Source organism: Corynebacterium argentoratense (assembly GCF_021491455.1).
Classification (GTDB): Bacteria; Actinomycetota; Actinomycetes; order Mycobacteriales; family Mycobacteriaceae; genus Corynebacterium; species Corynebacterium argentoratense_A.
This window is the reverse complement of the sequence record NZ_JAKETN010000003.1, coordinates 1-56,123: the sequence shown is the minus strand read 5'-3', so window position 1 is coordinate 56,123 and position 56,123 is coordinate 1. Positions and strand designations below refer to the sequence as shown.

57 protein-coding genes, 2 tRNA genes and 1 riboswitch (1 of these 60 running past the window's edge) are annotated in these 56,123 nt (G+C 59.2%); of the genes, 15 read left to right on the top strand and 44 right to left on the bottom strand.

Annotation, left to right across the window (positions count from 1 at the left end):
- Window positions 1-251, bottom strand: partial view of a phosphomethylpyrimidine synthase ThiC gene (thiC, locus tag L1C91_RS04610; protein ID WP_419178715.1) — the 5' portion only. The gene continues 1,477 nt to the left of window position 1, outside the view; 251 of the gene's 1,728 nt are visible here — the first part of the coding sequence; its start codon is at window positions 249-251; the stop codon falls past the left edge of the window.
- A gap of 4 nt (window positions 252-255) precedes the next feature.
- Window positions 256-390: riboswitch (TPP riboswitch) on the bottom strand.
- 13 nt (window positions 391-403) lie between these two features.
- Complete coding sequence (locus tag L1C91_RS04605; RefSeq protein ID WP_234858246.1) at window positions 404-1,546, bottom strand: UDP-N-acetylmuramate dehydrogenase; 1,143 nt, start codon at window positions 1,544-1,546, stop codon at window positions 404-406.
- 24 nt (window positions 1,547-1,570) lie between these two features.
- Here L1C91_RS04605 and L1C91_RS04600 point away from each other — a divergent pair, with 24 nt between their 5' ends.
- From L1C91_RS04600 to L1C91_RS04590, 3 genes are all read left to right on the top strand, one after another.
- Complete coding sequence (locus L1C91_RS04600) at window positions 1,571-2,059, top strand: DUF2505 domain-containing protein (protein ID WP_020975490.1); 489 nt, start codon at window positions 1,571-1,573, stop codon at window positions 2,057-2,059.
- 75 nt (window positions 2,060-2,134) lie between these two features.
- The gene (locus tag L1C91_RS04595; RefSeq protein WP_234858245.1) at window positions 2,135-2,959 is read left to right on the top strand and encodes a class I SAM-dependent methyltransferase; all 825 of its coding nucleotides are present in this window, start codon (window positions 2,135-2,137) and stop codon (window positions 2,957-2,959) included.
- A 517-nt stretch (window positions 2,960-3,476) separates the two neighbouring features.
- Complete coding sequence (locus L1C91_RS04590) at window positions 3,477-4,229, top strand: LmeA family phospholipid-binding protein (protein ID WP_234858244.1); 753 nt, start codon at window positions 3,477-3,479, stop codon at window positions 4,227-4,229.
- A gap of 29 nt (window positions 4,230-4,258) precedes the next feature.
- Here the strand turns inward: L1C91_RS04590 and deoC are convergent, their stop codons facing one another.
- On the bottom strand, window positions 4,259-4,942 hold the full coding sequence (gene deoC / locus L1C91_RS04585; protein ID WP_234858243.1) for a deoxyribose-phosphate aldolase: 684 nt from the start codon (window positions 4,940-4,942) through the stop codon (window positions 4,259-4,261).
- Between the two features lie 73 nt (window positions 4,943-5,015).
- Here deoC and purU point away from each other — a divergent pair, with 73 nt between their 5' ends.
- Window positions 5,016-5,921 carry a formyltetrahydrofolate deformylase gene (gene purU / locus L1C91_RS04580; RefSeq protein ID WP_234858242.1) on the top strand — a complete coding sequence of 302 codons (906 nt, stop codon included), beginning with the start codon at window positions 5,016-5,018 and terminating at the stop codon, window positions 5,919-5,921.
- Here the strand turns inward: purU and L1C91_RS04575 are convergent.
- The 6 genes from L1C91_RS04575 to L1C91_RS04550 all read right to left on the bottom strand — a co-directional run bounded on the left by L1C91_RS04575 (window position 5,918) and on the right by L1C91_RS04550 (window position 11,609).
- A complete protein-coding gene (locus L1C91_RS04575) occupies window positions 5,918-6,223 on the bottom strand; it encodes a DUF2516 family protein (RefSeq protein WP_020975485.1) in 306 nt (101 codons plus the stop codon). The genes purU and L1C91_RS04575 overlap by 4 nt on opposite strands.
- A gap of 20 nt (window positions 6,224-6,243) precedes the next feature.
- On the bottom strand, window positions 6,244-7,524 hold the full coding sequence (locus L1C91_RS04570; protein WP_234858241.1) for a DUF445 domain-containing protein: 1,281 nt from the start codon (window positions 7,522-7,524) through the stop codon (window positions 6,244-6,246).
- 100 nt (window positions 7,525-7,624) lie between these two features.
- Window positions 7,625-7,975, bottom strand: coding sequence for a hypothetical protein (locus L1C91_RS04565; protein WP_234858240.1), 351 nt, complete (start codon window positions 7,973-7,975; stop codon window positions 7,625-7,627).
- Between the two features lie 83 nt (window positions 7,976-8,058).
- Window positions 8,059-8,808 (bottom strand): succinate dehydrogenase/fumarate reductase iron-sulfur subunit, encoded by a 750-nt coding sequence (locus L1C91_RS04560; RefSeq protein ID WP_020975482.1) that lies wholly within the window; start codon window positions 8,806-8,808, stop codon window positions 8,059-8,061.
- Window positions 8,808-10,814 carry a fumarate reductase/succinate dehydrogenase flavoprotein subunit gene (locus L1C91_RS04555; protein WP_234858239.1) on the bottom strand — a complete coding sequence of 669 codons (2,007 nt, stop codon included), beginning with the start codon at window positions 10,812-10,814 and terminating at the stop codon, window positions 8,808-8,810. The genes L1C91_RS04560 and L1C91_RS04555 overlap by 1 nt, the downstream gene beginning before the upstream one ends.
- Window positions 10,815-10,853: 39 nt before the next feature.
- Complete coding sequence (locus tag L1C91_RS04550) at window positions 10,854-11,609, bottom strand: succinate dehydrogenase cytochrome b subunit (protein ID WP_020975480.1); 756 nt, start codon at window positions 11,607-11,609, stop codon at window positions 10,854-10,856.
- A 412-nt stretch (window positions 11,610-12,021) separates the two neighbouring features.
- Between L1C91_RS04550 and ramB the strand changes: the two genes are divergently transcribed.
- Window positions 12,022-13,431 (top strand): acetate metabolism transcriptional regulator RamB, encoded by a 1,410-nt coding sequence (ramB, locus tag L1C91_RS04545; protein ID WP_234858238.1) that lies wholly within the window; start codon window positions 12,022-12,024, stop codon window positions 13,429-13,431.
- Window positions 13,432-13,485: 54 nt separating this feature from the next.
- Here the strand turns inward: ramB and lpdA are convergent, their stop codons facing one another.
- From lpdA to L1C91_RS04530, 3 genes are all read right to left on the bottom strand, one after another.
- On the bottom strand, window positions 13,486-14,901 hold the full coding sequence (gene lpdA, locus L1C91_RS04540; protein WP_234858237.1) for a dihydrolipoyl dehydrogenase: 1,416 nt from the start codon (window positions 14,899-14,901) through the stop codon (window positions 13,486-13,488).
- A gap of 56 nt (window positions 14,902-14,957) precedes the next feature.
- A tRNA-Thr gene (locus tag L1C91_RS04535) sits at window positions 14,958-15,030 on the bottom strand.
- 54 nt (window positions 15,031-15,084) lie between these two features.
- On the bottom strand, window positions 15,085-16,269 hold the full coding sequence (locus tag L1C91_RS04530) for a DNA polymerase III subunit delta' (protein ID WP_234858236.1): 1,185 nt from the start codon (window positions 16,267-16,269) through the stop codon (window positions 15,085-15,087).
- Window positions 16,270-16,309: 40 nt separating this feature from the next.
- Here L1C91_RS04530 and L1C91_RS04525 point away from each other — a divergent pair, with 40 nt between their 5' ends.
- Window positions 16,310-17,878: an adenylate/guanylate cyclase domain-containing protein gene (locus tag L1C91_RS04525; RefSeq protein ID WP_234858235.1), complete on the top strand. Its 1,569-nt coding sequence runs from the start codon at window positions 16,310-16,312 to the stop codon at window positions 17,876-17,878.
- Window positions 17,879-17,924: 46 nt separating this feature from the next.
- On the top strand, window positions 17,925-18,848 hold the full coding sequence (locus tag L1C91_RS04520) for an NAD-dependent epimerase/dehydratase family protein (RefSeq protein ID WP_234858234.1): 924 nt from the start codon (window positions 17,925-17,927) through the stop codon (window positions 18,846-18,848).
- Here L1C91_RS04520 and L1C91_RS04515 read toward each other — a convergent pair.
- The 4 genes from L1C91_RS04515 to L1C91_RS04500 all read right to left on the bottom strand — a co-directional run bounded on the left by L1C91_RS04515 (window position 18,845) and on the right by L1C91_RS04500 (window position 21,704).
- On the bottom strand, window positions 18,845-19,726 hold the full coding sequence (locus L1C91_RS04515; protein ID WP_234858233.1) for a cytochrome c biogenesis CcdA family protein: 882 nt from the start codon (window positions 19,724-19,726) through the stop codon (window positions 18,845-18,847). The two genes, L1C91_RS04520 and L1C91_RS04515, sit on opposite strands and share 4 nt — an antisense overlap.
- Window positions 19,726-20,589, bottom strand: a complete 864-nt coding sequence (locus L1C91_RS04510; protein WP_234858430.1) for a DsbA family protein — start codon at window positions 20,587-20,589, stop codon at window positions 19,726-19,728. Before L1C91_RS04510 ends, L1C91_RS04515 begins: the two co-directional genes overlap by 1 nt.
- Before the next feature lie 69 nt (window positions 20,590-20,658).
- On the bottom strand, window positions 20,659-21,015 hold the full coding sequence (locus L1C91_RS04505) for a DUF2304 domain-containing protein (RefSeq protein WP_234858232.1): 357 nt from the start codon (window positions 21,013-21,015) through the stop codon (window positions 20,659-20,661).
- Window positions 21,012-21,704, bottom strand: a complete 693-nt coding sequence (locus L1C91_RS04500) for a glycosyltransferase family 2 protein (protein ID WP_020975471.1) — start codon at window positions 21,702-21,704, stop codon at window positions 21,012-21,014. The genes L1C91_RS04505 and L1C91_RS04500 overlap by 4 nt, the downstream gene beginning before the upstream one ends.
- A gap of 73 nt (window positions 21,705-21,777) precedes the next feature.
- Here L1C91_RS04500 and L1C91_RS04495 point away from each other — a divergent pair, with 73 nt between their 5' ends.
- A complete protein-coding gene (locus L1C91_RS04495; RefSeq protein ID WP_234858231.1) occupies window positions 21,778-22,815 on the top strand; it encodes a glycosyltransferase family 2 protein in 1,038 nt (345 codons plus the stop codon).
- A gap of 7 nt (window positions 22,816-22,822) precedes the next feature.
- On the opposite strand, the gene rfbA is transcribed toward L1C91_RS04495, so the two are convergent.
- The 10 genes from rfbA to L1C91_RS04445 form a co-directional block, all read right to left on the bottom strand.
- Window positions 22,823-23,683 (bottom strand): glucose-1-phosphate thymidylyltransferase RfbA, encoded by an 861-nt coding sequence (rfbA, locus tag L1C91_RS04490; protein WP_234858230.1) that lies wholly within the window; start codon window positions 23,681-23,683, stop codon window positions 22,823-22,825.
- 6 nt (window positions 23,684-23,689) lie between these two features.
- Window positions 23,690-25,030 carry a sugar nucleotide-binding protein gene (locus L1C91_RS04485; protein ID WP_234858229.1) on the bottom strand — a complete coding sequence of 447 codons (1,341 nt, stop codon included), beginning with the start codon at window positions 25,028-25,030 and terminating at the stop codon, window positions 23,690-23,692.
- Window positions 25,031-25,055: 25 nt separating this feature from the next.
- A complete protein-coding gene (gene rfbB, locus L1C91_RS04480) occupies window positions 25,056-26,081 on the bottom strand; it encodes a dTDP-glucose 4,6-dehydratase (RefSeq protein ID WP_234858228.1) in 1,026 nt (341 codons plus the stop codon).
- Between the two features lie 37 nt (window positions 26,082-26,118).
- Window positions 26,119-27,327 carry a hypothetical protein gene (locus tag L1C91_RS04475; RefSeq protein WP_234858227.1) on the bottom strand — a complete coding sequence of 403 codons (1,209 nt, stop codon included), beginning with the start codon at window positions 27,325-27,327 and terminating at the stop codon, window positions 26,119-26,121.
- Entirely contained in the window at window positions 27,324-28,679 is a 1,356-nt protein-coding gene (locus tag L1C91_RS04470) for a M1 family metallopeptidase (RefSeq protein ID WP_234858226.1), read from the bottom strand. Before L1C91_RS04470 ends, L1C91_RS04475 begins: the two co-directional genes overlap by 4 nt.
- A gap of 91 nt (window positions 28,680-28,770) precedes the next feature.
- Window positions 28,771-29,817, bottom strand: coding sequence for an alpha/beta hydrolase (locus L1C91_RS04465; RefSeq protein ID WP_234858225.1), 1,047 nt, complete (start codon window positions 29,815-29,817; stop codon window positions 28,771-28,773).
- A gap of 372 nt (window positions 29,818-30,189) precedes the next feature.
- A complete protein-coding gene (locus tag L1C91_RS04460) occupies window positions 30,190-30,522 on the bottom strand; it encodes a DUF2752 domain-containing protein (RefSeq protein ID WP_268836490.1) in 333 nt (110 codons plus the stop codon).
- Between the two features lie 122 nt (window positions 30,523-30,644).
- Window positions 30,645-30,959 carry a CD225/dispanin family protein gene (locus L1C91_RS04455; RefSeq protein WP_234858223.1) on the bottom strand — a complete coding sequence of 105 codons (315 nt, stop codon included), beginning with the start codon at window positions 30,957-30,959 and terminating at the stop codon, window positions 30,645-30,647.
- A gap of 212 nt (window positions 30,960-31,171) precedes the next feature.
- On the bottom strand, window positions 31,172-34,057 hold the full coding sequence (gene topA / locus L1C91_RS04450) for a type I DNA topoisomerase (RefSeq protein ID WP_234858222.1): 2,886 nt from the start codon (window positions 34,055-34,057) through the stop codon (window positions 31,172-31,174).
- Between the two features lie 117 nt (window positions 34,058-34,174).
- On the bottom strand, window positions 34,175-34,378 hold the full coding sequence (locus tag L1C91_RS04445; protein ID WP_020975459.1) for a cold-shock protein: 204 nt from the start codon (window positions 34,376-34,378) through the stop codon (window positions 34,175-34,177).
- A 204-nt stretch (window positions 34,379-34,582) separates the two neighbouring features.
- Between L1C91_RS04445 and L1C91_RS04440 the strand changes: the two genes are divergently transcribed.
- Window positions 34,583-36,889, top strand: coding sequence for a DEAD/DEAH box helicase (locus L1C91_RS04440; protein ID WP_234858221.1), 2,307 nt, complete (start codon window positions 34,583-34,585; stop codon window positions 36,887-36,889).
- Here the strand turns inward: L1C91_RS04440 and L1C91_RS04435 are convergent.
- From L1C91_RS04435 to L1C91_RS04395, 9 genes are all read right to left on the bottom strand, one after another.
- Window positions 36,831-37,193, bottom strand: coding sequence for an Rv3654c family TadE-like protein (locus tag L1C91_RS04435; protein ID WP_234858220.1), 363 nt, complete (start codon window positions 37,191-37,193; stop codon window positions 36,831-36,833). The genes L1C91_RS04440 and L1C91_RS04435 overlap by 59 nt on opposite strands.
- 5 nt (window positions 37,194-37,198) lie before the next feature.
- Entirely contained in the window at window positions 37,199-37,462 is a 264-nt protein-coding gene (locus L1C91_RS04430) for a hypothetical protein (protein WP_234858219.1), read from the bottom strand.
- A gap of 9 nt (window positions 37,463-37,471) precedes the next feature.
- Window positions 37,472-37,609, bottom strand: coding sequence for a DUF4244 domain-containing protein (locus L1C91_RS04425; protein ID WP_234858429.1), 138 nt, complete (start codon window positions 37,607-37,609; stop codon window positions 37,472-37,474).
- A gap of 222 nt (window positions 37,610-37,831) precedes the next feature.
- The gene (locus L1C91_RS04420; protein ID WP_234858218.1) at window positions 37,832-38,389 is read right to left on the bottom strand and encodes a type II secretion system F family protein; all 558 of its coding nucleotides are present in this window, start codon (window positions 38,387-38,389) and stop codon (window positions 37,832-37,834) included.
- The gene (locus L1C91_RS04415; RefSeq protein WP_234858217.1) at window positions 38,389-39,165 is read right to left on the bottom strand and encodes a type II secretion system F family protein; all 777 of its coding nucleotides are present in this window, start codon (window positions 39,163-39,165) and stop codon (window positions 38,389-38,391) included. Before L1C91_RS04415 ends, L1C91_RS04420 begins: the two co-directional genes overlap by 1 nt.
- Window positions 39,158-40,348 (bottom strand): TadA family conjugal transfer-associated ATPase, encoded by a 1,191-nt coding sequence (locus tag L1C91_RS04410; protein WP_234858216.1) that lies wholly within the window; start codon window positions 40,346-40,348, stop codon window positions 39,158-39,160. The genes L1C91_RS04415 and L1C91_RS04410 overlap by 8 nt, the downstream gene beginning before the upstream one ends.
- Window positions 40,345-41,412 (bottom strand): hypothetical protein, encoded by a 1,068-nt coding sequence (locus L1C91_RS04405; RefSeq protein WP_234858215.1) that lies wholly within the window; start codon window positions 41,410-41,412, stop codon window positions 40,345-40,347. The genes L1C91_RS04410 and L1C91_RS04405 overlap by 4 nt, the downstream gene beginning before the upstream one ends.
- Before the next feature lie 118 nt (window positions 41,413-41,530).
- Complete coding sequence (locus L1C91_RS04400) at window positions 41,531-42,469, bottom strand: alpha/beta fold hydrolase (protein ID WP_234858214.1); 939 nt, start codon at window positions 42,467-42,469, stop codon at window positions 41,531-41,533.
- 65 nt (window positions 42,470-42,534) lie between these two features.
- Window positions 42,535-43,041 (bottom strand): phage holin family protein, encoded by a 507-nt coding sequence (locus L1C91_RS04395; RefSeq protein WP_234858213.1) that lies wholly within the window; start codon window positions 43,039-43,041, stop codon window positions 42,535-42,537.
- A gap of 154 nt (window positions 43,042-43,195) precedes the next feature.
- Here L1C91_RS04395 and L1C91_RS04390 point away from each other — a divergent pair, with 154 nt between their 5' ends.
- Window positions 43,196-43,930 (top strand): hypothetical protein, encoded by a 735-nt coding sequence (locus L1C91_RS04390; RefSeq protein WP_234858212.1) that lies wholly within the window; start codon window positions 43,196-43,198, stop codon window positions 43,928-43,930.
- On the opposite strand, the gene L1C91_RS04385 is transcribed toward L1C91_RS04390, so the two are convergent.
- The 5 genes from L1C91_RS04385 to nth form a co-directional block, all read right to left on the bottom strand.
- A complete protein-coding gene (locus L1C91_RS04385) occupies window positions 43,854-44,738 on the bottom strand; it encodes an HAD family hydrolase (RefSeq protein ID WP_234858428.1) in 885 nt (294 codons plus the stop codon). The genes L1C91_RS04390 and L1C91_RS04385 overlap by 77 nt on opposite strands.
- Window positions 44,739-45,092: 354 nt before the next feature.
- A complete protein-coding gene (locus L1C91_RS04380) occupies window positions 45,093-46,295 on the bottom strand; it encodes a MarP family serine protease (RefSeq protein ID WP_234858211.1) in 1,203 nt (400 codons plus the stop codon).
- A gap of 8 nt (window positions 46,296-46,303) precedes the next feature.
- Window positions 46,304-46,993: an NUDIX hydrolase gene (locus L1C91_RS04375; RefSeq protein WP_234858210.1), complete on the bottom strand. Its 690-nt coding sequence runs from the start codon at window positions 46,991-46,993 to the stop codon at window positions 46,304-46,306.
- Complete coding sequence (locus L1C91_RS04370) at window positions 46,980-47,585, bottom strand: TlpA family protein disulfide reductase (RefSeq protein ID WP_234858209.1); 606 nt, start codon at window positions 47,583-47,585, stop codon at window positions 46,980-46,982. Before L1C91_RS04370 ends, L1C91_RS04375 begins: the two co-directional genes overlap by 14 nt.
- Window positions 47,585-48,295 carry an endonuclease III gene (gene nth, locus L1C91_RS04365; RefSeq protein ID WP_234858208.1) on the bottom strand — a complete coding sequence of 237 codons (711 nt, stop codon included), beginning with the start codon at window positions 48,293-48,295 and terminating at the stop codon, window positions 47,585-47,587. The genes L1C91_RS04370 and nth overlap by 1 nt, the downstream gene beginning before the upstream one ends.
- A 423-nt stretch (window positions 48,296-48,718) precedes the next feature.
- On the opposite strand from nth, the gene glxR reads away from it, so the two are divergent.
- Entirely contained in the window at window positions 48,719-49,402 is a 684-nt protein-coding gene (glxR, locus tag L1C91_RS04360) for a CRP-like cAMP-activated global transcriptional regulator GlxR (protein WP_234858207.1), read from the top strand.
- Between the two features lie 86 nt (window positions 49,403-49,488).
- Here glxR and L1C91_RS04355 read toward each other — a convergent pair whose 3' ends face one another.
- The 4 genes from L1C91_RS04355 to L1C91_RS04340 form a co-directional block, all read right to left on the bottom strand.
- Window positions 49,489-50,301, bottom strand: coding sequence for an MBL fold metallo-hydrolase (locus L1C91_RS04355; RefSeq protein ID WP_234858206.1), 813 nt, complete (start codon window positions 50,299-50,301; stop codon window positions 49,489-49,491).
- A gap of 72 nt (window positions 50,302-50,373) precedes the next feature.
- Window positions 50,374-50,832 (bottom strand): RidA family protein, encoded by a 459-nt coding sequence (locus tag L1C91_RS04350; RefSeq protein ID WP_234858205.1) that lies wholly within the window; start codon window positions 50,830-50,832, stop codon window positions 50,374-50,376.
- 1 nt (window position 50,833) lies between these two features.
- On the bottom strand, window positions 50,834-50,995 hold the full coding sequence (locus L1C91_RS04345) for a DUF4177 domain-containing protein (RefSeq protein WP_020975441.1): 162 nt from the start codon (window positions 50,993-50,995) through the stop codon (window positions 50,834-50,836).
- Between the two features lie 76 nt (window positions 50,996-51,071).
- Complete coding sequence (locus L1C91_RS04340; protein ID WP_328219583.1) at window positions 51,072-51,452, bottom strand: WhiB family transcriptional regulator; 381 nt, start codon at window positions 51,450-51,452, stop codon at window positions 51,072-51,074.
- A gap of 178 nt (window positions 51,453-51,630) precedes the next feature.
- Here L1C91_RS04340 and L1C91_RS04335 point away from each other — a divergent pair, with 178 nt between their 5' ends.
- From L1C91_RS04335 to L1C91_RS04320, 4 genes are all read left to right on the top strand, one after another.
- Window positions 51,631-54,003 (top strand): transglycosylase domain-containing protein, encoded by a 2,373-nt coding sequence (locus tag L1C91_RS04335; protein ID WP_234858204.1) that lies wholly within the window; start codon window positions 51,631-51,633, stop codon window positions 54,001-54,003.
- 79 nt (window positions 54,004-54,082) lie between these two features.
- Window positions 54,083-55,150, top strand: coding sequence for a metallophosphoesterase (locus L1C91_RS04330; RefSeq protein ID WP_419178714.1), 1,068 nt, complete (start codon window positions 54,083-54,085; stop codon window positions 55,148-55,150).
- Between the two features lie 94 nt (window positions 55,151-55,244).
- Window positions 55,245-55,321, top strand: a tRNA-Pro gene (locus L1C91_RS04325).
- A 208-nt stretch (window positions 55,322-55,529) separates the two neighbouring features.
- Entirely contained in the window at window positions 55,530-55,994 is a 465-nt protein-coding gene (locus tag L1C91_RS04320) for a DIP1984 family protein (RefSeq protein ID WP_234858203.1), read from the top strand.
- Window positions 55,995-56,123 lie beyond the last annotated feature (129 nt).

The following is a 56,123-nucleotide window of genomic DNA, read 5'->3' as shown; positions in this document are numbered from 1 at the left end:
CAGCTGTCGCGGACTTTTTCTAGCCCTGTGTGTAGGTCGAGTTGGGGGTTTTCCAGGGTGTATGGCCCGGAGGTGTCGTATACGTCGAAGTGTTCGCCGTTGGTCAAATCGATGCGGCGGGCGGGGATGTTGAGGGTGAGCCCTTCGAAGTCCACTTGGTTGTAGATTTTGCGGCTGCGGTAGATGGGGCCTGTTGTCAGTTGCCCTGGGGCGGGTGGTGCTGACTTGGTGGATTGCTTGGTTTTTGGGATGCGTGAGGACACACCTTCTCCTTCCTACGCCGGCATTACCCGGACAGGTTCAAGCGGTCGGCACTCCTGGCGGCTGTTGTTTGCTGCCTGTTGCTTGTGCCCTCTCAGCGAAGCATGGTTCGCTCCCGCGGTGGGTGGACTTTTCTAACCTATCAAAATCCGACCCATACTGGTTCGGGTTCTAGGTGTACTCCGAAAATATTGTTGACGCCGCGTTGGACGTCGCGTGCCAGGGCGACGACGTCTGCAGCGGTGGCGTTGCCGCGGTTGGTCAGGGCTAGTGTGTGTTTGGTGGACAGTCGAGCGGGTGCTCCTTGCCCTGGGTAGCCTTTTGTGAAGCCGGCTTTGTCGATGAGCCATGCTGCGGATAGTTTGTAGCCGCCGTCGACTTCGAAGCAGGGCATGGTGGCGTAGGTGTCGGCGGGGACGTGGGCGGCGATGCGTTCGCGTACTTGTTTAATTGACGCGGCGTCAACAATGGGGTTGGTGAAGAAAGAGCCGGCGCTCCAGGTGTCGTGGTCGGTGGGGTCGACGACCATGCCTTTGCCGCGGCGCAGGCCGAGGACGGCGTCGCGCACTTGGGCTACGGGGCGTCGCGCACCGCTACCTTCTTGCTCTGTGACGCCGAGGGTGCGGGCTAGTTCGCCGAAGCGGAGCGGTGCCGACAATCCATCCGCGCTGAGCTGGAATTCGACTTCCACGACGACCGCGCGACCTGTGAATTTTAGGTTCGAGTAGCGATAGGCCAGGTCCAGTGCCTCGGGCTCTACCCACTCCAGCTCGCCCGATGTGCGGTCGTAGAGCCGCACCCGACGCAGCACGTCCGACACCTCGACCCCGTAGGCGCCGACGTTTTGCACGGGGGTAGCCCCCACGCTTCCGGGGATTCCCGACAAGCATTCCAGACCGCCCAAGCCACGGTCGACTGTCTGCGCGACTAGGTCGTCCCAGACGACGCCGGCTTGGGCGCGCACGTACACCGGCCCGTCGCCCGCAGAGGTGTCGCAAGCATCAATCTTGACGCCGCGATTGTTCAGCACCACAGCGACCATCGCGACGTCATCATCTGACACGAGGAGATTCGAACCCCCACCCACAACCAACAGCGGTACCGAATGCTCATCCAGCAGGCCTACGACCTGGGCAATCGATTCGGTGGTGTTGCATACTACGCAGGCTAGTGGCCGGCCGCCGACTCGCAGGGTTGTCAGCGAAGCAAACGTTGCTTCCTGCACATTGACGCCGTCAACTGAGCGGAGGCGCGCCATGAGGTCCGGGGTAAGTATCTCAGACATGCATCTAACGGTAGTCTGTTGTCTATGACTTCTCGCGCACAGCACACCGTGACGATCAACCACCCCGCGAATAAAGTGCACGCCGCACTGACCAACGCGGACTACTGGGCTTACAACGTTGCCAACCTCTCCACCGAAGCTGGCGAGGTTCATTCCTTCGACGGCAACGAGGCCGTCCTGTACGAAATCATGCCGATGGACCTTCTGCCGGAGGCCGTGCGCGCCATGATCTCCCAGTCTTTGAAGATCAAGCGCGTCGTCACCGTCAGCGAACTCGATGGGGATTCCTTCACCTTCAATTACACCGCTGATGTGAAGGGCGCACCGGTTGACTTCAAGGGTTCCGTGGCTGCGGCTGGTGCCGACACCACCACGTTGACCTACGACAATGAGGTCAACGTCACCATTCCTTTCATGGGTCCTGCGATTGAGCCGAAGGTTGCGGAAGCACTCGGCGAGCTCGTCGCTAATGAGGGCGCGCTGACCGAAAAGTGGATCTCCGAGAACCTCTAGGCCCTGTTTTTTACACGCAGCCCCGCGCACATTGGATTGATTGTGCCGGGGCTGTAGGTTTTTTGTCTTTTTATCATGGCTGATCACGCACACAATCTTCGGGCGCAGTTCAACGTGACCGCCGGTAAGCCGGTGGGTGTGATTACTCGCGGTACGACCAACACCAATCGGCTTCGCCGCTGCGACCGGTGGATGCGCACTGAGCCTGCGGTAATAGCTGCTTTGCGTTCGGCTGGTACGTACCGTCCGCTGGCGGTGGATGTTGGTTATGGGGCTAGTTACGCCACGACCTGTGAGTGGAAGCGAATGCTGGATTCCAGCCCGCACCGTTGCCCCACAGGCCGCCGCTTTGATGTGGAGGTGGTGGGTTTGGAAATTGATCCTGCCCGGGTGTTGCCGCCGAGGGATGGGGTGCGATTCGAACTCGGTGGGTTTGAGCTTGCTGGTTATCAACCTCAATTGGTTCGTGCTTTCAATGTACTGCGACAGTATGACGTCGCGCAGGTTGATGCTGCGTGGCAGACTGTGTGCTCACGTTTGGCGCCCGGCGGGGTGTTTGTGGAGGGTACCTGTGATGAGCTTGGTCGGCGAATGGCATGGGTGTTGTTGGGTGCTGAAGGTCCGAGGTCGTTGACTCTGGCGTGGGATCCATGGGATGTGGGACGGCCGAGTGAGCTTGCGGAGCGTCTACCGAAGGCGCTTATTCATCGGAACGTAGAGGGTGATACGGTGCGCGAGCTTCTTGAGGAGGCGGATGCTGCGTGGGATCGCGCGGCACCTTTCGCTGCCTTCGGGCCACGAGTGCGCTGGTTTGAAGCCCGAAAGTCTTTGACATGGCCGCACACGCCTCAGCGCAGACTACTTCGGGACAATTGGCTGACGGTCCCCTGGTCGTTTTAGTGTGCGACCGGACTCAGGACCTCACTCGTACATACCAGGCGGCAGAAAATCGAGGGAATAATGAACAAGTCTGACGCTGCTAGCAGTTCATTCAGGCCCTGTTCTAGGATCTGATCCAGGCTCCTTGAATCTATCACTTGGGTATCTTTCGCGGCTTCGAGAATGTCACCCGCGGTACCCCAACCATAAATATCCGCATAATTCTGCGCCGCCCGCTCTGAGGCAATAACCCTATGATGCTCAAACTGTTGGGATTCCAGGCCCGTGGTGGGGTCTTGGACAGCGTCCCCAACCGCCGTGAACCCCGCGAGGGTACAACGCATAGTCCGTGGGACGGTCGCTGGATCCTCCTAGACTGCTGATTGGTTTTGATTGAAAAGCAGCCTAGCGAACAATGATGCCCCAGACCATAGAATGCGCATTATTGTGAACTATTTTATAAAACTGAAGGTACGGGGCGATCTTCATCTGCGTTTGCCGCCGCGATCGGGGCTGTTTTGAGGCTAGGGTGGAACGCATGAAAAAAGTTACCGCTGTGTTCGCAGCCCTCCTCGTCCTGGTCGTCGTGCTGTTTGCCGGTGGCGAGTTCGCAACACGCTCGAACATCACAAACGAGCTAAAGAAGGACAACCCGCAAGCGACTATCTCTTTCGGCGCCTACCCCGTATTGCTAGGGGCGCTGCAAAAGAACATTCACCATGTAGAAATTGACAATCCCAGCACGCTCGAAGTGGTTACGGGCGACAATCCGCAAGTCGTCGGCGACCCCGAAGCACATATCACCATTGATGGGCTCAATCTTGAAAACGAGGATGCCCCGATTGCCACCACGCTGCACATGACGACGGTCCTGCCCGATGATTTTATTCTCGCACAGGCACAATTGGCTATGAAGGAACAGATGCCGCAGCCAAAGAATGCGACATCTTTGGAAGATCTTGCCGGGGCATTGTTCAGCCAACTGGTGAAGATCACAAGCATTACCTCTGAACCTGCAGAGGGAACCCTGGCGGTGCAGTTCACCGATGGTGCAGCCGAATTGCACCTCAAGCCAGTGCTCGAGGGCGGGCACGTGGCCTTTGAGGCGACGAATGCTCAGCTTTTTGGAGTAGATTTGCCTGCAGAGGCGACTGCAGCGATCACTGAAGGACTAAATAACTCCGCAGACTCCTTTTCCCAGGGCCTGAAGGTCGACAGCTTTGACGTGACTGACGGGGGCCTGCAGGTCGCATTAAGCGGTACCAACGTTAATCTTGCAGAGTTGGGCTAGCAAAACCGCCGAGACGAGGGCAGTCCGCTCTACCCAGCGCTAGGACTAGGAGCCCCATCGAGGATCGCACGAGCGGCGCTAACCCCCAGGCGGGTAGCGCCCGCAGCGACCATGGCCTCAGCATCCTCGTAGGTGCGAATACCACCGGAGGCTTTAATACCTACCCGACGATTGCCGATTGCGCGTTTCATTGCTCGTACGGCCTCCACGCTGGCTCCGCCTGCAGGATGGAAACCAGTAGAGGTCTTCACATAGTCCGCACCTGCCAACACGCAAGCCTCCACTGCCACCGCGATCTGCTCCTCATCCAGCAAGGCGGTTTCCAAAATAACTTTCAGCACCACTGGCTGCGGCACAGCCTCCCGAACCGCAGCAACCTCCGCAATGATGGCATTTTGATCGCACGCGATGGCCCGCGCGACGTCAATAACCATGTCTACTTCGACGGCGCCAAACTGCACCGCCAACCGCGCCTCCGCGGCCTTGATCAGGGCATCATGCTTGCCCGAGGGAAACCCGACCACGGTAGCAACCCGCACACCCTGATCAGCAGCCGACGTGCAAGCAAACAGCATGTTGGGGCTGACGCACACAGCGCCTACGCCGAGCTTCACGGCGTCATCAATCAGTGCCTGGACATCCTGGGCCGTGGCCTCCGGCTTGAGCAAGGTGTAGTCCATCATGGCGGCCAACTGCGCACGGTCAATAGTCATTCCACTACCCTACCGAGGCCCGCGCACCACCCATAAGTAGAGCCAGAATTACCCGGACACTAGACTGTGAACAATGAGTACAGCCAGCCCCGCACCTGCACCGACAGCCACCACCGACAGGCATATCGTTTTCACCCTCGGATGCCCCGACACCACTGGTATCGTCGCGAAGCTCTCCGCTTTCATCGCCAGCCACGGCGGATGGATCACAGAGGCCGGCTACTTCACCGACCCGGACTCCGGCTGGTTTTTCACCCGCCAAGCAGTCCGCGCAGAATCCCTCGACGCCTCTGTGGAAGAGCTGCGTGAGCAATTCGCCGAACTTGCAGCAGAGCTCGGCGAAGGCACCCGCTGGCGGATATGGGACACTGCCCGCCGCAAATCTGCAGTCCTCCTGGTTTCCAAAGAAGGCCACTGCCTGCACGATCTGCTGGGCCGTGTGGCACAAAACGACTACCCCATGGACATCAAAGCAGTCATCGGTAACCACGAGGACCTGCGCGAAGTCGCCGAAAACCACGGCGTGCCATTCTTCTACGTGCCTTTCCCCAAGGACGCAGTCGGCAAGCGTAAAGCCTTTGACGAGGTCGCACAGCTGGTTAATTCTTATGAACCAGACGCCATCGTGCTCGCCCGCTTCATGCAGATCCTGCCCCCGGACCTGTGCGAAATGTGGTCAGGCCGCGCGATCAACATCCACCACAGTTTCCTGCCATCCTTCATGGGCGCCCGCCCCTACCACCAGGCATACAAGCGCGGCGTCAAACTGATCGGTGCCACCTGCCACTACGCCACCCAGGACTTGGATGACGGCCCCATCATCGAACAGGACGTCATCCGCATCACCCACAAAGAAACCCCCGAGGACATGCAGCGCATTGGGCGCGATGCAGAAAAAAATGTCCTCGCACGTGGTTTGCGATTCCACCTGGAGGACAGGGTGCAGGTGTACGGCAACCGCACCGTTATTTTCGACTAGCCAATCAGCAAGCGAATCTGGGGGCGCACATCGCACCAGTAAATACAGATGATGACGGCCCCCACCACGGCGAGGAACGTCGAACCCGCCCAGCACAGGATAGACGCAACGCTCAATAGGCCGACCCAGATCCATTTGGGTTGACGGTCGGCTGCGGGGAACGCATCGTCGCGGGTGGTTGCTGCTGTGAATGCGCCTGCGATTCCGGCAATTGCCGCACCCCAAAACGCCACCGTGTATGGCACCGTGACGAGGATAAACATCAGCATGCTGGGCAGGGTCATCGCGGGCAGAGTGAGCATGGGGTGGTTTGTCCTTTTCTTTAAAAGATCACGTGTGAAACAGAATAGATGAGCAGGCCGGCAAGCGCACCCACCACAGTACCGTTGAGCCTGATGTACTGAAGGTCTTTGCCGACCATCAATTCGATTTTCTCGCTAGCCTCGTCGGCATCCCAGCGTTCGATGGTTTCAGAAATGATGCTGGAGATGTCATCGGCGTAGTTGTCGGCGAGGAACGCCGCCGCCCGGGTGATTCTCTCATCGACGCGTTGCTGGAGCACTGGGTCCGTGACCAGTCGTGTGCCCCAATTGTGCGCGGCGTCAGCAATTTTTGTCCGGATTAATGATGTCGGGTCTTCCGCGGCGTCGGCGAGCGTGGTTGAGGTTCGCGCCCACAGTTGGGCGGGGATGGCCTCTATTTGGGGGGCAGATAGGATGTCCTCTTTGAGTTTTTCGACTCGCTCAATCATGGCGGGGTCGTTTTGGAGGTCGGCGGCGAAGTTATTGAGGAAGGTTCGGGCTGCGCGGCGGGCCTCGTGGTTGGGGTCGGTAGAGATGGCGTGGGTGAACTTCACGAGTTCGCTGTGGACTTTTTGGCCGACGACCTCGTTGAGGATTTTTGGTGCCCACGTCGGGCGGCGTTCGTCCAGGATGAGGGTGATGAATTCTTCGGCCCCGAGGGCTTTGCGGTGCGCCCAGGCGAACACCTCATCGATGATGGGTTCGGCGCGACCACTGTCGATGAGCTGCTCGAGCATGCGGCCGGCGGGAGGACCCCACTCTGGTGCGGCGAGGGGCTCGATGAGGCTGTGTTTGATGACGGCTTCGGCATCCTGCGGGTCGATGGCTCGCAAGATGTTGGCGGTCAGGCTGCCTATTTCGCTGCTGACTTTTTGGGCGTTGTCCTCGTTGGATAGCCAGGAACCAGCCTTGGCTGGGAGGTCAGCGGAGCGGATTTTTTGGGTGACAAGTTCAGCGTTAAGGAAGTTTTCACCCACAAATCCGGACAGCGATTCGCCAATCTGGTCTTTTTTATTTTTAACAATCGCGGTGTGCGGGATGGGCAGACCCAACGGGCGACGGAACAGGGCTGTGACGGCAAACCAGTCGGCGAGACCGCCGATCATGCCAGCCTCGGCTGCAGCTCGGACGAATCCGACCCAGGGTGCGGGATCAGATTGCTCGAGCCATCGGCAGTAAAAGTATATGGCGGTGGCGAACAGCAGCAGGCCCGTAGCGATGGCTTTATAGCGGCGCAGCTGTGCGCGACGCTGGGCTTCGACCTCTGGCGAGGGGCCGGGCACGTCGAGTGTTGTGTCCATGTAAACGATTATCCTTGTGTCGCTGATTCCTAGACACACGAAGGGGAGGAAGCCCCGTTGCGGGTGCTTCCTCCCCTTCGTGCGGAGGTGCTACTGGGTGCTATTTACGCCCAGTCGCTGCTACGTAAGCGCGGTAGTACCGGCGCCCGTAGTGGATTAGACTGAAGCCGCCGACCACACAGACCAGCGTCAAAATAGCGCCGATCCAGATGAAGGTGGTTGCGTGCTCCTGGGTGCCGGAGTCTAGGGTGGCGAACCCAAAAATGAGGGTGCCGAGGCCGGCAAGTGCGGTCAGGACAAGCCCCATGCCGCACCAGGTAGAGGAACGCTGAAGGGAGGAGTGCTGCGAGTCGAAGCTCGACGGCAAGTAACCGTCAACGTAGGTGGGTTCACCTTCAAAGAAGGGGAAAGCCTCTTCGCGGTACTGCTGCACCTCGATGGTTTCAGACATGGTCTGCCTTTCTTTCAAGTTGCCTAGCATCGATCATAACCTAGGCCCCCATCATGCACGCTGCAGATGGGGGTAGATCACAATCAGTTGTCCTTGCCGCGCAGGGCGGAGCGAGCGCGTTCCTTGTTGATTGCTGCGACGGCGGTCAGCGGGATGCCGGCGGGGCAGACATCGGCGCACTCACCAAACAGGGAGCAGGGGCCGAAGCTGGTCTCGACCTGGTCGACCATCTTGCGGGCACGCTTGCCGCGCTCTTCCTTGCCCAGGGGCATGAGGGAGAGGTGGACGAGCTTCGCGCCGGTGAACAGGTGCGCAGCACCGTTCGGGCAGGCGGCGACACAAGCACCACAGCCGATGCAGGCTGCGTGGTCGAGTGCAAGCTCAGCGGTCTGGTGGTTCATGTGCAGGGTGTCAGCATCCGGTGCGGTACCGGCGTTGACGGAGACGTAACCGCCCTGCTGCATGACGCGGTCCAGTGCGGAGCGGTCGACGATCATGTCCTTAATCACCGGGTACGCTGCGGAGCGCAGTGGCTCGAGCTGGATGGTGTCGCCGTCGTTGAAGTTGAACAGGCGCTGCTGGCAGGCAGGCTTGTTCTTCTCGGGACCGTGGGGGCGACCGTTTACGTTGAGGCCACAGGTACCACAGATGCCTTCGCGGCAGTCAGAGGCGAATGCGAACGGCTCTTTGCCGGACTCAATGAGGCCTTCGTTGACGTGGTCAAGCAGCTCCAGGATCGACATCTGCTCGACAGCGTCGTCGACGTCGATGGATTCGAAGCCGCCCTCGGTGTTCGGTCCGGCCTGACGCCAAATTTCAAGATGGAGTTTCATTACTTGTAGTTCCTTGTCATCAGCGGGATCGAATCGAAGTACAGGGGCTCTGCGTGGCGGATGAACTTGTTCTCGCCAGCGGGCTCCCATGCGGATACGAAGCACCAGTTTTCGTCGTCACGCTCTGCCTCGCCGTCGTCGGAGAGGTGGTCGTCACGGAAGTGTGCACCACAGGACTCGTCGCGGTCGAGAGCGTCGACGCACATGAGCTCGCCCAAGTCGATGTAGTCGGCAACGCGGTTAGCGTATTCGAGGACCTGGTTCATCTCGTCCGGGGTGCCGGTGATGCGCAGGTCGGACCAGAAGTCCTTGCGCAGCTGGCGGATCTTTTCGATGCCGGAGGCGAGATCGGTGACGTTACGTGCCACACCACAGGAGAAGTACAGGATGTCACCGAGCTGGCGGTGGAAGTACTCCGGACCGTGGTTACCGTTGATGCTCATCAGCTTGTCGATGCGTGCCTGTGCGCGCTCGATTGCTGCCAGTGCTTCGGGGGCGTCCTCAGCGAGACGCTCGGTGCCCAGCAAGGGGCCGAGGTAGTTGGGGACGGTGAACGGAAGGGTGAACCAGCCGTCGACGGATGCGGACAGCAGAGAGTTTGCACCCAGGCGGTTCGCGCCGTGGTAGGTCCAGGATGCTTCGCCTGCACAGAACAGGCCCGGGATGGAGGTCATCTCGTTGAAGTCGGTCCACAGACCACCCATGGTGAAGTGGCAGGTAGGAGCGATACGCATCGGAGTGGTGTAGGGGTCTTCACCGATGGTCTCTTCGTACATCTGGAAGAGGTTGGAGTAGCGCTCTTTAATGGTGTCCTTGCCGAGGCGTTCGATGGCGTCGCGGAAGTCCAGGTATGCCGAGTTGTGCATCGGGCCCACACCGAGACCAGCGTTGATCTGCTGGGAGATTGCACGGGATGCGACGTCGCGGGGCACCAGGTTACCGAATGCAGGGTAACGGCGCTCGAGGAAGTAGTCGCGCTCCTCTTCCGGAATGGTGTTGGGATCGCGATCGTCCTTCGGCTCCTTCGGCGACCAGATACGACCGTCGTTACGCAGGGACTCCGACATAAGGATGGTCTTGGACTGCCACGCGGAGTTGACCGGCAGGCCGGTCGGGTGGAACTGAATGAACGACGGGGATGCCATGTAGGCGCCGCGGTCGTATGCACGCATGATGGCCGAAGCATTGGAGTTCTTGGCCAGCGTGGACATGTAGTAGACGTTGCCGTATCCACCGGTGCACAGGATGACTGCGTGTGCGGTGTGAGCGGTGAGCTCACCGGTGATCAGGTTGCGCATGACGGCACCCTGGCAGCGCTTCTCACCGTTTTCTTCGGTGACGATCAGGTCGACCATCTCGTTGTGGGTGAAGATCTCCACGGAGCCGAGGTGGATCTGGCGCTGGAGTGCTGCAGCTGCGGACAGCTGGAGCTGCTGACCCGTTTGGCCACGGGTGTAGTAGGTGCGGGAGACCTGCACACCACCGAAGGAACGGGTGGCGAGGGTTCCGCCGTACTCGCGGGCGAAGGGGGCACCGATAGCGTTCATGTGGTCGATGACGCGGACGGACTCGTAGGCAAGACGCCAGCAGTCGGTCTCACGACAGCGGTAGTCGCCACCCTTGACGGTGTCCTTGACGTGGCGGTATGCACCGTCGTTGTCAACCTTCTTGCCGCGGGCGGAGTTAACGCCACCCTGTGCGGCGATCGAGTGCGCACGGCGCGGGGCGTCGTGGTAGGTGAAAGCCTTAACGTCGTATCCGAGTTCGCCGAGGGCTGCGGCGGCACCAGCACCGGACAGGCCGGTACCGATAACGATGATGCGGAACTTACGACGGTTCAGCGGGGAGACCAGCTCCATGTGGTCTTTGTGGTACTGCCAAGCATCCTTCATGGGGACGCCAGCAGGCGCGTGGTCGCTGAGGACCTTACCGATGGTCACACCTTCCACCACGGAGGCGGGAGCTGTGAAGTCGGGCTTAGCGATAGTTTCAGAGTGAGTGCTCATATCGTCTTCCTTTAATGGCTATGTAAGGCGTAAGCCCGATTAGCTGATCAAGCCGGTGGCGATGGCCAGCGGGATCGAGATGTTACCCACCATTACCAGGGCCGGAACTAGGTAAGAGATGAACAGCATCACTGCGCGGGTGCGCTTGCCGGTGATACCGAGGTCGCTTACTGCGGTCCAGATGCCGTGCGACAGGTGCATAAACAGGAACAGCATCGCGAGGATGTAGAAGATGGCAACGGGCCAACGGCTGAAGCTGGCAACCAGGTTGGCGTAGACGTCGCCGTGGTGGAAGCTGTCCGAAGCTGCCGGTGCAACACCCAGGGTGAGGTCGGCGATGTGGAACAGGATGAACAGCAGCAGAACAAGACCGGTGACGATCATGGTGCGTGCTGCGAAGGACTGGTGTCCGCCCATCAGGTTGGTGCGGCGGAACTTGCCGCGGGACTGGTGTGCGCGGCCCACGAGCGCGAAAGCGCAGTAGACGTGCAGAACCAGTGCAACCAGCAGGACGATGCGGAAGATCCACAGGATGCCCTCACGGGGGAAGAGCGGTTCTCCGACAGTGCGGAGGAACTCACCGTAGACATCGATGGCGGGCTTGCCGTCGTGCTCGGGGAGGAAGATCTTCAAGTTACCGATCATGTGGACGAGCACGAAGCCACCGAAAATCAGGCCAGTGATGGCCATGGTCAACTTCATTGCCCACGTCGGGTAGGACGGCCGCTCACGCAGCGGCTTTTCAGTGATTTTTCCGTGGACGATTGCGTCACGGTCGTTAAATGTAATAGTCATGGCACCTCCAGTGTCTCTCTTACTGTAAAGCCTTAAGTTTAGGTTGATCCACCCAGGATTAACCTAGGTGACACACTTCACATTCGAGCCGCTGACCTGCAGGTTTCCTTTTAGGATAGCCTGACCTGGAAGGCTCGGGATTATGACATACTTTCGCCCCTTCCCCGCTCGCATAATGCCAGCACAGCCCGGGTTGGGTGCGCACAAACATCAAGTGGTTATACTCGCCAGCGGCCTTTTTTGGGAAAAAGCGACTAAACTTTTTTTTCACCCCGATTACAGTCAATCAAAAGTTGCACATGCGCGGTCTCTTAATGAAAGTTGAGTGCCATCACTCGCCAAACTGCACACAGCATCACAGAAAAATTTGCAACTCTTCACAACAGTGATCTGGGTCTCGTATAGTGGCGGCATGGGCAAAACTTACGTAGGCTCCCGCCTCCGACAACTTCGTCGCGAACGCGACCTCAGTCAAGCCACACTCGCAGCCACACTCGGCCTATCCGCAAGCTACGTCAACCAGATCGAGCACGACACCCGCCCACTGACCGTCCCCGTCCTGCTGAAAATCACCGAAGCATTCGGCGTAGACGCCACCTTCTTTTCCCGCGACGACGACTCCAGGCTCCTAGCAGAGGTCCAAGACGTCGTACTAGACAAAGAAATCTGCACTAGCAACATTGAGCTCCAAGAACTATCCGAGCTCGTCCACGACCACCCCAACGTCGCTCGCGCTATGGTCGACATGCACCGCCGCTACCGCAACGTACGCGACAAGCTTTCTGCGGCAACAGACAACCGACACCAGGACCCCAACGAACCCCGAGCACTCGCAATGCCTCACGAAGAAGTCCGAGACTTCTTCTACGCCCGCCAGAACTACCTAGGCGACATCGATCTCGCTGCGGAAGATCTCTCCAGGCAGCTAGGCATCACCCCGCTCAATATCCGCGCAACTGAAGACGCCATCTCTGCGCGCCTCAAAGATGCCCACGGCGTCATCATTAAACACGACACCAGCGTCGGCGACAGCCTCCACCACTACGATGCGCAAACACGGGAACTTACTATCTCCGCGCATCTCACCCCAGGACAGCGCGCCTTTAGACTCGCGGGGGAACTCGGTCACCTCGAGGCCAGCACACTATTCCAAGAAGCCGTAGACAATGGGCACTTGAGCAGCGAAGATAGCCAAACACTCGCCCTCAAAGGCGTAGCCAGCTACTTCGCCGCCAGCGTCATACTCCCCTACGAAATATTCCACCACTCCTGCGAAACATCCCGATACGACATCGAATTTCTGTGCCAGGAATACGGAGTGGGATACGAACCAATCTGCCACCGACTATCCACACTGCAACGACCCAACCTACGCGGCATCCCCTTCACATTCGTCCGCGTCGACCGCGCAGGAAACATGAGCAAGCGCCAATCGGCAAGCGGATTCCACTTCACCCACGCAGGCGGCACCTGCCCCCTATGGAACGTCTACGAAACATTCACCAACCCCGGAACCATCATGCGCCAAGTCGCACAGATGCCCGATGGGCGAAATTACCTGTGGATCGCCCGGACCGTACGCCACCACCGGACGCGATTTAAAGACACCGGCAAACTCTTCGCCATCGGACTTGGATGCGAAGCTCGCCATGCGCAACGAACCGTCTACGCCGACGGACTCGACATAGACTCGCGTTCCGCAACCCCCATCGGCGCAGGCTGCAGGGTATGCACCCGCGAACACTGCGCCCAACGCGCATTCCCCCCGGTGCACCGACCAATCAACGTCAACGCCCACGAATCGACCGTCGCACCATACTAGACCGTCACGCAAAAATGAGGGCGCCTGGTAGCAGGCGCCCCGCAACCCGCCTTTTTACAGGTTGATCATGTGACCCATGGTGCCCTCGGCTGCTTCCTTCATAGCCTCGGACAGGGTCGGGTGGGTGTGCACATTACGGCCAATTTCCTCAGCAGTCAGGTCGAATCGCTGAGCCAGGGTGAGCTCCGGCAACAGCTCCGACACGTTGGAGCCCACCATGTGACCACCGATCAGCTCGCCGAACTCGGCGTCCACAATCAGCTTCACGAAACCGACGGATTCGCCCAAGCCCTGAGCCTTACCGTTAGCAGAGAACGGGAACGTAGCAACCTTGATCTCGCGCCCCTCAGCTTCTGCCTTCTCGCGGGCTTTCTCCTCGGTGTAGCCGAAGGAAGCAACCTGGGGATTGCAGAAGGTAGCGCGCGGCATCATCATGTAATCGCCAAGCTCCATGGTCTCGGCGTCTGCGATGGTCTCTGCAGCAACCACACCCTGGGCCTCAGCGACGTGAGCCAGCTGCAGCTTGGCGGTCACGTCACCAATTGCGTAAATGCCATCAACATTGGTGCGCATATGATCATCAACGTCGATAGCGCCCCGCTCGGTGAGCTTAACACCAGTGTTTTCCAAACCGAAGCCCTCGACACGGGGGGCGAAGCCGATGGAAATCATCACGCGATCAGCCTTGAGGGTTTCCTGCTTCGAGCCATCCTTGGACTCGATATCAACCTCGACACCGTCGCCATTATCGCGAACCGCGGTGGTCTTGTGGCCGGTGTAGAGCTTCACGCCAAGCTTCTTGTATGCCTTGGCGATCTCCTTGGAAACATCAGCGTCTTCGTTCGGCAGAACGCGGTCCATGAACTCAACGATGGAGACGTCCACGCCATAGTTGGCAAGCACGTAGGCGAATTCCATACCGATGGCGCCTGCACCAACGATAACCATGGACTCGGGCAAATCGCTGTTGAGGATCTGCTCCTCGTAAGAGACCACATTGCCACCGAGCTCCACACCAGGCAGAGAGCGCACAACGGAACCGGTCGCGATAATGCAATTGTCGAAAGTGATGGTGGAACCGGCGTCTTTACCGTCGCGGATCTCCATTTCCTTCGGACCAGTGAAAAAGCCCCAGCCGTCAATTTCGGTGATCTTGTTCTTCTTCATCAAGTAGTGCACACCCTTGACGATGCCCGCAGATACCTTGCGGGAACGCGCGTGCGCCTTGCCAAAGTCGAAGGAAACCTCACCGGAAATGCCGAACAAATCAGCCTCGTGGTTAAAGGTGTGGGCAAGCTCGGCGTTCTTCAGCAGCGCCTTTGACGGGATACAGCCAACGTTGAGGCACACCCCACCCCAGTACTGCTTCTCGACAACAGCCACCTTCAAGCCAAGCTGAGCTGCGCGGATGGCGGATACGTAGCCACCAGGGCCCGCACCGAGGACTACAACATCATAATGATCAGACACACCCCTCATGATACGTGCTCCCCCACCCATCACCCAACACCCCAGGCAAAAAAGAGAGCCGCCTGCGAGAATCGAACTCGCGACCTTCTCATTACGAGTGAGATGCTCTACCGACTGAGCTAAGGCGGCCAGTGTGTCAGGCGCACGAACGAGGTACGCCGTCTCCATCACCGAGTCGATACTCTAGCGCACGCCACAGGCCAGCCGCAAACGCCCCACCAGCGCATCCAACGCCACCGCCGGGCGCACGTTAGCGGCAACATCAGCCCGACACTGCGCCAACGCATCAATGCAGGCCAACAGCGCCTCCTCCGAGTTCTTCTGCGCCAATTCCTTGGACAAACCCTCAAAATCCGGGTGCGTCAAACCCACCCCCGCATCCCCCTTGTGCACCAAAGCATCACGGTACAGGCCCGCCAGATCCCCCAACGCAAGATCCAAACCATCGCGGGCACCACGAGTCCGGCGTAGTTTCTGCTTCTTCTCCAACTCGTCCACCGTGCCCTTGGTCCCGCGGGCAGCCTTCGCAGCACCTTTACCTTTACCCCCCATCCCCAAAGCCTGCTCAAGCTTCGCCTTCTCCTCAGCCTCCTTGGACTCCAAGCTCGCCGCAACCTCAGCTTCAATAGCGTCAAACAAACCGCCAACAGTGCGGAACGCGACGTCACCGTGATACACAAGCTCAGCAACATTAAGCACCTGCGCCCGCAACACCTGCGCCTGCTTAGTCGTCGCAAGATGACGAGCCCGCCCAATGTGCTGATTAGTTGCTGACGCCGCGAGCATCGCCGGCTCCTGCGCCACCCCCTGCCCCATCAACACCCGCGCCACAGATTCCACCGAAGGGGTCGGGATGTACACGTGGCGGCACCGCGAACGCAAAGTCACCACCATGTCCTCCGTCGATGGCGCGCACAGAACAATAATCGTTCGGGTCGGGGACTCCTCCACAGTCTTCAAAAACGCATTCGCACCCTCGTTGCGCAAACGATCCGCATCTTCAATGATCAGCACCCGCCACGGCGCCTCCGTCGGCAAAGTGGATGCCACCTTAATCAGATCACGCACTTCAGAAACCCGCAGGGTGAGCTCCTGCGGCACAACATGAGTCACATCCGGGTGGCTTCCCCCCAATGCAGCGCGGCACGCATCGCAGCGCCCACACCCCACGACGTCATCATTTGTGCAAACCAATGACGCCGCGAACGCCAACGCCGCAGTCGAACGCCCCGCCCCAGGAGGCCCCGTGAACAGCCAAGAATGCGTCAACGCTGGGCCGTCTTCGTGGCGCCGGGCAGCGCACGCGGCGTCATAAAGCATCGTGTGGGCTACGGTGCCGGGAGCTAAAGAATCGAAGACGTCAGTCACCCCTTTAGACTAACGACTCGCTGCGGCTAGAGTGGAAGCCATGCGTCGCATCCTGCAGAGTGTGAAATGGCTATGGTCAACATCATGGCCGGCGTATGCTGCTTCCGTTCTGGCATCAAACGTCCTTGGCGCACTCGCCCTGATTGCATTTTTGAAGTTCCTGATGCCGCTGCCCGCGGTCGACGAGTTCAGCTCCGTCGCACGCGAGCGCCTCACGATGATCGGTGTCGGCTACCTGATTTTTGCGGTTTTTGCCGGCATCGTTGTCACAGGTTGGCTGTTCCTTCCTGTTCTTCGCTGGCAGCGCAACCCCGACGACCATGACCCCAACATGGTCAGAAACTTGGTGATGCGCATCCCCGTCTACCAGGCCGCCTTGTGTGGGATCGTGTGGGTCGTTGGCATCGCGATCGTGGGCGTGGCTTCGTGGCTTCTTGACCCGCGCCTGGCGCTCATCACGGTCCTGACCACAACCCTGGGTGGCGCGCTGATCGTCATGATGACCTACCTCGAGGCTGCACGTCTTGTGCGACCGATCGCTGCCGCCGCCCTGGCGCGACGCTTCGAGGACTCAACCTTGGAGCCCCCGATCCGCCAGCGAGTGCTGGCAACGTGGGCGGTGTCCACCGGTATACCGGTGGTGGGCATCATTTTGCTGGTCATCGGCCACCATTTTGGATATTTCAGCGCCACCCCCGGGCATTTCACCGGGCATGCGGCCAATGGCGACAGTGCGGAACGCATTATTCCCGCGATCATCGCCCTGTCGCTGCTCGCTCTGATTACCGGTTTCACCGGCACCTGGCTGGTGCTGCTCAGCATCGTCGACCCCATCCAGGAACTCCAGGACGCCATTAACCGCGTGCGGCGCGGCGAGGTCAACACCCTGGTGGATATCTACGATGGTTCCGAACTTGGCGTGCTGCAGGCTGGGTTCAACGAAATGATGCGTGGTTTACGCGAACGCCAACGTGTCCGGGATCTTTTCGGCCGCTATGTTGGCGACGAGGTCGCGCGCCGAGCACTGGAAGAGCGCCCCACACTGGGCGGTGAAGATCGCAAGGTGGCTGTCTTGTTTGTGGACGTCATTGGCTCTACCACCTTTGCGGTCAACCACACGCCTGAAGAGGTCGTCTTGGCGCTCAACGAGTTTTTCGAGCACGTTGTGGACGTGGTGCACCGCCACAAGGGCATCATCAATAAGTTCCAGGGTGACGCCGCGTTAGCTGTGTTCGGCGCTCCCCTTCCGATTACAGACGCCACGGGCCACGCTTTGGCCGCAGCGCGGGAATTAAAGGCTGAGCTGAAAGATATGGAGCTCGCCTGCGGCATCGGGGTTGCCTCAGGCCGAGTGGTCGCTGGCCACATCGGCGGACATGATCGTTTTGAATACACGGTGATTGGGGATGCGGTTAACCAGGCTGCCCGCCTGACCGAGCTGGCTAAAGACACCCCCGGACGGGTGCTGACCTCCGCCACGACGCTGCGCGATGCTAATGAGGCTGAGCAGGCGCGTTGGACAGTGCTGAAATCCGTGGAATTGCGTGGTCGTAAAGAGATGACGCGGCTGGCGCGCCCTGTGCGCCCCACACTCGCCGACAGGTCCTAGCGCAGATCCCACTGGCTTGGCCTAGTGGCTGCTAGCCTAGGGGTTTATGAAAACTCTCGTGACCGGTGGCGCCGGTTTTATTGGTTCCAACCTTGTTGACCTTCTGCTATCTGAGGGCCACCAGGTCGCTGTTATCGACAATTTGTCGCGGGGCAAGCGTGAGAATCTTGCCCACGCAAATGTCGATTTTTTCGAAGCCGATATCTTGAGCGCTGACCTCGATGCACTAATTGGGCAGATTCAGCCCGAGGTGATTTTCCACCTTGCTGCGCAGATTGATGTGCGGGAGTCCGTGGCGGATCCTATTCATGACGCCGAGACAAACATCCTGGCGACCATCCGTCTTGCGGAAGCAGCGCGGCGTCATAATGTGCGCAAAATCGTGTTCACTTCTTCCGGCGGTTCCATTTACGGTGAGCCGGACACTTTCCCCGTCACCGAGGAGTTTCCCGTCGACCCGCACTCCCCCTACGCAGCTTCGAAGGTCAGTGGCGAAACCTATCTGAATACTTTCCGTCACCTCTATGGTCTGGAATGCTCGCATATCGCACCTGCGAACGTCTACGGCCCTCGCCAGGATCCTCATGGGGAGGCCGGTGTGGTGGCGATTTTCTCTCAGCGTTTGCTGGCTGGCGAGCCGACTCGTGTGTTTGGCGATGGCGGAAACACGCGCGACTATGTGTTCGTCGGCGATGTAGTTCGGGCGTTCTACCTGGCCAGCGGCGAGATCGGTGGCGGCATGCGTTTCAACATTGGCACTGGAGTGGAGACATCCGACCGCCAGTTGCACACCTTGGTTGCTGACGCCGCGGGGGCTGCGGATGATCCGGAATATGCCCCCGCGCGCCTTGGGGATGTTCCCCGTTCGTGCTTATCCTATGAGCGTGCCCACCAGGTTCTCGGGTGGAAACCTGAGGTGAGCATCGCTGATGGTGTTGCCCGCACGGTGGACTACTTCCGCAACAACTAGGGGGCTGGGATGGCCTCTTCTTCGGCTTCCTCGTCCGCTTGTTCGTCCTGCTCAAGCGCCGCACGCTTGTCTTCTTCACGAACCTTCGCGAATAGGATGACAGCCACAACGATGGCGATCCACAGCAGCACTTGTGCGTTGGTGATGTGGGAGCTCAGCTCAGCCACTTTTTCCTGAATCTGGAACTGGGTGTCTGTGGCGATCAAGCCAGGCAGGTCGGACGTTCCGTAGGTGGTGAGGAACAGTAGTCCGATGAGGATGAACAGGATGCCCGCCGCCATCGAGAAGGTGTTGAGCTTGATGGGGCCCAGCATCCAGGTTTTGCCGCGCAGCCATTGCTTGTTTCCGAGGTCGAATTGTTCCCAGAGCAGGGCGAGAATGAACAGCGGCACCGTCATTCCGAGTGCATAAGCACCCAAGACGACTGCGCCATAGATGCTGCTGGCGCTCACCATCGCTGTGGTCAACACGGCACCCAGCAGTGGGCCTGCACAGAAACCTGCGAATCCGTAGACGGCACCTAGGAGGAATTGGCCCAGCCAGCCGCTGGCGTTGACACTGCCGGACAGTTTGGACAAGCCGGGAATGTTGAAACCAAAGCCAAGGAAGGTGTAGATACCGATGAGGATCATCAGTACACCACCGACCATGATCAGAGTGCCTCTGTGTTGGGCGAGCATAGACCCGAAGGAGCCTGCCGCCGCACCCAGGGGGATCATCACTGTAGCCAGGCCGATAAAGAAGACAAAGGTGCGGGCTACCAGCTGACGTTTAGAGCCGAATGCGTAGGCAAAAAAGGCGGGCAATAACAGCGCCGAGCAGGGACTCAGCAAAGCCAAGACGCCACCGAGGAAGGCGCCTGCGATTCCGATAGTCATTAGTTCTTAGCTGCCTTCTTTGCCTCTTCTGGAACCGAGTTGATTCCCTGCTGTACTCGGGCAAGCTGGTTGTTGATAACGTCGACGAAGTTTTCGGTCGGCTGTGCACCGGCGATGAACTGGTCGCCTACGAGGAATCCCGGGGTTCCGGTGACACCAAGGCTGCTTGCGTAAGCGCGAGCCTCAGAGACAACCTGGTCGAACTTGTCGCTAGTGGCGTCTTCGCGGAACTTGTCCATGTCCTTAACGCCGGCTTCCTCGGCGAAGCGAACAAAGTCGTCGATATCGAATCCGGGGTGGCCGTTGATGTCCTTGGATGCGCTGTACAGGGCGTGCTTGAATTCTTGGAACTTGCCTTGCTCGGCGGCTGCACGACCGGCCTTCGCTGCAGCTACGGCGTTGGGGCCGTTGATAGCCATGTCGTTCCACTCGATACGGACCAGGCCCTTGTCCACGTAATCCTTGAGGATGGTGGGCTCAGTCTGGTTGGCGTAGCGAGAGCAGAAGGGGCACTCAAAGTCGGAGTATTCGCTGATCACGACGGGAGCGTCGATAGCACCGATAGCGAAGGGGTCCGCAGGGTTACGGCGGTGAATGTTGAGAATGTCCTCCTGCTTCTCCAGCGGGCCACCGGGGCCGAAGATCATCGCGTCGTAGGTGCCGTCATCGTTAGCCTTAATGGCCTTTTCAGTGCGGTCGCCTTTGCCCGGTGCCACCAGCGCGGCGAGGGCGGCCGTGTCGCCACCGTTTGCTGCATTGCCTTCACCAGTGGTCGCAGCTCCCCCAGCTGCTTCGTTGTGTGCGGTATTGTTTCCGTGTTCCCCCAAGACATATCCTCCCAGGCCTGCGATGATAATGAGCATCGCCAAAAAAGCCCAGGTTGTTTTTGTTACGTTTTTCAAAATGCTCCCTACGAGGTCGTGTGCAAGGGCCTAGCTTAGCGGATCCTCAGGCTTTATCGCATTTTGGAGGGCTACTGCGCGGGCCAAGCGCGCGTAGCGTAGCTCTTGCTCACGGAAGCGAATATAAGAGCTCAGGGTAGTAAACATGAAGGCAACAACGAGCCCATAGAGCAGCAGGTCTGTTCCGCGGCCGACGCCTACGAAGTTCGCAACTTTGGTGAGGTCTTCGGGGCGCAGCATGGCCCACACACAGGCGAAGATGAAGACGAGGAATCCGAGCTTCACGCCGGCCTTTGCGCGCGCTTTGCGCCGGTTGCCTAGGAAGTAGGCCACTAGTCCTGCGGTCGCGATGAGCAGGATGAGTTGGATGATCAGTTGTTGGCTCACGGAAGTTTCCTCGCTAGCAGTCCGTCGGACAGGATGTTGACGCCGTTGATCAGCGATTGGCCTTTGCTCATGGAGTACTCGGTGTAGAGGATGTCTACCGGCTGTTCGCTGACCTTCCAGCCTTTCTCATCCATTTGTGCGACGAATTCACTGGCGTGGCTCATTCCGTTCATGCGGATGTTGAGCTCGTCCGCGACTTTTTTGTTGAAAGCCCTCAAGCCATTGTGGGCGTCGGTGAGTCCAAGCCTGCGGGTTCGAGGGGACAGCAGCACGACTGTTTTGAGGACGATGCGTTTAATCAGAGGCACCTGGTCGTCGTCTTTTTTGGGGCCGGCGAAGCGGGTGCCGACGATGATGTCCACGTCTTCGCTTCGCAGGCGTTCGAGCATGGCGACGACGTCTTTGACTTGGTGCTGGCCGTCGGCGTCGAAGGTGACGAAGTAGCGGGCACCGGCTTGGGCGCGCGCGTATTCAACACCGGTTTGTAGCGCCGCGCCTTGCCCCAGGTTGACGGGGTGGTTGACTAGGTGCGCTCCGGCAGCGTGAATTTGTTCGGCGGAGTTGTCTGCCGATCCGTCGTTGACTGCCACGATGTTGGGGAATGTTTCTCGCGCGCCTTCGATGACGTCTTTGATGACTGATCCCTCGTTGTAACAGGGGATGATTAGCCAGGTATCGCTATTGTCCATGATGGTTGTTTACTCTAGCCGCTTGAGGCCCTGCGTGGTGGGATTGCGCGCGGATGTCACTATGCTTGGTTAAATGGATAATCGCCTGGGCATTGTGATTGTTTCTTATGGGCATGAGGGGTTGATTCCCCGACTGGTGGAGTCTTTTGCGCCTCAGCTGCGTGAGGGGGATCGTGTTGTCATTGTGGACAATAAAAAACCCTGGGGTTTTGACGCCGCGGTGGGTGCGCGTCTGCGGGGGCTGTCGCATGCTGGCTCTTTAGATATTATCGAGCACGATAATGGTGGTTTTGCTGCCGGCTGCAATGTGGGGGCGGAGGCTGCGGGGGATGTCGATGTGTTGTTCTTCCTCAATCCCGACACTTATGTCGAGGATGAGCATCTGCTGGATGTGGTGCGTCAGGGTGCACCTGAGCTTGATGCGTGGATGCCTTACCTGGTTCTGCCGGATGAGACAGTGAATTCCGCCGGCAATGCGCTTCATATTTCCGGTTTAAGCTGGGTTAATGGCTACGGTTCCGCCTGCGAGCTTCGTGATGGTTTTAGCGATATCTCTATTGCGTCCGGGGCTTGTTTGGCGGTGCGCCGTTTATGGTGGGAGCGCCTGAATGGGATGGAAACGCTGTATTTCATGTACCACGAGGACACCGATTTTTCAGCGCGTTTGTTGTTGGCCGGGGGCCGGATCGGGTTGCTGCATGGCGCCCGGGTGCACCACGAATACGACTACGAAAAAGGCGACTATAAGTGGCTGTATATTGAACGCAACCGCTTGGCTTTCATCATGGGCACGTGGCCGGCATCTGTGATCGCGGTGCTCGCACCCCAGTTGGTGGGGGTTGGTTTGGCTTTGTGGCTGATCGCCGCGAAGCAGGGGCGTCTGGGGTTGAAGGTGAAGTCGACGCGGTTACTTATCAAGGCTTTGCCGGAGATCATGGCCTTCCGCCGACGCGTGGAGCACAGTATCTCCCCAGTGGAGTTCCTCGAGCGGATGGACTACAGCGTGGACAATCCCTTCCTGGGGCCGATCTCGAAGTCTCGGCTGGCCGCGGTGGGCTATGCCGGCTACTACCGTCTAGCCCGCACAGTTTTAAAGACTGTCACACGCTAACCACGTTCTAGTGGAGCACGCGTTTGAGGTAGGCGCCGTAGCCTGATTTCATCAGTGCCTCTGCACATCGCTGAAGTTGCGCGGCGTCAATAAGCCCAGCGCGAAATGCGGCGACTTCCGGGCTTCCGATGATGGTCCCGGTGCGTTTTTGCAGAACTTCTACGTAGGCGCTGGCTTCGCTCATCGAATCGATGGTGCCGGTGTCTAGCCACACGTCACCGCGGCTCAGCCGGTGGACTTTCAACGCCCCACGCTTGAGGTACTCTTCGTTGACGCTGGTGATTTCCAGTTCGCCGCGTGCGGAAGGGGTGATGTTCTTGGCGATGTCGACAACACTGTTGTCATAGAAGTACAGGCCGACCACCGCATAGTTGGACTTGGGCTGTGCGGGCTTTTCTTCAATGGATACGGCTGTCATGGTGTCGTCGAATTCAACGACACCATAGCGCTCCGGGTCGGATACTTCGTAGGCGAACACTGTGCCGCCTTGGGGTTCACCGAGGCCCGCCAGGCTGTGGCTCAGTTGATGGCCGTCGAAGATGTTGTCGCCGAGGACTAGTGCGACGGAGTCATCCCCGATGAATTCTTCGCCGATAATGAATGCTTGGGCGAGTCCGTCGGGGCTGGGTTGTTCGGCGTAGCTGAGGCTCAGGCCCCATTCGTGGCCGTCGCCCAGGAGGCGTTCGAATTGGGGGCGGTCTTCTGGTGTGGTGATGATGAGGATCTCACGTATGCCCGCCTGGATGAGGGTGGTCAGGGGGTAGTAGACCATGGGCTTGTCGTAGATCGGCATCAGTTGTTTAGAGATGCCCCTGGTGATCGGATACAGCCGGGTGCCGGATCCGCCGGCGAGGATAATGCCCTTCATAAGGGCTTAAATTACCACTCGCCAGTCGCTGGGCTCGTAGCCAGTGGCTTGGAGTTTCGCCAGGTTGAGTGTGCTGTGCCGGGGTCGGGGTGCGGCCGCGCCGTATTCCTCGGTGCTGACGCGGGTGATGTCTGCGGGGTCTCGCCCTTCCTTTTTGAAGATTTCAGCGGCGATGTCTGCCCAGCTGGCGGGTTCGCCGGCGCAGCTGACGTTGAAGGTTCCTGTTGCGCCGAGTGCATTGAGGTGGTCAATGGCGCGGGCGATTTCTTCGGCTGTGGTCAAGCGGCCGATCTGATCGTCGACAACTCGGGGGTTGACGCCGCGTGCGGCCAGGTCGCGCATGATGCCGACGAAGTTGCGTCCGTGGCCGATAACCCAGCTTGTGCGGATGATGAGGTGGTCGGGGCAGGTCGCTGCGGCGATGTCACCGGCGGCTTTAGTCTGACCGTAGACACCGAGCGGAGTGAATGCTTCCTCTTCGTCGTGGATTTCTTGGGTGCCGTCGAAGACATAGTCGCTGGAGACGTGCACGAGTCGGATGCGATGTTCCGTTGCTAGGCGTGCGAGGGTGGCGACGCCGCGAGCGTTGGTGGCCCAGGCGTCCGCGCGGCCTTCGTCTTCCGCGGCGTCAACCTTTGTGTAGGCGGCTGCGTTGATGATGGTGCCGACTTGGCGCCAGTCACGCATGCCTTTCAGGGTGTCGTAGTCGATTGCCCCGATGTCGAGGGTGGAGCGGTCCCAGTATTCGGCAGTGTCTCCGAGCACATCGCGCAATGCGTGGCCAAGTTGTCCGCCTGCGCCGACGACGAGGGTAGTGGTGGGCGGCACAGGGGTTGCGTCGGCCAGCTGGGGGTGGTTGCGGTCTTTGTCGGAAATTTCGGCCTGGTCAAGGCTGATGGGCCAGTCGATCATGTCGAGGTTGACGAAGTAGTATTTCGCGTCCGGGTACCAGTGGTCGTTGACTAAGTAGGAATAGACGGTGCCGTCGACCTGCGCTTGGAATCCATTGGCGACGCCGCGGGGCACAAACACCGCCACGCTGGGGTCAATGGTGTGCGTGTAGGTCTGCCCGTAGGTGGGGCTTCCTTCGCGTAGGTCGCACCACGCCCCGAAGACTTCTCCGGTGGCGACGGATACAAGCTTGTCCCATGGTTCGGCGTGAAGCCCGCGGGTGACCCCGGCTTTAGCGTTGAAGGACATGTTGTTTTGCACGGGCCCAAAGTCGAGCATTTTTTCCCGTTGCCAGTTTTCTTTGAACCAGCCGCGGTTGTCGCCGTGGACGGGCAGTGTGAAAACATCGAGGCCTTCAATGGGGGTGTGGGTGCGCGTGAGCTCTTTGCCGAACATGTGTGTTTCCTTGGTGTTATGGGGCTTATTGGCCGCGGGCGGCGTAGGTGTTTTCGACCTGCTCTTTTTCGCCTTGCCACCAGTCGGTGTTGTCCCGATACCACTGGATGGTGTGGGTGAGTCCGTCGCGTAGGTCTTTGTCGGTGTACTGGGGTTGCCAGCCGAGTTCGCGGCGGAGTTTGGTGGAGTCCATGGCGTAGCGCATGTCGTGGCCGGGGCGGTCGGCGACGTGTTCGTAGCCGGGTGCGTCCATGAGTTCGCAGATTATTTCGATGACTTGTTTGTTGTTCACATGGTCATTGTCTGCGCCGATGATGTAGGTTTCGCCGATTGTTCCGCGTTCGAGGATGAGGTGGACGGCGGTGTTGTGGTCGTCAACATGGATCCAGTCGCGGACTTGCTCCCCGGTGCCGTAGAGCTTAGGGGTGCGGCGGGAGAGGATGTTGGTGATTTGTCGGGGGATGAATTTTTCGATGTGCTGGTAGGGCCCGTAGTTGTTGGAGCAGTTGGAGATGGTTGCTTGGAGCCCGAAGCTGCGGATCCATGCGCGCACCAGGTGGTCGCTGCCTGCCTTTGTTGAGGAGTACGGGCTGGAGGGATTGTAGGGGGTGCTTTCGGTGAAGCGGTTGGGGTCGTCGAGTTCGAGGTCTCCGAAGACCTCATCGGTAGAGATGTGGTGGAAGCGTTTATCGTGCTTGCGTGCGGCTTCGAGCAAAGTAAAAGTGCCGATGATGTTGGTGTCGACGAATGGCCGGGGGTTGGCCAGGGAGTTATCGTTGTGGCTTTCCGCAGCGAAATGGACGATGACGTCGCATCGCTGAACGAGGGCGTCGATGAGTGCGGCGTCGCAAATGTCACCGTGAACAAATTCGAGTCGGTCGGCGTAGTCGCCTGCGCCGTGGTCACCGTCGAGTGGGAGGTTGGCGCGGTTGCCTGCATAGGTGAGTTTGTCGACGACAATCACCTTGTACTGGGGGTATTTGTCGAGTGTGAGTCGAACGAAATTGGCTCCAATAAATCCGGCGCCACCGGTGACCAGCAAAGTCTTCATGGTGGCTGATTCTAGCGCCTTTGGTTGAGTGGGTGGTCTAGCGGCGCAGCCCGATGCTCTGGACGATGGTGCCGACCAGGGGCCCCATGGTCAGCGCGAGTATCGCGTTGACGGCAAGGCTATAGGGCAGCAGCAGAGCCCCTATGGCGATAAGCGTGGCGATAACCCAACCCAGTAGGTACAGGCCGTGTTTTTCGGCTGCTATGCAGGCGGTACCCACCACCATCATGGTGGCGGTGCATGCGGCACCAATGGTGTAAGCGGCTAGTGCCCATCCGGGTACGGCGAAGGTGTCTCGGCGTAGGACCACCATGATGAGCCAGGGCCCCAGCAGCCATGCGGCGAGTGCTCCCACGCTGCCGACTGCCCACACGATCACCAGGGGCCCTTTGAGTGCTTGGGCTAGGCGGTGCCGGTTGTCGACGAAGCGCACGATGAGTGCCGATTGGAATTGCTGCAGTGGTACAAGCAGCGGGGCGCGGGTGAGCATCACGGCATAGATAACACCGGCGGCAGTGATGGCCTGCCCGGTGGTGTCGGGGTTGGTGAATTTCACCAGGGTGGGGAAACCAACGATCAGCACGGCCGTTGCGCCTGCCGCGGCCATCGCAGTCAGGCTGCGTCGCATGAACACCCCCGTCGCACAGTCCGCAGTGCTCTTCATCGCTTCACGCACCGGCGCGGACAACAAAGCGAGGAACATCCAAGACGCTGCCCCCATGACGGTGATGATCATGAACGCCACAAGTTCGTAGCCTGCCAACCACGCCCCCACCGCAGCGACCATGCGCACTGCAGAATCCGACCCAATAAGCAACGCATACTGGGGCCACAATTGGTGAGCGGACAAAACACCAGCGACAGCTGCCTGTACCGCATAGCTGCCCAATCCCACGGCTAATAGTCCTGCGCCGAGCCCAACAGAGTGAGACACGATCTGCCCCATCCATAGCGGCGACGATAGTGCGATACCGGCGGCAAGCACCGCCCCCACGATCCACGCCAAACGCACAGGGTGCGCGGTGTCCCGCGACGTCATCACTTGAGAAATCCTCGCGGCCGATACAGAACGCGTTGTTTCCTGCATGAAACCCGTGAGCACACCGGTGCCCGTGAAAAACAGGCCCCAGTAGGCGCTGAAGTCTGCGGTGAGTTCCGCATCCGCACCCAATGCCCATGCGGCGACGATCACGACAACAAAACCGGAAATTCCCGCCAAGGCGGTGGCGATGGTCAGGTACCTCATAGTTGCGGCAGCTCCCGGCTGTAGATCCACTGCTTGAGCAGTTCGTCGATGGGTGCGTCGGACTGGGCCGACAGGTGGTTGCGAAGGTCGATGGGTTCGACGACTCCATGACGGCCATCGGCGACATAGGCGCGCAGCGCAGCAAAAAAGGCCTCGTCACCCATGTGGCGGCGCAGGACGTGAATGGCGATGGCTCCGCGTTTGTAGACGCGGTCGTCGAACATGTCGCGGGTGCCCGGGTCCCCAACCAGGATGTCCTGCGGTTTGGCGGCGAGGCCGTCGTAATGTTCCCGCACAATCGCGTCGATGTCGTAGCCGCGGCTTTCGAACCACAGCCATTCGCTGTAGCAGGCCAGCCCCTCATTGAGCCAAATATCGTCCCATTGCGCCAGGCCAAGGCTGTTGCCGAACCATTGATGGGACAGTTCGTGAGCGATAAGCCGCTCCCACGTGCCGTGTCCTGTGGCATGGTTGGCGCCGAATATCGACAGGCCTTGTGCTTCGAGGGGGATTTCCAGGTCGTCTTCGGTCACGACGCATGCGTAGCGGCTAAAGGGGTAGGGGCCAAACAGCTGGGTGTAGGCCTCAAGCATGGCCTGTTGGTTGGCGAAGTCTGCCTCAATGCGTTTTCTTAAGGCATGGTCGCGGGGAATGTAGATCTCGATCGGCACGGGTGATGACGCCGCGTCTACCTTGATGTATTCACCTACCTGCACGGTCGCAAGGTAGGAGGCCATGGGTTGTGGCATACGGTAGTGCCAGGTGGTGCGGCTGCTTTTGCGGGTGGTTGATTCAAGATTGCCGTTGCAGATCACCGTGAACGGGTTGCAGGCGGTGACGTGAAAGTCATAGGTGGCTTTTTCGTCGGGGGTGTCGTCGCAGGGGTAGAAACTGCGTGCGCCGCAGGGCTGGCTGGCAACCAGGCTTCCATTGCGTAGTTCCTCCCAGCCGATGTCTCCCCAAGGGCTGGCGACAGGCCGTGGCGTTCCGGAATATGTGATTGCCAGGGTGAATTCCTGGTCGGCTGGCAGCTCGGTTGCGAAGGTGATGTGCAGTTTGTCGGAGTGGTGGCGGGTGCGCGCCACGGATAATCCCCGGCCCTGGGCACGTACTTTTGCGACTTTGAGGTTGTTGCTTAAGTCGAGGGTGAGGGTCTTTATCGGGCGGTAGTTGTCGACGGTGAGTATGGCGGTGCCGGCTAGTCGGTTGTTCACTACTCGATAGTCAAGCTCGAGGTCGTAGTGGCGGACGTGGAATCCGAGGTTGAAGTCGATCCCGGTGTATCGGTCCGTGGTCCCGGGGATGGGGGTTTTGCGGCTCACCTTTGAAGACTGTACTAGCAGCAGATGCATAGGGGGAATACGCAGTGCGATTTTTTATAGCGAAACACCCCGCAGCGTGTGCAACGCTGCGGGGTGTTTATGCGACTGGTGCGGCTGTTACTTATACGCCCAGTGCGGGTGCGAACACTGCCCAGGAGTCACGCAGGTCGTCTTCCCAGTAGCCCCAGGAGTGTGTGCCCATGGGACGGAAGTTCCAGGTGGCAGGGATACCCGCAGCGTCAAGCTTTGCCTTGAGGTCGTGGGTGCAGACGTTGGTCACGCCTTCGATAACGCCGCCGTTGATCACCTGGGTGGCAACGTTGGAGGAGTCACCACCGGTGCGGGGGCTGGCGTAGAGATCCCAGTGACCAGCCAGACCAGAGCTGTTGGAGATGTACATCGGGCCGCTGAGCTTGTTGGCGTTGATCAGGGCATCGTTGTAGATGCGGTTGGGGGAACCCTTGGGGCCCCACATCTGCTCCAGGGTGGCGTCGCCGCGGTTGAGGGTCAGCATCGCGCCGAATTCACCGAGGCCATCGTTGGTCTGTGCACAACCGGAGTAAGAACCGATTGCGTCGTAGAAACCGGGGTGGTGCTCTGCGTAGAGCAGGGTGGTGGTTGCGGACATCGACATACCTGCGATAGCGCGCTTCTCATTAGCGCCCAGTGCCTTTTCGAGGGGCTCGGGGAGTTCCTTAGTCATGAAGGTTTCCCACATCTGCTTGCCGCCGAGGGTGGCGTTCTCGCCTACCCAGTCGGTGTAGTAAGAGAACTTGCCAGACATCGGGATGACGACGTTGACGTTCTTGTCCAGGTAGAAGTTGATGATGTCGGTCTGAGCCACCCAGTTTGCGCGGCCTTCGCCACCGTCGCCACCGTTGAGCATGTACAGGATGGGGCGGGGAACGGAGTTGTCCGCCGGTGTGATGACCAACAAGGGAATGTCACGGTTCATGGAAGGCGAGTGCGCCCATACTTCCTTGACTCGGCCGGGGTAGTTCTTGACTGTCTCACGCCAGATGGGGTCTTTGTCAAGAGCTTTTTCGCCGATGGTGACGGTTGCCCGTGGGGTGTCGCCCGCTAGCTCGGCTGCCGGCATTGCATGTGCGCTGGGAGCTGCGGCAACGAGTGCGGCAGTCAGAAGCGCGGTGACCGCGATTTTTTTCATGAAAGTCCCTACCAGATGTGAACAGAGTTAAAAATGTTACAAGCTCGTGTTCCAAGCTATCAGAACACGCAGGCTTTTTACTAGCTTGTTTATATGAAATGTGGCTGAAATGTTACGTTTTGCTGGTTGCTGCCGATAGTGTGGGCAGTAATTGTACTTTTTACCTTCCCTCAAGGAGCATCATGAATCCCGCACAGATCTTCGACAACATCATCATCGCCATCAACTCTTTCCTCGGCCAGATCCTCCACGCAGGTTCTTCCGCAACCAGCTTCGTGGCCAACGCATTGGGCTCCATCTAAAAAACTGATCATCCCCAAAAAGCTGGGTGCTACCGATATTGGTAGCACCCAGCTTTTTCTTCGCCCTTATTTAGACCCACAAGCTGGCGAAGGGTTCGAAGGGGAGGTTTCTTATAACCCCCCACACCACGACTATCGCGAGCGTGACACTGGCTGCGTGTTTCCACTGCCCTATTCCAGTCCATTGCTTGCCGTTGTCGCGCGCGACCCATGCAACCCAGGTCCACGCCAGAACAATAAGGAATGCCAACGCCACGGCGTTGTAATGGATCGCCGCAGCGATATCGCCGCTGGTCAGTGAATAGATCATCCTCGATGTGCCGCACCCGGGGCAGCACACCCCGAATAGTGCCTTGGATGGGCATGTGGGGATGGCACCACCCGGCACGGTGGGGTTGGCCATATGAACGCACACAGCTCCCACAGCGCCGATCGCTATGGGAGCTAAGTGGCTAAGCCGAAGTCTGATGTTCACGGCAAATCAGTATAGATCTAAGTGCTGCACGGCAGAGCCGTTGGCAATGTTTAGTAGCCGACAGCTGTGGTATCGCCGCCGCTCAGTGCCAGGACGACGCCGTAGATAATGCCACCGACAATGCCGAGGACGATACTGGCAATCATCCAGAGCTTCGCGGTCTTGGAGGCCTGCTGTGCACCAGCAATGTCGCCGGCGTTGTAGAGCTTGTCGACCTTAAGGGACATGATGATGCCAACGATACCTGCAGGCAAGCAGCAGAAGATTGTGGCCAGGATGTTGGGGATGAGGAAGTTGTTGGGCTTCATCATGCCATTGCCCGGCTGCGGGGGCTGCTGGGGCTGTGGTGCGCTGGGGTAAGTCATAAAAGGCTTCACTCCTAAAAACTTGGGTGCAGTAGTGGCAACTGCACTCGATCTGGGTGTGACCTGGTTGCAGATCACTTGGCACTGAGGCTAGCACACAGTGACCTCCAACACCCCAATTACCCCTAAGTGGGATCAATCCATCAGGCAGCTAGGGCTGGGCCGCGCCCTTCTGTCTCATTGATCGGCTGGCCCGCCTCTATAATCACCCACTAGGCCTTTTTCGCAGCCTTTTTGGTGGTTTTACGACCCTTTTTGACCGTCCGCTTGGTGGTTTTCTTTGCGGGAGCCTTTGCGCGGCGTTCGCTCAGCAACTCGCATGCTCGGGCATCAGTCATGGTTTCGGGGGTGTCGCCCTTACGCAGGGAGGCATTGGTCGTGCCGTCTGTGACGTAGGGGCCGAAGCGCCCATCCTTGATGACCATCGGCTTGCCGGACACGTCGTTGAGCCCGAGGGTGCGCAGTGCGCTTGCTGACGTCGCGCCACGCCCGCGTCGCTTGGGCTCGGCGTAGATCTTCTTGGCTTCGTCGAGGGTGATGCTGAAGATTTGGTCCTCGCTGCTGAGGCTGCGGGAATCACTACCCTTCTTCAAGTAGGGGCCGTAGCGACCGTTTTGGGCGGTGATCATTTCTTCACCGTCCATGCCGACCTCACGAGGAAGGCTCAGCAGTTGTAGTGCCTCATCCAGGGTGACCGTGGCGGTTTCCATGCTGCTAAACAGTGATGCTGTCGCAGGCTTGAGGGTTTCCTCGATGACCTGGTTGATGCGCTTTTCTTTAGCTGCAGCAGCGGTTTTGGTTTCCCAGTTCTTAGGCTTCTTACCTTCTGCTGCGCGCTGCGCATCTTCGGCTGCGCGTTCGTCTGCGACGACCTTTTCGGCAACCTTGAGGGCGCCGGCCTTTTCCTCATCGGTAACCAATTCGGTGACGTAGGCACCAAAGCGGCCTTCCTTTGCGACGATCATGCGACCGTTGGCGGGGTTGCGGCCCAATTCGCGACCCGACTGCGGGGTGGCGAAAAGTTTTTCAGCGGTCTCGAGATCGAGCTCATCCGGGGTCATTGCGTCGGGCAGGTTTGCGCGCTGATGCTCGGGGTTGCCCTCCGAATCGGTGCCGACGACCCGCTCGAGGTAGGGGCCGAACTTGCCGACGCGCACGATGATCGGGCGCCCTTCGGAGTCATCAAACAGGCGCAGGGAGTTCACTTCCCGGGCGTCGATGTGCTCGAGGTTGTCGCCGACCAGGTGCTTCAACCCGCCCAGGCGGGCGATAGAATCAGCCATGTTGTCACTGGCTTTGTCATTACCGAAGTAGAAGCCGTTGAGCCACTCCGTGCGGTTTTCCTGCCCGGCGGCGATCTCATCGAGCTCGTCTTCCATTGAGGAGGTGAAGTCGTAGTCCACCAGGGAGCTGAAGGAGGATTCCATCAGTCCGACCACGGCGAACGCCACCCAGCTGGGCACGAGCGCATTGCCGCGGGAGTAGACGTAGCCGCGGTCTTGAATAGTTTTGATGATGGATGCGTAGGTCGACGGGCGGCCGATACCTAGGTCCTCCATCTTTTTCACCAAGGAGGCTTCGGTGTAGCGCGCAGGGGGGTTGGTGGAGTGCTCATCCGCCAGAAGGTTCAGCACATCAAGTTTTTGGCCTTCGTCCAGCAGAGGCAGGCGTTTTTCAGCATTATCGGCGACATCGCGTCCATCAGCGGTGCGGCTGGTTTCGACGTAGGCACGCAGGAAACCGGGGAAGACGATGGTGCGGCCGGTTGCGCTGAACTCGCACTCATTGGCGCTGATAGAGACCTTGACCGACATGCCTTTGGCGTCAGCCATCTGACAGGCGACGGTGCGCTGCCAAATCAGTTCGTAGAGTTTGTATTCTTCCGCGTCCAGTACGCCTCGCAGCTGTTCGGGGGTGCTGAAGCGCTCGCCGGCGGGGCGGATAGCCTCGTGGGCTTCCTGCGAGTTTTTGACCTTGCGGGTGTACTGGCGCGGCTGGGGCGAGACGTATTCGGGCCCGTAGAGTTCGCGGGCCTGAGCGCGCGCGGCGTCAATACCTGACTGACTCAGCGATGTGGAGTCGGTACGCATATAGGTAATGTGCCCGTTTTCGTACAGCCGCTGCGCGATCCGCATGGTGCGCTCGGAGGTGTAGTGGAGTTTTCGCCCGGCCTCTTGCTGCAGCGTTGAGGTCATAAACGGCGGGTAGGGGCGGCGAGTGTAGGGCTTTTCCTCAACCGAGTCGACGGTAGCGGACGCCCCCTCGAGAGAGTTCGCCAGGGATTCGGCGCGCTGCTTATCGACAATAATGACGCCGGCTTTGGTTGCGGCCGCGGTGAGCTTACCGTCGTCGCCGAAATCACGGCCGGCAGCGACGCGTGAGCCTTCTACGGCGGTCAGACGCGCATCAAACTGCGAGGGGTTGGTGGCGGTGGATACTCCCCCGGCATCGAATGTGGCAACAATGTCCCAATATTCGGCGGAGGTGAAGTTCATGCGTTCACGCTCGCGCTCAACAATCACGCGGGTAGCGACGGACTGCACGCGGCCGGCGGACAGACGAGGCATGACCTTCTTCCACAGCACCGGGGACACTTCGTAGCCGTAGAGACGGTCGAGGATGCGGCGGGTTTCCTGCGCATCAACCAGGTTGTCGTCGAGCTCGCGAGTGTTTTCCGCCGCCGCGAGGATAGCCGGCTTGGTGATCTCGTTGAACACCATTCGGCGCACTGGAACCTTGGGCTTGAGCACCTCGAGAAGGTGCCAGGCGATTGCTTCGCCCTCACGGTCGGGGTCTGTCGCAAGGTAGAGCTCATCGACCTGCTTGAGCTTCGCCTTGAGGTCGGCAACCTTTTTCTTCTTGTCGGGGCTCACCACATACAGGGGTGCAAAGTCGTGTTCGACGTCGACACCCAGGCGGGCCCACTTTTCTTTTTTATACTTGGCGGGCACGTCGGCAGCGCCACGGGGAAGGTCACGAATGTGTCCCACCGAGGCTTCCACGATGTAGTCGCTGCCCAGATAAGGGGCGATCTTTTTCGCTTTTGTCGCCGACTCGACAATGACCAGGCGTTTAGTTCCTGCTTGCTGCTGTGCCACGAGTTGTTGCCTAACGTCTTTTTAGTGAAGTGTCCTACACAGACTACACAGTAATAATAAAAAAGCTGCGCGGTGATTTCTCACCACGCAGCTTTGACAAGCTCACGTCAGCCGTTTTTAGACAGCGGTAACGTTCTGAGCCTGGGGGCCCTTGGCACCTTCGCCGACCTCAAATTCGACGAGCTGGTTCTCTTCCAGGCTACGGAAACCGTTGCCCTGAATCTCGGAGTAGTGGACGAAAACGTCCGCAGAACCGTCAGCGGGAGCGATGAAGCCGTAGCCCTTCTCCGCGTTGAACCATTTCACAGTTCCCTGTGCCATTGCAATACCTTCTTAATCTTCGTTGTACAGCACCGCCCATACTTCAGGTGGCGCTAGGCACAGCGATTCCGTCTACCCCGATGATTCGTGATAACAAAAATTACTAGCCTGGATCTAGTGTGTCATAACAAGCGAACAAAAAACACCCCAATAATGAAAATAATTACTAAGCAGCTGCTCAGGGCATAAAAGAAAGTTTGACAGGTGGCCGACAAAAACCCCTTTTTTGGTGAAGAGATCGGAAAAATACTCGCCAATAGTCTTCCGGACTCGCGCGTGACACACATGCACACCATCCCGCCTCGGTCGGCCTCCTACGCACCCTGGCCGGAATGGGCCACTGATGCCCCCTGGCTCAAAGACATCGTCGATGGCAACCAGCTGTACACCCATCAAGCGCAGTTCGCTGAAGCCGCCTTTGCCGGACGCGACGTCATTATTTCTACGGGCACGTCCTCCGGTAAGTCCTTGGCCTACCTGCTGCCCGTGCTGTGCACCCTCAACGCCGACAAGCACGCTTGCGCGATCTACCTCAGCCCAACAAAATCTCTCGGCGCCGACCAGCTGCGCAAACTCAACAGGATCAACGCACCGGGGGTGGTGGTGGCCCCCTATGATGGCGATACCCCCGCGCACACCCGCTCGACTATCCGCAACGAGGCCCGTTTTGTTCTGAGCAATCCCGACATGCTGCACATGATCCTGGGCAATCATGAAAAGTGGGCGCGCCTGCTGCGCAATCTGCGCTTCGTCATCATCGATGAAGCGCACGTCTACCGCGGACTTTTTGGCGCAAACGTCTCGTGGCTCATCCGACGTTTACTGCGTGTGTGCAGGCGGTATGGCTCCTCGCCTGTGCTGCTGTTCGCGTCGGCAACCATCAACGACCCCGCAGAGCATGCCGAGCGTCTGGGCGGGCGGGACGTATTGGCTATCGAGGAGGACCACTCGCCCCAAGGTCCCCGCACGATCATGCTGTGGGAGCCCGGATTGAAGGATGATCAGACCGGAACGCCAGGGGTCGGCGAGCTGGTGTCGCAGCGCATTTCCGCTTCCGCTGACGCCGCGCGGCTCATGGCTACCGCTGTGGACGAGGGCGCGCGCACGCTCTGCTTCACCCGTTCGCGGCGTCAGGCAGAGCAGGTGGCGTTGCATGTCCAGGAGTTAACGGACGCCCCGGTGGCGAGCTATAGGGCTGGCTATCTTCCAGAGGAGCGCCGTGCCCTCGAACGCGCATTGGACGAGGGTCAGCTGATGGGCGTGGCGGCAACCAACGCATTGGAGTTAGGTATTGACGTCGGGGGGCTGGATGTTGTCGTGTGCGCTGGCTACCCGGGTACGGTCGCGAGTTTTTGGCAACAGGCTGGTCGCGCTGGCCGTCGCGGCCAGGGTTCTTTGGTGGTGTTGGTTGCTCGCGATGACCCGATGGACATGTTCATGGTTCACCACCCGGATAGATTGCTGGGAACACCGGTTGAGCGCAGCGTTTTTAATCCCCTCAACCCTTTCATCCTCAAGGGGCATTTGTGGTGTGCTGCATCCGAGGTTCCGTTGTCACTCGAGGAGGCAGCCGAGTTTCCAGATGTCATCGACGAGTTGGCTGCCGAGGGGCTGCTTGTTCGGCGGTCACGCGGGGTCTTTGCTCGGGAACCGGGTGCGCATGGGCATGTTCAGATGCGCGGCCAGTCCTCCCAGGTGTTGATCGTTGAGGACACCGGAAGGGTGTTGGGCACCGTGGACAGCGGGCGTGCACCAGCGCAAGTGCATCCGGGGGCTGTGTATGTGCACAGGGGTGAGACCTTTGTTGTTGACTCTTTGGATCTCGACGAAGGCTTGGCGATGGTTCACTCGCAGTGCCCGGAGTGGACGACTTTTGCCCGTTCAACGACTGATATTCGCATCATTGATCCCCCTGAACAGATCTCGGTGTCTACGCCCGCACCGGGAGTGGAATTGGCGTGCGTCAACGTGGAAGTCACCGATCGCGTGGTCGGTTATGTCCGGAAGCTTCGTGACGGCAGCGGGGTGATTCCCGCCCCCAATGGTTCGCAAATGATCGCCCTGGACATGCCTCCCAGCACGGTGTCTACTAGGGCGGTTGTGTACACGATCGACCCGGGTTTGCTCGCGGAGCTTCCCGATATCCCCGGCGCGCTGCATGCTGCGGAGCATGCAGCCATTGGCTTGTTGCCGTTGATTGCAACATGCGATCGTTGGGACATCGGCGGTGTCTCGACGGCTGTCCATGCAGACACAGGTATGCCCACGGTGTTTGTCTATGACGGGCATGCCGGAGGAGCTGGTTTTTCCGATGCCGGTCACGAGCGTTTTCGTGAGTGGATTTCCGCCACGTTGGAACGGGTGGAGCACTGTGATTGCTCAGCCGGCTGCCCTTCCTGTATCCAATCCCCCAAGTGCGGTAACGGCAATCAGCCGCTGCACAAGGCTGGGGCTATTTTTGTGTTGCGTCTTCTATTGGGCCTGCCCGCGACTGTGCCCGCGAAGTCCTAACGATGACGTCGAGTCCGGCTATGGTGCAGGTGTCGATGCTGATGCCGTGGGCGTCCGCCACCTGATGTGCGCTAGTGCAGGGGTCGCGTTGGGTAGGTGACCACAGCGCCTGTGCAGCTGCTACTGCTGCCAAGTCTGCTGCTACTTGGTGGATGTGGCGCTCCGCAACGTGCCCTATGGCAGCAGCAATAGTCAGCATCACTGCGACGAGTGCTGCTAGGAGACCGGCCGTGGTCACGCTAGCGTAGCCAGAATCCCCAGCCTCTGGTGGCGGCGTGTGGGCAGTGTCGTCGGAGCGTTCCACCTGGCTTAATCCTCCTTCGGGTAGTGGGCGGTGTAGTGCATGCGCCCTATGGTTGCCGTGGCGTGTATCCACGCACCGTCGTCGTTGATGCGGATGTCTTTATCCCCCAAGCTGGCGGGTAAGGGTTCGCCTATTGCGTGTGCGCGGGCGGCAATCCCGGCTGCATCAATGGCGGCTATGTAGGACGCGCCCGTGGCGATTCCACCAATCATGAGCACAAAAACAGCCACGAGTCCGCTGAGCGACAGTGCGGCTTCAAGCGTGACCATCTGCAGCCTTTAGCTCACGGAGTTCAGGGCTTGCATGACGATATCGGTGAGGGCTTTGGATATTTTCCCACCGCTGACCACCGCGTACAGTGTGGCTGCTAGTGCCGCTGCTGCAAGCGAGCCCATTGCGTATTCGATGGTGGTCATGCCGTCATCTTCTTCGTGCCAGCACCTCCACACGCCTCCGCGTTGCCCTATCGCACCGCCGGCGGTCCGCGGTGTGCTGTCTGTTGCGCCCGGCGCGATCGGATCGTTGTTCGGAAAGCCGGTCGTGCTCGTGTGTTCATTGATGTTCATTGTGTTTCTCCTTGTAGTGTCGTTGGGTTGTCGTTGTGAGTTGTCCGGTCCTTGAGCTACCAAACCGGGCGGCTATAGGCCGAACATGGTGCGCCCGAGCCCTACCACCACGGGCACGAGCCCCAGCAGCATGAATGCTGGCAGGAAGCACAGTGCTAGTGGTGCTGCGATGAGGACCCCGGCGCGTTCCGCAGTGGCGACGGCTGCATCGTTGTCGTCCTGCCTCAGTCGGGCTGAGATTCGACGGCACCCTTCAGCGATCCGTACTCCTCTGCGTTCGTGCATCCGCGCGAGTTGCACCAATTCGTGAGCCCCAGGCCCTTCGAACGAGGCCCATGCTTTGTCAGCGGGCACGCCGAGGCTGAGCAGTCGTGCCAGGGTGTGCCATCGATTCGTCACTTCCGGCGCACTACCTGAAGGGGTAGTGGTTGTGGCTACGATGGCGGCAGCGGTGGCTATGGCGAGTCCGCTGTCCAAGCATGCGGCGAATAGTTCGATGTCTGCGGCTTCATCCAGCGGTGGGGGCGTTGGCCCGTCACGCGCACGGTTGTCCATGCGTTGGGCGGAGTGTGCGTGTGGGAAGATCGCGAGTCCTGCGGCAGTACACAGGAAAGTGAAGGTCAGGGTCATCAGTGTCCTTTCTTTGTTGTCGCTTTGAGAATGATCCGGGTGGACCAGTAGATGCCGAGTGCATCGCAGGTCACTCCGAGTAGGAGAACCAGTGCCCCCACTCCCCCTCCACTGAGAAAGCCGATGGGGTCGGCTCCGAGCGCGTGGCCGAGTGCAATACCGGCTACGGGGAGCACGCTGAGTGTCAGTGCGGTCGCTAGTGCTCCCTGGGCACCGGCTTGGGTACTGCTTCTCCTATTCAGCCAGGCATCGACTTGATGTTGTTGTTGGGTCAGCACGGCGTGCAGGCTCACTCCGTGGGAGTGGGTGCTGCTCCACACTCTGCCGAGCCGTGCGATATCGGGTTGTTCGCTTGCGGCTAGTGCCGCGGCGGCCTTGGCTGGGTGGTGTGCGTGCGCTGCTGCTGTGGCGCATGCGGCGTTGCCGGTTTGTTCCGCAGCTACCTTGAGTGCTTCACCAAAGGTAGCGCCGGCATCGACATCAGCACGCAGAAGTCCCAATATGGTTGATGCTTCACGGGCTTGGGTGGCTCGCCGCTGGGCAGCCCACAATGCGGTGGCACTGGCATGAATACTCAGGCCCGTTATGCACAAAGCGGCAACCACGCTGATAGGCAACGGGCTCGCCACCCCTAGGGCCACCATGGGGATGACGATGAGTCTTTGATCGAGTGCGCGCTGCTGGCTTTGTATTCGTCCTGCCGGCGCACCGTGAACAATCAGCAGCGCCGCAGCACAGGCGAGTGCCGGCAACAATGTCGATTGAGTGCTACCCAAGGCGGTGTTCATACTCTGTCTCACCTGCTTTCCATATGCTGCGGATGCGCAAAGGGGGGCCCTCGATCCGTCCGATTTCTTCGATAATGCGGCCCTCGCGGGTGCGGGCCACCGAGATAACAACGTCGACTGCTGCGCTTAGCTGAGCGTGGGCGGCTTCGCGGTCGAGCCCACCTAGTGCCGCGAGGGCTTCGATTCGTGCGGGCATTTCGTGGATGCTGTTGGCGTGGAGGGTTCCGGCTCCCCCTTCGTGCCCCGTGTTGAGCGCCGCCAGCAGATCGACGACTTCTGCCCCACGGATTTCCCCCACCACAATCCTGTCGGGCCTCATGCGTAATGCTTGTTTGAGCAAATCGGACAGGGTGATTTCCCCTGTGCCTTCCGCATTGTTGTTGCGGGCCACCATGGTGACAACGTGGGGGTGCGTGGGGCTGAGTTCCGCGGTGTCTTCGATGCAGATGATGCGCTCGGTGGGGGCGACTGCTGTGAGCATGGCTGCCAACAGCGTGGTCTTTCCGCTGCCGGTTCCACCAACGATCAGGAAGGCTTGGCGGTTGTGCACAATATCGGCGAGCTGTGCGGCAACGCCCTCGGGCATCATGCCCTTATCCAAAAGGTCGCCCAAACCCAGGCGCGCTGAACGAAGTACGCGCAGGCTGATGCAGGTGCCGCCGTCGGCCGGTGGGCTCAGCACAGCATGCACGCGAATGGCGCTGCCGTCATCCCGCAGGATGCGACCATCGCAGTAGGGGGCTGCGTCGTCTAGTCGTCTGCCGCATGCCAAGGCTAGGCGGGTGGCCAAGGATCGCACGTGGGCTTCGTCTTCAAACACCAGTGGGCTTTTCTCCATGCCTTGGCCTCGGTCGAACCACACGTCGTCGGGCCCATTGACCACGATGTCTGTGAGTCCTTGCATCGATAGGAGTGGCTCCAGTGCACCAATGCCTTCAGATTCGTGACGCAACGTTCGCAGAAGTTCCAACACGGCGTGGTCGCTGATCACGCCGGCTTCTTCTCGGATGATTTCTGCGCGGCGAGCGGCCGCAAGCTCCCCGGTAGTACTCAGACCTACCTCGTGAGCAATCCTTCTAACGATGCGGTCAACCAGTTCCTCATTGACCCTGTGTCCTTCTTGCGACCCCGCTTGGTGCGTGCTTCGGGGGGTGCGCGTGCGTGGGCTCATAGCACTGCCTCCACTGCTCGGAGCATGGGTCGAGGCCACGAACGTGCCCCACCCAATTCGATGCGTTTGGCCAGCGCCTGCGAATGCGGATACTCCGCTATCACCTCAGCTCCGGCAATTTTTTCTATGTCCGCCCGGCTCAGCCCCGACCATCCCCTATGGGTCGCGACCACCACATGCTCCACGGACAGAGCATTAAGCGCCTCTACCTGCTGTTTTAGTACCAAACTGGAGCGCAGCTCTGCCGGCGCCACCACCACAACATCGTCCGCAGCTGCCAGAACATTATCTCGCCATGGCGCGTGCCACGGCATGTCGATAATGCAATGCCCCGGGTAGTGTTCAACGCTATCAATGACGTCGCGAAACACCCTCTGCGCAGGAGGATGCTCGCCGGTCAACAGCGACCACCCATCGTGGGTGATAGCCGCGGCAGCAAGCTCTGCAGCATCAAGTCCCTGCGTGTTGCCGCTTAAATCGTCCCACCGCATCCCGAGGTCTTCTTCGAGCCCACAGATGAGGTCGAGGCGCCCCGGCGGGTAGGCGGCGTCGATAACAAAGCCCGAACAGCGCACACCCAGTGCGCAAGCAAATGTGCTTGCACCGACCCCACCACCTGCACCCGTGACCACGGTGATGCGGGTATCTTCGCTGCGCTGATTACCAAGCACGTCGACCGAGCTGTGCCCCAACAGTCGTAGCAGATCAGGTGTTTCCGCCGGCACCCGGAACACCGCCTCTGTGTGCAGTAAAGCAGCAAGCTTCCACTCAGGCTCCCCGTGCTCCGCACCAAGCAGAATCACGCGCGGATGACGCTCCCACCCTTGACCACGCACGATGTGCCCTGCTGTCGCGTCAACAATGACGGCATGGGCTCTACGCCACAGCGCCCTCGCGCGCTCCGGATCATCGACGCGAACCGCCTGCCTGCCTGTAGCAGCTGCAGCGTTCATTGCCTCGGCAGCCAGCGCTTGATCATCAACCCACACGATGATGGGAGCAGTGTTATCCCCCACTGTCGATGCGCCGACAGAGCGGGTACTCGAAGGCATACGTTGTTTCATGCACCCCACTGTGGCGCACGTGCACGAAGCCGTCGATCGCCAACCTCACCGCTGTGGATAAACCATAAAACACCAGGAACGGATCGCAGGGCGTTTGTCAGATCCGGATAATTCGCACTTAATCTGTGGATAACGCCTGGGCGATCAACTGCACAAAATTATCGGGTTGTTCCATGTGCGGGCTTCGACCACACTGCGGAAAACTCACCACCCGCACCCCGACACCACCGGCACAGCGAGCGGTCGCCTTCCTGGCAAGAAGCCTCCAAAACCCACTACGCTCGTCCGGCACCACCATGCTCACCGGAACCCCCACCCGAACGTTCGCCCACTTAGACGGGGCCGGCGCCCACGACACACGCAAATAGCGAGCCAACGCAGCCACCGTGTTATCCACGGCGTCAATACGCAACACCCATTCCCGCACCTGTGCATCACTGACACCGCAGGCCAACGCCGACACATCACAATCAGGACCAGTAGCAGCCCGCAACCACCACCGCGAACACGCCACCGGATTACGCTTAGCCCACCACTTCAACACAGAAGGAAAAGCAATAGCCGCCGCCCTGAACGCAGGAGCAACAGCAAAAACAGGGCTACGCAACGCAGCCGAACGCACATCAGTCGGATAGCCCCCAGCCACCGACACCAACGCCTTCACGCACTGCGGATAGCCCACAGCCAGGGCCCATGCGACCGCAGCACCCGTACCTGCACCGCAGACAATCGCGGCGTCATGACCCATTTGGCGAATCACACCCGACATATCCCCCGCCAAAAAACGCAAACCATATTCCGACGGGGGCTTATCCGACATGCCAGCCCCCCGAACATCAACGGCCACAGCATGAAAACCAGCCCGAGCCAAAGGCTGCAGCACCCGACGAAAATCAGCCCAACAGCCCCCGCCGTCATGAATCAACAACACACAGGGATCAGACTGCTGGCCAGCGCTGACACAATGAATCCGCACACCACGGGTATGCACAAACACATGCTCAAACGGCCCCTGCAAGGACAACACCTGGGGAGACAGTGCACTAGAAACCACCACGCTACCTCCACAAACACCAAGGCCGCGCGAACACAACGCCGCGCGGCACCAATTGAAAGAAAAAACTAGGTGTACATCCAAGAAGTGTTACCCGACAGCTGCTTCTGCGCCTTACCCGGCACGAGCTTCTTCAGTTCGTTGACGGACTCGATGGTTTCCTTCGGAGCACTCACCCCACGGACCTTCTTAAAGCCAACCAAAGCCAAAGAACCCGCAACAGCGAGCATCAGCAAGAACACAATCAAGGTGGCCGCCCACACCGGAAGCCACAGGCTCAGCAAAGCGGCGACAAAGAAGAAGAAAAAGAAGGTGCTGTACAAAGCGATGGCACCGGCCACACCAAACAGGCCACCACCGACTACGCCCTTCTTCGCCTCGGCAGCGAGCTCGGCCTTGGCGAGCTCGATCTCACTGCGGAACAGAGTCGACATATGGGTGGTTGCATCGCTAATAAGATCGCCGATAGAACCCTCGCCTGCGGGGCGTGTATCGACATCAACCAGCGGAATCGAGTCAGCTTTCGGAGCGAAGTCGTGCGCGCCGTCAGTGTAAAGCCCGTCTTTAGTGCTCACAGTAAGTATTCCTTGCGTTTTCGTGCGTTTCACATGTCCCTACAGACACATACTCTAACCATATTGCCAGTGATTGCCCCGGATAGTCCACCCACCCCACCCGAAAAGCCCGCCTGCCCACCCAAGCGGGTTGCTAGGCACTAGGGTTGGATTCGTGCCTGCCCCGCTAAACAAGCCAGCAAACGAGCCAACACACAAGGCCGCGCACAGCCCATTGCGCTCCCTGTGCGACCACCCTCAGCTGCATGCCCCCATCGACGCGGTACTCACCAAAACGGCCGCTACCCAACGCCGCCCCATTATCCTCAGGCGCAGCGCAGAAATCAGCGCGGAAGCCTTAAGCCGGTCCGCGCTCACAGCCCACCGCCTCTACCCCACGACCGCAACCCAGCACGCCTGTTTAAGCGCCTACTCGCTGCTTACCCCCAGCCACATCCTCAGCACCACCACAACGTTTTCACGCGCACCGCTGCAGGTACTGCTCAGTGCCGATACTTTACTTGGCGGCACGGGCACACCGCACGTTGATGCCACGGAACGCATCCACGCGCTGAGCTCGCTGATCACACACTGCCACAACAGTCCCGCCAACCATGCCCCCGTGCTCGCTGCCATCGCCCACGCCGAAATAACCAACAGCAACGCCTTCGGCCCACGCAGTCCACTCATCGGGCTGCTAGCATCGCGACTAGTAGCCACCACTTTTGGCCTGGACCCGCACGCCCTGTTCGTGCCCGAGCTCTACTGGGTGCGCCACCGCGACGAGCTTGGCCAGCAGATCAAAGATTTCAACACTGACCCCCGCGGCGTCATTACATGGGTGGAATCAAGCCTTCAATCGTGGACCGTAGGCGCCGAGGAAGCCTCCGGCATAATTCAGCAGTTCTAGCCGGTGCCGTCACCCGGCCAGGCCCCGACGCGCCCATCAGCCACCCACCAACCACGGCCGCTGCCAGCAAGCACACGGCCCACGCACCCACGCGCCTGCGAGATGGGACCGTAAACAATGGCACAGGATTTTTAAACGAACGGATCGTCCAGCCGTGCTTTTTTGCGTAGCGCTTCAGTGCCCTGTCGGGATTGACGGCCACCGCATTGCCCACGACCTCCAGCATGGGAATGTCCGTGGCCGAATCCGAATAGGCAAAACTCGCCTCCAGGTTGTAGCCCCTGCTAGCGGCGAGGTCACGAATCGCCTGGGCCTTGCGCTCCCCCTTGCAATAGAACAAGACTTCTCCTGTGAAACGACCGTCCTGCACCCCAAGGGTTGTCGTCACTGCATCGCGAATGCCCAGCTCGCGGGCGATCGGAGCGACCAACTGCGCAGCCGACGCAGAAACAATAATGACGTCGTGCCCCGCAGCCTCGTGCAAAGCAATCAGCTCGCGCGCCTCCATGTAGATCGCGGGGGACACCACCTCATGCAGGGTTGTCTCCGCGATATCCGACACTTGCTGGACGTCCCAGCCCCGCACCATCGCCGCTAGATTGTCCCGGGTACTGTCCATTTGCTCGCTCGAATGACCAACCAGACGGTAAGCAGCCTGCGCCACAGCCAAATGGGCTGCAACACCAGGTGAAATAAGGCCGTTGTCCAAAAATTGGCGACCGTAAGCAAAGGCAGAGGACTTAGCGATGATGGTCTTGTCTAGGTCGAAAAATGCAGCAACCTTTTTACCGGCTGACTGCCCCCGCATCGACCGCGCGGGCGTAGCGGAAGTCTGCCGGTGTGGCTGATCCGAAGGTCCTGCTTTCACGCTTGCCCAGTGTAGTCCACAACAGTCCTCCCTGACAGCACTAGGACAACGCCATACAAGGCATAAAAACCACCACACCATGCCAACAAAACAGCAGGTCAGTGGCATACTTGACAGCATTATGCACTATCAGTATTGTAGTTGGTGCATGGCCCCCCTGGATTTATCCAGAGCGCGTGGCCGGCCCCGGCACCCCCCCGCCGGGTTGGCGGCTCGTTCACACCCCCCCGAGTACGAGCCGCCTTTTTAATGCTTTTTTCCTTTTCTCGTTGCGGGCCCGGAACTACCCCAGAACTACTTAGCCACGCACGCACCGGTATCAACTGGTGAAGAAGCTGCCGACATATCCCCGACAGCAGCCCGCACGTCCGCGGCAGTCAAGACATAGCCGGTATCCGTAGCGTCCGTAGCAGCACCAAACACCACACCAAGGACATGGCCCTCAAGATCCACCATCGGGCCGCCACTATTGCCCTGACGAATAGTGCCGCGCACAGTGTAGGCCTCACGATCCACACGAGTCGACGCATAAATATCAGGACCATTAACTGTAATACGGTCACGGATACGCGCAGGTGCAGCCTCGAACGGCCCCGACTCGGGGAATCCCATCACGATCGCGTCCTCCCCCGTTGTCGCCGGCTGCGCAGCCCACTCCAACGGCGGCAAACCCAAACCGGGGCTACGCAACACCGCAATATCTTCCTGCGGGTTGTAGTACACAACCTCCGCGTCCTTCATCCCCAACACCGTATCCAAACGCACCGCAGCACTACCCGCCACGACGTGCGCATTCGTTGTCACCTCATCAGGACCACTGACAAACCCCGACCCCAACAACCGACGACGACACTGATCAGCATCCGCAACCACATGGATCACCGACGGGCGCAAACGCTCAACCAACGCCACGTCATCAACCTTCACCTTCGGCGCAGCGACCTCCTTCGACTCGGTCGACTCAAACGGAGACACCAGCGGCGGCAAACCCGTATCCGACAACATCGCAGACAAACGCGTCGGCCACTGCGCCCACGACTTCGGCGCATAACGATCCACAACCCCCAACACAGCAGAACGACGAACATCCGTACTCAAACGGCCAAGCGACGCACCAGCAATCGGAATAGCCACCAGCCACGTGACAATCAACACCGCGCACACCTGAAAAACAGAGCCCACAGCCGAATCAATCTTCAACGAGCGCTTCATCCGCATGTTGTCACGCAAACTCGCGCCAGCCAACCCACCAATCAGATTGCCCAACCCGACCAGCATGATGATCGTGCCGCACGCCAACAACAAACGAATCGCCGTCGCATCAGTCAACGACATAACAGCCGGCGCCAAACCCACCCCACAAATCAAGCCAGCGAGCAACCCCACGGTGCTCAAAACCGACGCCACAGCACCCTGCCGCCAACCGTTAAACACGGCATACAACAGCAGCAGGGCAATCGCGGCGTCAACTAACGCAAACTGGCCAGAACTAAGCATAGGTTGTATCAGTCTAAATCCGTGCGCTCACCATTGCGGGAGGCGCGCAGCACCTCAAACAACGGCTCCGGTTCGCCCGGCGGCAACGGCTCCAACCAACCCGAACTACGCAGCGCCGCATCCAAAAGACCACCCGTGAACCCCCAAATCACATAGCCACGGTGGCGAAAAGCAGGCCCCTGCCAGCGCTTATGCCCCACCCGCAGACGATTTTCCGGCGCAACTAGCTCAGCTATGGGCGCCTCGAACACATCATCGGCCTCCGCAGGACTGACCACGCCGTACGGGGAACGCTGCCGCCAAAAACCCACCACCGGGGCCACCGCCTGCGCAGCCGAACGCACCGCCACCCCATCAAGCACACCAACAACGTCGACGCCGCGGGGGTCAATGCCAGTTTCTTCCTGGGCCTCGCGCAACGCGGCGTCAACAACCGTTTCGTCTTCCGGATCAATCCGCCCGCCTGGGAAAGCGACCTGGCCGGAATGCGCACGCATCGACGGATTCCTATGGGTCAGCAACACCGTCGCATCATCCAAGTGGTTGCCGGCAAACAGCATCAACACCGCGGAGCTCACCGGGTGCGTCGTGTACCGGGAGCGTGCCGAGATCGCCTCATAAAAACGCCCCGAGTGCGTGGCCTCCGCCAATGGTGACAGCCACTGGGGAACATCAGGCAAGTCGCTACGCTGACCCATGCATGGCCTCCTGTACCGCCGCCTCCAGTTGCTCCACCGAATCAAATACCTTCGCAACGGGCGCGAAGGAACCATCGGGGCGCACGACAACCATGATCGGCACCACCCCCGGCAACCCCAATGTGCCGGCGAAAGAATTGCTGGAATCCTGCAGGCTGGGCAGCTGAACCCCCAACTCATCGAGCAATGACGCCCCCGCTGCCGCATCCGCATCCGCATGAACACCCAGCACGCGCATGTCCGGGTGGCGTGCTGCAAACTCGTCGAACACAGGCAGTTCCTGTCGACAGGGCTGGCACCACCACGCCCATAGCGTCACCACAGTCGCCGCAGGTGCCTGCGAATCTGGCTGCACCTGGCCACCCAAACACGGCAGCTGCACCCCGGCCACGTCGCCGACGGGACAATCCGGGCGCGCAGGAACATCCGCGGCGTCATAATCCTGCCGAGATACCCCGCCTTGTGACTGTGCACCATCGTTGGAATCTGAAGATGGGAAACCGAAAAGACCAACCAGCATCAGCACCATCAGCGCGGCAATGATTAACGCGCCAACTGCCGAAGCAATAGCGAACTTACGAGGAGTATTCATCACTTCGTCCCTGACTTTCGGGCGGCAGCTTTCCGTGCACCAGATGTTGATGACGCCGCGACGGTTGCGGATGGGCACAAACGCGCAATGCCACATTCCCAACAATGCGGTGAGCGAGCAAAGCACACCCGACGCCCGTGGAAAACCAAACGATCAGAAAAAGCCGTCCATTGGGCGGGTTCGATCAGGGCACCGATTTCCTTTTCAACCTTGAGTGGGGATTCTTGGTTTGTCAGGCCCAACCTGCGACACAGCCGACCAAAGTGAGTATCGACAGGCAAACCCGGCAGCCCAAAGATATGCCCGCGAATGACATGCGCAGTTTTGCGCCCAACGCCGGGCAGCGTGACCAAATCTTCGATATCGCTAGGTACTTCTCCGCCGAAGTCCTCAACAATTTTTTGGCCCAAGCCAACTAGGTTTTTTGCTTTGTTGTGGTAAAAACCGGTGGATCGGATATAGCGTTCGACCTCTTCAATGTCTGCTTCTGCGTAATCTTCAGCATCAGTGAAGCGCTCAAACAGTGCCGGGGTTACCTTGTTTACGCGCGCGTCGGTGCACTGGGCACTCAGCACCGTCGCGACCAGTAGCTCCAGCGGGTTGGTGAAGTTAAGCTCACATCGAGCATCCGGGTGGAGCTCGGCTAACTCCCGATTAATCCGGCGGGCTCGACGTTTGAGGGCTAGCGGTGACTCAGTGGCCAAAGACATAGTGACAACAATAGTAAAAGCCCACTATGAAAGGCTTCTATGGGCAGCCAATGCACAGGGGCATCGGCTGCTACACGGGCTGCGCGGGCCTTGTGTGAGAGCGGTCATTGCGGCGCGCTAAACTATGCCTCATGATGGCAATCCTGTTTCTTTTCACGCCGATTGTCCTCGCAGTGTTCACAATGCAAATGGAACGCGTAGAGGATTTCTGCACCGCTAGTGCGGAGCCCTCTGGGCAGGACACACCATCAATTTAAGATCAGCGTCCCAAAAACTAAACGACAGTACCACTCAGAAATTCCACTCCACACTAGCCATCGTGATCTGGCACATAGTAGTATGTGAATTAGATTTATTCCCGTTAACAGCGATGGCCTAAGGTACCTCCGGGGCGATCGCGGCACAGCAAGCCAAGGAGTGTTTATGGAAGCCGTACAGGAAATCCTTTCCCGAGCTGGCATTTTTCAGGGCGTCGACCCCGTCGCCGTCAACAATCTCATCCAAGACCTAGAAACCGTCCGCTACCCGCGCGGCACCACCATTTTCGAAGAAGGCGAGCCGGGCGATCGCCTGTACATCATCACCGTTGGCAAGGTGAAGCTTGCTCGCCACGCCCCGGATGGCCGCGAAAACCTCTTGACCGTTATGGGCCCGTCCGACATGTTCGGCGAGCTGTCCATCTTCGACCCGGGCCCCCGCACCTCCTCTGCCGTGTGTGTCACTGAAGTTCAGGCAGCAACCATGAACTCCGACATGCTGCACCGCTGGATCCGTGAGCACCCGGAAATCTCCGAGCAACTCTTGCGCGTTCTGGCCCGGCGCCTGCGTCGCACCAACGCTTCCTTGGCTGACCTCATTTTCACCGATGTTCCTGGCCGCGTTGCAAAAACCCTTCTGCAGCTAGCTAACCGTTTCGGCAGCCAAGAGGGTTCGGCTTTGCGTGTTAACCACGACCTCACGCAAGAAGAAATTGCCCAGCTCGTTGGCGCTTCTCGTGAGACCGTGAACAAGGCGCTGGCAACGTTTGCTCACCGCGGCTGGATTCGCCTCGAGGGCAAGTCCGTTCTGATCAGCGATACGGAGCATTTGGCTAAGCGCGCCCGCTAGGAGTCCTAGCCTGCGGTTAGATCCGCGTGTGCTTAAAGCGCTGGGGCCGACGAGTTTTTCACTCGGCGGTCCCAGCGCTTTACTGTTTATTGATTATTGTCTAGGTAACGCAGGGTCACGCGCGTGGATTGCTCTGCAGCATCGCGTAGCACGGGGTCTACGTCGGTGTAGATGGCATCAACAATCTGCTTGAGCGTGGCATCTGGGCCGAGTTGTTCCCGGGCGTCACGAACTTGTTGGAGACGCTGTTCGCGACGATCAATGTATTTGCGCGCGAGGACGGATACGTCGGGGTGGTCGGGGCCGTGGCCGGGGAGGAGAGCAACACCCTGTCCGTCTTTTTCCAAACGCGCCAAGGTCTCGAGGTATAGGCCGAGGTCTCCGTCGGTTTCGGAGATCATGGTTGTGTGTCGGCCTGCGATGGTGTCGCCAGTGACGATGCCTTCGAGGGTGGACTCGTGGGGAACACCGCTCCAAATGTAGAAGCACACGCAATCTGCAGTGTGTCCGGGCGTTGCGACGACCTCAATCTGGGGCGTGACGCCCTCTACGGTGATGATCTCGCCATCAACCAGTGGTTCGGCATCACGGCAGCAGGACTTATCGACGCCGCGGATGGGGGCGCCGGTGAGCTGCCTGAAGCGCAGTGCGCCGTCGGCGTGGTCATGGTGACGGTGTGTCAGCAGGATCAGTGCTGCTTTGTCGGACTTTGAGTTGAGAACGTTGAGGTGGCCTTCGTCCTCAGGGCCTGGATCGATGACGATGCTGCAGGGGTCCCCTTCAGCGCGAATGACCCAGGAGTTGGTGCCTTCTAGGCTCGCATAGCTGGGATTGGGGCAAAGAACAACTGCTGCGGACGCGGTGACCGGCCGAAGTTGACTGTAGGCTGGGTGCTCCATGTGCCCAAGCTTAGTAGGCTTGCGGCTCGCATGGGCACCCTTTACGGCACTACTTGCGAAGTTTTGCCCGCATTAGGGGGCAATTTCTACGATAATTTCCACTTCAACTGGGGAATTGAGCGGAAGTTCCGCAACGCCAACTGCCGAGCGCGCGTGGGCGCCTGCGTCGCCAAAGATTTCACCCATGAGTTCCGAGGCCCCGTTGATGACGGCGGGCTGGCCACCGAAGTCTTCTGCGGATGCTACGAATCCGACGATCTTGAGCACACGGGTGACCTTGTCGATACCGACGAGCGCGTCTACCGCAGCCAGCGCGTTGAGCGCTGCGGTGCGCGCATATTTGTAGGCGTCTTCTGCGGACACTTCAGCACCGACTTTGCCGGTTGCCGCGAGTTCGCCGTTGACGAAGGGGATTTGGCCGGATGTCCACACTTGGTTTCCGGTGCGGATTGCCGGCACGTAGGCGGCTACGGGCGCTGCTACCTGGGGAAGGGTGATGCCGAGTTCTTTGAGGCGTTCGCTGGTGGTCATTTTATGCTTCGACCTCGCGCTTCATGTAGGCAACGACATTTTCCGGGTTGGGTCCGGGAACAACGCTGACGAGTTCCCAGCCGTCTTCACCCCAGGTGTCGAGGATTTGCTTGGTTGCGTGGGTCAACAGTGGGACTGTTGCGTATTCAAACTTTTTAGCCATGCCCAACACTGTACCCATTGGGGTTGAGTGTGGGCATGGGGCACGCTCGGGCGGTTTTTTACTGGTCTTATCTAGCCTAAAGGCCGATCAGTTCGCCACCGTTGGACAAGTATTCGTACCAGTTGGTCACGTGTGGGTTCTTGCGCAGGATTGCTCGGCGCTGCCGTTCGGTGAGTCCGCCCCACACTCCGAATTCAACTTTGTTGTCTAGCGCGTCGGCTCTGCATTGCAGCATCACGGGGCAAAGGCTGCAGATTTCCGCTGCTTGTCGTTGTTCCGCGCCCGTGACGAAGAGGGAGTCTGGGTCGACATCGCGGCATTTTGCTCGCATAACCCAGTCGCCTCGCTTTTCGGGCGCGTGTGGGTTGATCCCGCCGTGGGGATTAGTGCTGGACGCTTTCTGGCCGATGGTGCCGTAGGGGTTGCGCGTCCGTGTGCGTAAGAGCGGAGTTGTCATGCTGCCACCCTCCTAATATGTCATAGGGATCGTTCCAGCTGTGAGTCTACACACATAATAGATCATTGTCGAAGCCAGTCACATGAATGCTCTACCGCGGCACATTTTCGGCGGGTTTTTCGGCGCTACGCGTCGTTGCCAAGCGACTTTCACGGCGGTTGTTCAGTAGAGTCTTGGTGTGTCTTCCTTGAAATCCCTGGGCCAGCTCACCGCCGCCATCGCCGCTGCGGGACTTGCAACTGCCCTGGCGCTCACTCCCATTGCCGTTCTCGGCGGCGCCGGCGTCAGCCGAGCGGAGGAGACAATGGATTCAAACCTCACCGACCTCACAGCGGGTTCCTCCCCCGGAGTCACCACAATTAATGACGCCGCGGGGGAACCGATTGCGTGGATCTACAAGCAACGCCGCTTCGATGTGCCCTCGAATCAGATCGCGGAACCAATGAAACAGGCGATTGTCAGCGTGGAGGATCGCCGCTTCTACGAGCACGACGGTGTCGACTGGAAGGGTGCGCTTCGCGCCATGGGCCGCAACATTATTAAGGGTGCGGTGAGCGAGGGGGCGTCAACAATTGATCAGCAATACGTCAAAAACTATTTGCTGCTGGTTGACGCCGAAAATGAGGCAGAGCAGCAACTTGCAGTGGAGCAGTCGATCCCCCGCAAGCTTCGAGAAATGCGGATGGCTTCAGATTTGGATCGTCATTTAGATAAGGACGAGATCCTCGCGCGCTATCTCAACATTGTGCCTTTCGGCAATGGCGCCTACGGTGTCGAGGCTGCAAGCCGGACGTATTTCGGTATCCACGCTTCTGAATTGTCGGTGGCACAGGCGGCGATGCTGGCAGGCATCGTGCAGTCTTCTTCTTTGCTTGATCCCTACACCAACCCTGAGGGTGTGGCCGAGCGCCGGGCCACTGTATTGGACACCATGGTGGAGTCTGGAGCGATCACGATCGAGCAGGCGCAGGCCATAAAGCAGGAACCTCTAGGTGTTTTGGAACAGCCGCAGGGCTTGCCGAATGGTTGCATTGCTGCTGGCGATAGGGGGTTCTTCTGCGATTATGTGCTCGATTATTTGTCCAAGAAGGGGCTTGATTTCGATGAGGTCGCCACGGGCGCTTACACCATCGATACGACTCTTGATCCCGCAACCCAGGTGGCCGCGCGACAGGCGGTGACTTCGCAGGTGTCCCCCACCACCCCCGGGGTTGCGGAGGTTATGAATGTGGTGGAGCCCGGGGAGAAGTCACGCAAGGTTGTGGCGATGACGTCGTCGCGTGATTACGGTCTTGATTTGGATGCTGGCCAGACGGTCCTTCCTCAGCCTTTCACTCGCGTGGGTGCGGGCGCAGGTTCCGTGTTCAAGGTGTTTACCGCTGCGGTCGCTTTGGAAAAGGGCATGGGCGTCGACACCATGGTGGATGTTCCCCCGCGTTTCGAGGCGCGCGGCATGGGTGATGGCGGGGCGAAAAACTGCCCGCCGGATACCTATTGTGTGGAAAACTCTGGCGTCTACAAGCCTCAGATGACGTTGAAGCAGGCGTTGGCGCAGTCGCCGAATACGACTTTCGTGAAGCTCATCGAGCAGTTGGGGGTGTCGAATGTGGTGGATATGTCAGTCAACTTGGGGCTTCGGGATTATGTTGAACCGGGCAGTTTTGATGGTGAGTCTTCGATTGCGGAGTATGTGAAGTCGCACAACTTGGGTTCGTATACGTTGGGCCCGACGGCGGTTAACCCCCTGGAGTTGGCGAATGTTTCGGCGACGATCGCCAGTGGTGGCATGTGGTGCGAGCCCTCCCCTATCAACAAGGTGTTGGATCGCCATGGCCAGGCGGTTAATTTTGATGTTCCCGATTGCGAGCGTGCTGTTCCAGAAAATGTTGCTGCCGCCTTGGCGAATGCTTTGAGTGAGGATGTCGTGGATGGCACTGCTGCAGATGCGGCTAAGGCTGCAGGGTGGGGTTCGCCGACTTCGGCAAAAACTGGCACTACTGAGAGCCATTTTTCGGCGGCGTTTATGGGCTTTAATTCCCGTCTGGCTGCTGTGCCGTATGTGTATAACGATGGCGTGACGCCTACTCCGTTGTGCACGTCGCCGTTGCGCCAGTGCCCTGATGGTGATTTGTATGGTGGCATGGAGCCTGCTCGGACTTGGTTTGTTGCTGCCCGTGGTATTCCGGGCGCGGCGGATGGGGTGTTGCCTGCTATGGATCCGAAGTTTGGGCGCGGCTTGGGTGTGTCTGATTTGCCGTCGGTTCGGGGTTTGAGTGAGGGTGATGCCCGCAAGCGTTTGGAGAAGGCTGGCTACAAGGTCTCGATCACGTTTGTCCCGGGTGATGGCATGCCTCGTGGGCGTGTTGTTGGTATCCGCACCGGGGAGGCCGTGATGCAGGGGGATACGTTGACGCTTGAGTTGTCGGATGGGTCCTCGCGTCCATCTGCACCGCCGTCTCCTGCGCAGCCTGAGGTGCAGGTGGGTAATGACGTCGCGGACGATCTTGGCGCTGCGATTGATGATCTATTGCGTTCTTTGGGCGCGAATTAGCTGATTGCGGGTGCTCGGGTCGAGTGCTCGCTAGTAGGCTTGTGGCGTGGATACTGGAAAAAGTGGATTGAACCACGCGTTGAGCGTGCTCGGGGTCAGTGCTGGTTTGGGGGTGGGGGCTGGCGCTGCGGTGATTGGCCATGGTTTGGCGGAGCTGCGGCGTTTCACCCTGCACACTGTTGAGCTTCCGGTGTTACAGCCTGGTACGTTAGCTCGTGCTGGTCGGGAGGATGAAGGGTTTTTTACCGTGTTGCATCTGTCGGATCTGCACATGATCCCGGGGCAGCGCGCCAAGCAGCAGTGGGTGCAGTCTTTGGCTGAGTGCGAGCCCGATTTGGTGGTGAACACTGGGGATAATTTGAGTGACGCCCATGCGGTCCCGGAGGTATTGCGGGCTCTTGATCCGCTGCTAAACACTCCTGGGTTGTTCGTGTTTGGCACGAATGACTATTTCGGCCCTTCGCCGGTTAATCCGGCAAATTATCTACTGGGTAAGAAGCGCAAAGCTCGTGGGGTGGAGTTGCCGTGGAAGGGGATGCGCGCTGCGTTTGTGGAGCGCGGTTGGAGGGATTGCACCCATCAGCGCCATGAGTTCAGCGCCAACGGTTTGCGTGTGGCTGCTGCGGGTGTTGACGATCCGCACCATAATTACGACGACTATGGGAGCATCGCTGGGGCCCCTAATGCCCAGGCGGATATCTCTATTGGCTTGACGCACAGTCCGGAGCCGAGGGTGTTGGAGCGTTTCGAGGCCGACGGCTACCAGCTGACACTGTCTGGGCATACGCATGGTGGCCAGTTGTGTTTGCCTCGCGTCCGCGTTCCCTGGCCGGGGAACTCTCGTTTTTCAAGTGATTCTCGGGTGAGTGATGTGTTGGCCCACGCGTCTGTCCCGGAGGAGATCCCCAATCGTTGGGGTTCCGGTGTTGCCGGCAGCCTATCTGCCGCGCAGCCCACGGGGCATGCTCTGGTGACAAATTGCGGGATTGATGCGGCTCGAGTGTCTGGCATGCACCGCTTTGGGGCTTTGTGGATGCACGTCAGTAATGGTCTGGGGACATCGAAGTTTGTTCCGCAGCGGATTATGAGTAAACCGTCGGCCACCCGCATTTTGTTGACGGAAACTCCGCGTGTGAGCGGGGCTTAAGCTGGCACTTTGCGCAGGTTAAGACCGTGCATTAAGATATTCCGAGGTAGCGGCCAGGGCGCCCCTTTTTCCCGAGTCCTGGATTAACGCTTATCGGGATATGGCGCAGCTTGGTAGCGCGCTTCGTTCGGGACGAAGAGGTCGCAGGTTCAAATCCTGTTATCCCGACCATCTAGATTAGGTCAACGACCAGCAAATTTACTGTTTGCAGGTTGTTGGCCTTTTCGCATTCCCGGACCACATGAAAAACGTGCACACCCGCGCCCCTACCGCACCGCCACCTTTGTACGTGAATCACTAACAAACCGAGCCAGTGCGCAGGCAGTTTTTTTATACTGTTAGGCACTGGCTTTTCTTTTCCACGCTGCAGGAGGCAAGCATGAAACTGGCTGAAGCACTCACCGAACGCGCAGACATTCAAAACCGTTTGCAGCAATTGCAGAAGCGTTGCGCCGCCGTCGTCCGCATTCAGGAAGGCGACGTCCCCGACGAAGATCCGGCAGCGCTGCTCCAAGAGTTCGCAGCATTAAGCGACCGCCTAGCGCGCTTGGTGGTCATGATTAATCGCGTGAACTCCACGACCGCTTTTGACGAAAACCTATCCATCGCAGACGCGATCGCATTACGCGACCAAGCGGCCCGCGAGCAGAAGTTTTTCAACTATCTAGCCGACGAGGCAGCTGCACGCACAGACCGCTACAGTCGCAACGAGATCAAATTTGTTGCCGCCTACCCAGTAGCTGACTTGCGCTCACGGGCAGACCAGGCAGCGAAGCGCTTCAGGGAACTCGACACCGCACTACAGCAGAAGAACTGGACCACCGACTGCCCTGCTTTTGATTAAACTGGCTCTTCCGTTTTTAGAGTGCGTTGATCTTCCCCTGCAGCTGTCCGGAGTGGATCAAGCACCGCAAGATGTAGTGGTTGAGATTCCTGAAGCCCAGGGCGATCCCGCGCAGGTGCTCGAGCCTGC

Excerpts from the sequence above, each read along its gene's own strand:
- L1C91_RS04605 (WP_234858246.1), bottom strand. The coding sequence starts at position 1,546 with ATGTCTGAGATACTTACCCCGGACCTCATGGCGCGCCTCCGCTCAGTT.
- L1C91_RS04600 (WP_020975490.1), top strand. The coding sequence starts at position 1,571 with ATGACTTCTCGCGCACAGCACACCGTGACGATCAACCACCCCGCGAAT.
- L1C91_RS04595 (WP_234858245.1), top strand. The coding sequence starts at position 2,135 with ATGGCTGATCACGCACACAATCTTCGGGCGCAGTTCAACGTGACCGCC.
- L1C91_RS04590 (WP_234858244.1), top strand. The coding sequence starts at position 3,477 with ATGAAAAAAGTTACCGCTGTGTTCGCAGCCCTCCTCGTCCTGGTCGTC.
- deoC (WP_234858243.1), bottom strand. The coding sequence starts at position 4,942 with ATGACTATTGACCGTGCGCAGTTGGCCGCCATGATGGACTACACCTTG.
- purU (WP_234858242.1), top strand. The coding sequence starts at position 5,016 with ATGAGTACAGCCAGCCCCGCACCTGCACCGACAGCCACCACCGACAGG.
- L1C91_RS04575 (WP_020975485.1), bottom strand. The coding sequence starts at position 6,223 with ATGCTCACTCTGCCCGCGATGACCCTGCCCAGCATGCTGATGTTTATC.
- L1C91_RS04570 (WP_234858241.1), bottom strand. The coding sequence starts at position 7,524 with ATGGACACAACACTCGACGTGCCCGGCCCCTCGCCAGAGGTCGAAGCC.
- L1C91_RS04565 (WP_234858240.1), bottom strand. The coding sequence starts at position 7,975 with ATGTCTGAAACCATCGAGGTGCAGCAGTACCGCGAAGAGGCTTTCCCC.
- L1C91_RS04560 (WP_020975482.1), bottom strand. The coding sequence starts at position 8,808 with ATGAAACTCCATCTTGAAATTTGGCGTCAGGCCGGACCGAACACCGAG.
- L1C91_RS04555 (WP_234858239.1), bottom strand. The coding sequence starts at position 10,814 with ATGAGCACTCACTCTGAAACTATCGCTAAGCCCGACTTCACAGCTCCC.
- L1C91_RS04550 (WP_020975480.1), bottom strand. The coding sequence starts at position 11,609 with ATGACTATTACATTTAACGACCGTGACGCAATCGTCCACGGAAAAATC.
- ramB (WP_234858238.1), top strand. The coding sequence starts at position 12,022 with ATGGGCAAAACTTACGTAGGCTCCCGCCTCCGACAACTTCGTCGCGAA.
- L1C91_RS04525 (WP_234858235.1), top strand. The coding sequence starts at position 16,310 with ATGCGTCGCATCCTGCAGAGTGTGAAATGGCTATGGTCAACATCATGG.
- L1C91_RS04520 (WP_234858234.1), top strand. The coding sequence starts at position 17,925 with ATGAAAACTCTCGTGACCGGTGGCGCCGGTTTTATTGGTTCCAACCTT.
- L1C91_RS04515 (WP_234858233.1), bottom strand. The coding sequence starts at position 19,726 with ATGACTATCGGAATCGCAGGCGCCTTCCTCGGTGGCGTCTTGGCTTTG.
- L1C91_RS04510 (WP_234858430.1), bottom strand. The coding sequence starts at position 20,589 with ATGCTCATTATCATCGCAGGCCTGGGAGGATATGTCTTGGGGGAACAC.
- L1C91_RS04500 (WP_020975471.1), bottom strand. The coding sequence starts at position 21,704 with ATGGACAATAGCGATACCTGGCTAATCATCCCCTGTTACAACGAGGGA.
- L1C91_RS04495 (WP_234858231.1), top strand. The coding sequence starts at position 21,778 with ATGGATAATCGCCTGGGCATTGTGATTGTTTCTTATGGGCATGAGGGG.
- rfbA (WP_234858230.1), bottom strand. The coding sequence starts at position 23,683 with ATGAAGGGCATTATCCTCGCCGGCGGATCCGGCACCCGGCTGTATCCG.
- L1C91_RS04485 (WP_234858229.1), bottom strand. The coding sequence starts at position 25,030 with ATGTTCGGCAAAGAGCTCACGCGCACCCACACCCCCATTGAAGGCCTC.
- rfbB (WP_234858228.1), bottom strand. The coding sequence starts at position 26,081 with ATGAAGACTTTGCTGGTCACCGGTGGCGCCGGATTTATTGGAGCCAAT.
- L1C91_RS04475 (WP_234858227.1), bottom strand. The coding sequence starts at position 27,327 with ATGAGGTACCTGACCATCGCCACCGCCTTGGCGGGAATTTCCGGTTTT.
- L1C91_RS04470 (WP_234858226.1), bottom strand. The coding sequence starts at position 28,679 with ATGCATCTGCTGCTAGTACAGTCTTCAAAGGTGAGCCGCAAAACCCCC.
- L1C91_RS04465 (WP_234858225.1), bottom strand. The coding sequence starts at position 29,817 with ATGAAAAAAATCGCGGTCACCGCGCTTCTGACTGCCGCACTCGTTGCC.
- L1C91_RS04460 (WP_268836490.1), bottom strand. The coding sequence starts at position 30,522 with ATGGCCAACCCCACCGTGCCGGGTGGTGCCATCCCCACATGCCCATCC.
- L1C91_RS04455 (WP_234858223.1), bottom strand. The coding sequence starts at position 30,959 with ATGACTTACCCCAGCGCACCACAGCCCCAGCAGCCCCCGCAGCCGGGC.
- L1C91_RS04445 (WP_020975459.1), bottom strand. The coding sequence starts at position 34,378 with ATGGCACAGGGAACTGTGAAATGGTTCAACGCGGAGAAGGGCTACGGC.
- L1C91_RS04430 (WP_234858219.1), bottom strand. The coding sequence starts at position 37,462 with ATGGTCACGCTTGAAGCCGCACTGTCGCTCAGCGGACTCGTGGCTGTT.
- L1C91_RS04425 (WP_234858429.1), bottom strand. The coding sequence starts at position 37,609 with ATGACCACCATCGAATACGCAATGGGCTCGCTTGCAGCAGCGGCACTA.
- L1C91_RS04420 (WP_234858218.1), bottom strand. The coding sequence starts at position 38,389 with ATGACCCTGACCTTCACTTTCCTGTGTACTGCCGCAGGACTCGCGATC.
- L1C91_RS04410 (WP_234858216.1), bottom strand. The coding sequence starts at position 40,348 with ATGAGCCCACGCACGCGCACCCCCCGAAGCACGCACCAAGCGGGGTCG.
- L1C91_RS04405 (WP_234858215.1), bottom strand. The coding sequence starts at position 41,412 with ATGAAACAACGTATGCCTTCGAGTACCCGCTCTGTCGGCGCATCGACA.
- L1C91_RS04385 (WP_234858428.1), bottom strand. The coding sequence starts at position 44,738 with ATGCGGGGGCAGTCAGCCGGTAAAAAGGTTGCTGCATTTTTCGACCTA.
- L1C91_RS04380 (WP_234858211.1), bottom strand. The coding sequence starts at position 46,295 with ATGCTTAGTTCTGGCCAGTTTGCGTTAGTTGACGCCGCGATTGCCCTG.
- L1C91_RS04375 (WP_234858210.1), bottom strand. The coding sequence starts at position 46,993 with ATGGGTCAGCGTAGCGACTTGCCTGATGTTCCCCAGTGGCTGTCACCA.
- L1C91_RS04370 (WP_234858209.1), bottom strand. The coding sequence starts at position 47,585 with ATGAATACTCCTCGTAAGTTCGCTATTGCTTCGGCAGTTGGCGCGTTA.
- nth (WP_234858208.1), bottom strand. The coding sequence starts at position 48,295 with ATGTCTTTGGCCACTGAGTCACCGCTAGCCCTCAAACGTCGAGCCCGC.
- glxR (WP_234858207.1), top strand. The coding sequence starts at position 48,719 with ATGGAAGCCGTACAGGAAATCCTTTCCCGAGCTGGCATTTTTCAGGGC.
- L1C91_RS04355 (WP_234858206.1), bottom strand. The coding sequence starts at position 50,301 with ATGGAGCACCCAGCCTACAGTCAACTTCGGCCGGTCACCGCGTCCGCA.
- L1C91_RS04350 (WP_234858205.1), bottom strand. The coding sequence starts at position 50,832 with ATGACCACCAGCGAACGCCTCAAAGAACTCGGCATCACCCTTCCCCAG.
- L1C91_RS04345 (WP_020975441.1), bottom strand. The coding sequence starts at position 50,995 with ATGGCTAAAAAGTTTGAATACGCAACAGTCCCACTGTTGACCCACGCA.
- L1C91_RS04340 (WP_328219583.1), bottom strand. The coding sequence starts at position 51,452 with ATGACAACTCCGCTCTTACGCACACGGACGCGCAACCCCTACGGCACC.
- L1C91_RS04320 (WP_234858203.1), top strand. The coding sequence starts at position 55,530 with ATGAAACTGGCTGAAGCACTCACCGAACGCGCAGACATTCAAAACCGT.